At 71.6% G+C, this 57,671-nt stretch carries 44 protein-coding genes, 1 pseudogene and 1 riboswitch (1 of these 46 only partly in view); of the genes and pseudogenes, 26 read left to right on the plus strand and 19 right to left on the minus strand.

Translation table 11 applies throughout. The annotated features are described in order from the left end of the window. A protein-coding gene (locus ACGH7X_RS27100) for a HelD family protein (protein ID WP_399889188.1) crosses the window boundary here: on the plus strand, window positions 1–1,363 show its 3' portion. Its footprint begins 905 nt before the window's first position; the window shows 1,363 of its 2,268 coding nt (coding positions 906–2,268); its start codon lies beyond the left edge, outside the window; it ends in the stop codon at window positions 1,361–1,363. A gap of 16 nt (window positions 1,364–1,379) precedes the next feature. On the opposite strand, the gene glgB is transcribed toward ACGH7X_RS27100, so the two are convergent. The 4 genes from glgB to ACGH7X_RS27120 form a co-directional block, all read right to left on the minus strand. After that, window positions 1,380–3,821 carry a 1,4-alpha-glucan branching enzyme gene (gene glgB / locus ACGH7X_RS27105; protein ID WP_399889191.1) on the minus strand — a complete coding sequence of 814 codons (2,442 nt, stop codon included), beginning with the start codon at window positions 3,819–3,821 and terminating at the stop codon, window positions 1,380–1,382. 40 nt (window positions 3,822–3,861) lie between these two features. Continuing rightward, entirely contained in the window at window positions 3,862–5,256 is a 1,395-nt protein-coding gene (locus tag ACGH7X_RS27110) for a maltokinase (protein ID WP_399889194.1), read from the minus strand. An 89-nt stretch (window positions 5,257–5,345) separates the two neighbouring features. Further along, complete coding sequence (gene treS / locus ACGH7X_RS27115) at window positions 5,346–7,046, minus strand: maltose alpha-D-glucosyltransferase (protein ID WP_399889197.1); 1,701 nt, start codon at window positions 7,044–7,046, stop codon at window positions 5,346–5,348. Further along, entirely contained in the window at window positions 7,043–9,070 is a 2,028-nt protein-coding gene (locus tag ACGH7X_RS27120) for an alpha-1,4-glucan--maltose-1-phosphate maltosyltransferase (protein WP_399889200.1), read from the minus strand. The genes treS and ACGH7X_RS27120 overlap by 4 nt, the downstream gene beginning before the upstream one ends. Before the next feature lie 406 nt (window positions 9,071–9,476). Between ACGH7X_RS27120 and ACGH7X_RS27125 the strand changes: the two genes are divergently transcribed. Continuing rightward, entirely contained in the window at window positions 9,477–12,095 is a 2,619-nt protein-coding gene (locus ACGH7X_RS27125; RefSeq protein WP_399889203.1) for a glycosyltransferase family 1 protein, read from the plus strand. A 23-nt stretch (window positions 12,096–12,118) separates the two neighbouring features. Here the strand turns inward: ACGH7X_RS27125 and ACGH7X_RS27130 are convergent, their stop codons facing one another. From ACGH7X_RS27130 to ACGH7X_RS27160, 7 genes are all read right to left on the minus strand, one after another. Then, window positions 12,119–12,628, minus strand: coding sequence for a DUF1990 family protein (locus ACGH7X_RS27130; RefSeq protein WP_399889206.1), 510 nt, complete (start codon window positions 12,626–12,628; stop codon window positions 12,119–12,121). A gap of 92 nt (window positions 12,629–12,720) precedes the next feature. Beyond that, window positions 12,721–14,370, minus strand: a complete 1,650-nt coding sequence (locus ACGH7X_RS27135; RefSeq protein ID WP_399889209.1) for a M4 family metallopeptidase — start codon at window positions 14,368–14,370, stop codon at window positions 12,721–12,723. Window positions 14,371–14,680: 310 nt separating this feature from the next. Next, window positions 14,681–16,747, minus strand: coding sequence for a M4 family metallopeptidase (locus tag ACGH7X_RS27140; protein ID WP_399889212.1), 2,067 nt, complete (start codon window positions 16,745–16,747; stop codon window positions 14,681–14,683). Window positions 16,748–17,036: 289 nt separating this feature from the next. Further along, window positions 17,037–18,788 (minus strand): ABC transporter ATP-binding protein, encoded by a 1,752-nt coding sequence (locus tag ACGH7X_RS27145; protein WP_399889215.1) that lies wholly within the window; start codon window positions 18,786–18,788, stop codon window positions 17,037–17,039. After that, the gene (locus ACGH7X_RS27150) at window positions 18,785–20,587 is read right to left on the minus strand and encodes an ABC transporter ATP-binding protein (protein ID WP_399889218.1); all 1,803 of its coding nucleotides are present in this window, start codon (window positions 20,585–20,587) and stop codon (window positions 18,785–18,787) included. The genes ACGH7X_RS27145 and ACGH7X_RS27150 overlap by 4 nt, the downstream gene beginning before the upstream one ends. Beyond that, the gene (locus tag ACGH7X_RS27155; protein ID WP_399889221.1) at window positions 20,584–22,458 is read right to left on the minus strand and encodes an ABC transporter ATP-binding protein; all 1,875 of its coding nucleotides are present in this window, start codon (window positions 22,456–22,458) and stop codon (window positions 20,584–20,586) included. Before ACGH7X_RS27155 ends, ACGH7X_RS27150 begins: the two co-directional genes overlap by 4 nt. Next, on the minus strand, window positions 22,455–24,386 hold the full coding sequence (locus ACGH7X_RS27160; protein ID WP_399889224.1) for an ABC transporter ATP-binding protein: 1,932 nt from the start codon (window positions 24,384–24,386) through the stop codon (window positions 22,455–22,457). The genes ACGH7X_RS27155 and ACGH7X_RS27160 overlap by 4 nt, the downstream gene beginning before the upstream one ends. 148 nt (window positions 24,387–24,534) lie before the next feature. On the opposite strand from ACGH7X_RS27160, the gene ACGH7X_RS27165 reads away from it, so the two are divergent. The 4 genes from ACGH7X_RS27165 to ACGH7X_RS27180 are packed head-to-tail and all read left to right on the plus strand — an operon-like array spanning window position 24,535 to window position 28,094. Then, window positions 24,535–25,437, plus strand: coding sequence for an ABC transporter ATP-binding protein (locus ACGH7X_RS27165; protein WP_399889227.1), 903 nt, complete (start codon window positions 24,535–24,537; stop codon window positions 25,435–25,437). After that, window positions 25,434–26,183 (plus strand): ABC transporter permease, encoded by a 750-nt coding sequence (locus tag ACGH7X_RS27170; RefSeq protein ID WP_399889230.1) that lies wholly within the window; start codon window positions 25,434–25,436, stop codon window positions 26,181–26,183. The genes ACGH7X_RS27165 and ACGH7X_RS27170 overlap by 4 nt, the downstream gene beginning before the upstream one ends. Before the next feature lie 26 nt (window positions 26,184–26,209). After that, window positions 26,210–27,463 carry an ATP-binding protein gene (locus ACGH7X_RS27175; RefSeq protein WP_399889233.1) on the plus strand — a complete coding sequence of 418 codons (1,254 nt, stop codon included), beginning with the start codon at window positions 26,210–26,212 and terminating at the stop codon, window positions 27,461–27,463. Further along, window positions 27,453–28,094, plus strand: coding sequence for a response regulator (locus ACGH7X_RS27180; protein ID WP_399889236.1), 642 nt, complete (start codon window positions 27,453–27,455; stop codon window positions 28,092–28,094). The genes ACGH7X_RS27175 and ACGH7X_RS27180 overlap by 11 nt, the downstream gene beginning before the upstream one ends. A 12-nt stretch (window positions 28,095–28,106) precedes the next feature. On the opposite strand, the gene glgX is transcribed toward ACGH7X_RS27180, so the two are convergent. Then, window positions 28,107–30,389, minus strand: a complete 2,283-nt coding sequence (gene glgX, locus ACGH7X_RS27185) for a glycogen debranching protein GlgX (protein ID WP_399889239.1) — start codon at window positions 30,387–30,389, stop codon at window positions 28,107–28,109. Window positions 30,390–30,544: 155 nt separating this feature from the next. Here glgX and ACGH7X_RS27190 point away from each other — a divergent pair, with 155 nt between their 5' ends. The 5 genes from ACGH7X_RS27190 to ACGH7X_RS27210 all read left to right on the plus strand — a co-directional run bounded on the left by ACGH7X_RS27190 (window position 30,545) and on the right by ACGH7X_RS27210 (window position 35,704). After that, a complete protein-coding gene (locus tag ACGH7X_RS27190; RefSeq protein WP_399889242.1) occupies window positions 30,545–31,795 on the plus strand; it encodes an Ig-like domain-containing protein in 1,251 nt (416 codons plus the stop codon). A 154-nt stretch (window positions 31,796–31,949) separates the two neighbouring features. After that, window positions 31,950–33,152 carry an Ig-like domain-containing protein gene (locus tag ACGH7X_RS27195; RefSeq protein ID WP_399889245.1) on the plus strand — a complete coding sequence of 401 codons (1,203 nt, stop codon included), beginning with the start codon at window positions 31,950–31,952 and terminating at the stop codon, window positions 33,150–33,152. 257 nt (window positions 33,153–33,409) lie between these two features. Further along, the gene (locus ACGH7X_RS27200; protein ID WP_399889248.1) at window positions 33,410–34,177 is read left to right on the plus strand and encodes an enoyl-CoA hydratase/isomerase family protein; all 768 of its coding nucleotides are present in this window, start codon (window positions 33,410–33,412) and stop codon (window positions 34,175–34,177) included. 306 nt (window positions 34,178–34,483) lie between these two features. After that, on the plus strand, window positions 34,484–34,987 hold the full coding sequence (locus ACGH7X_RS27205; protein WP_399889251.1) for an ATP-binding protein: 504 nt from the start codon (window positions 34,484–34,486) through the stop codon (window positions 34,985–34,987). 102 nt (window positions 34,988–35,089) lie between these two features. Continuing rightward, on the plus strand, window positions 35,090–35,704 hold the full coding sequence (locus tag ACGH7X_RS27210) for an ADP-ribosyltransferase (protein WP_399889254.1): 615 nt from the start codon (window positions 35,090–35,092) through the stop codon (window positions 35,702–35,704). Window positions 35,705–35,730: 26 nt separating this feature from the next. Here ACGH7X_RS27210 and ACGH7X_RS27215 read toward each other — a convergent pair whose 3' ends face one another. Continuing rightward, window positions 35,731–36,369 (minus strand): GNAT family N-acetyltransferase, encoded by a 639-nt coding sequence (locus ACGH7X_RS27215; protein ID WP_399889256.1) that lies wholly within the window; start codon window positions 36,367–36,369, stop codon window positions 35,731–35,733. A 48-nt stretch (window positions 36,370–36,417) separates the two neighbouring features. Between ACGH7X_RS27215 and ACGH7X_RS27220 the strand changes: the two genes are divergently transcribed. From ACGH7X_RS27220 to ACGH7X_RS27230, 3 genes and pseudogenes are all read left to right on the plus strand, one after another. Continuing rightward, window positions 36,418–37,332 carry a MerR family transcriptional regulator gene (locus tag ACGH7X_RS27220; RefSeq protein WP_399889259.1) on the plus strand — a complete coding sequence of 305 codons (915 nt, stop codon included), beginning with the start codon at window positions 36,418–36,420 and terminating at the stop codon, window positions 37,330–37,332. Between the two features lie 47 nt (window positions 37,333–37,379). Continuing rightward, window positions 37,380–37,592, plus strand: a complete 213-nt coding sequence (locus ACGH7X_RS27225) for an EF-hand domain-containing protein (protein ID WP_003973534.1) — start codon at window positions 37,380–37,382, stop codon at window positions 37,590–37,592. Window positions 37,593–37,715: 123 nt separating this feature from the next. Then, window positions 37,716–38,423 (plus strand): annotated as a pseudogene (locus tag ACGH7X_RS27230) (NADPH-dependent F420 reductase); the annotation flags it as partial. A gap of 13 nt (window positions 38,424–38,436) precedes the next feature. On the opposite strand, the gene ACGH7X_RS27235 reads toward ACGH7X_RS27230, so the two are convergent. Then, on the minus strand, window positions 38,437–38,991 hold the full coding sequence (locus ACGH7X_RS27235) for a glycoside hydrolase family 25 protein (protein ID WP_399889261.1): 555 nt from the start codon (window positions 38,989–38,991) through the stop codon (window positions 38,437–38,439). Window positions 38,992–39,170: 179 nt separating this feature from the next. Here ACGH7X_RS27235 and ACGH7X_RS27240 point away from each other — a divergent pair, with 179 nt between their 5' ends. Continuing rightward, on the plus strand, window positions 39,171–39,905 hold the full coding sequence (locus tag ACGH7X_RS27240; protein WP_399889264.1) for a D-Ala-D-Ala carboxypeptidase family metallohydrolase: 735 nt from the start codon (window positions 39,171–39,173) through the stop codon (window positions 39,903–39,905). 33 nt (window positions 39,906–39,938) lie between these two features. Here the strand turns inward: ACGH7X_RS27240 and ACGH7X_RS27245 are convergent, their stop codons facing one another. The 4 genes from ACGH7X_RS27245 to gcvT all read right to left on the minus strand — a co-directional run bounded on the left by ACGH7X_RS27245 (window position 39,939) and on the right by gcvT (window position 44,292). Continuing rightward, complete coding sequence (locus ACGH7X_RS27245; RefSeq protein WP_399889267.1) at window positions 39,939–41,306, minus strand: L-serine ammonia-lyase; 1,368 nt, start codon at window positions 41,304–41,306, stop codon at window positions 39,939–39,941. Window positions 41,307–41,406: 100 nt separating this feature from the next. Beyond that, on the minus strand, window positions 41,407–42,684 hold the full coding sequence (gene glyA, locus ACGH7X_RS27250; protein ID WP_399889270.1) for a serine hydroxymethyltransferase: 1,278 nt from the start codon (window positions 42,682–42,684) through the stop codon (window positions 41,407–41,409). A gap of 15 nt (window positions 42,685–42,699) precedes the next feature. Continuing rightward, a complete protein-coding gene (gcvH, locus tag ACGH7X_RS27255; RefSeq protein WP_053137363.1) occupies window positions 42,700–43,077 on the minus strand; it encodes a glycine cleavage system protein GcvH in 378 nt (125 codons plus the stop codon). Between the two features lie 96 nt (window positions 43,078–43,173). After that, window positions 43,174–44,292 carry a glycine cleavage system aminomethyltransferase GcvT gene (gene gcvT / locus ACGH7X_RS27260; RefSeq protein ID WP_399889273.1) on the minus strand — a complete coding sequence of 373 codons (1,119 nt, stop codon included), beginning with the start codon at window positions 44,290–44,292 and terminating at the stop codon, window positions 43,174–43,176. A 156-nt stretch (window positions 44,293–44,448) separates the two neighbouring features. After that, window positions 44,449–44,543, minus strand: a riboswitch (glycine riboswitch). Window positions 44,544–44,722: 179 nt separating this feature from the next. Here gcvT and ACGH7X_RS27265 point away from each other — a divergent pair. From ACGH7X_RS27265 to ACGH7X_RS27305, 9 genes are all read left to right on the plus strand, one after another. Continuing rightward, window positions 44,723–45,391 (plus strand): AAA family ATPase, encoded by a 669-nt coding sequence (locus ACGH7X_RS27265; protein ID WP_399889276.1) that lies wholly within the window; start codon window positions 44,723–44,725, stop codon window positions 45,389–45,391. Between the two features lie 75 nt (window positions 45,392–45,466). Further along, window positions 45,467–46,270: an enhanced serine sensitivity protein SseB gene (locus tag ACGH7X_RS27270; RefSeq protein ID WP_399889279.1), complete on the plus strand. Its 804-nt coding sequence runs from the start codon at window positions 45,467–45,469 to the stop codon at window positions 46,268–46,270. Window positions 46,271–46,461: 191 nt separating this feature from the next. After that, on the plus strand, window positions 46,462–47,259 hold the full coding sequence (locus ACGH7X_RS27275; protein ID WP_399889282.1) for an enhanced serine sensitivity protein SseB C-terminal domain-containing protein: 798 nt from the start codon (window positions 46,462–46,464) through the stop codon (window positions 47,257–47,259). A gap of 315 nt (window positions 47,260–47,574) precedes the next feature. Beyond that, window positions 47,575–48,582, plus strand: coding sequence for an ABC transporter permease (locus ACGH7X_RS27280; RefSeq protein WP_399889285.1), 1,008 nt, complete (start codon window positions 47,575–47,577; stop codon window positions 48,580–48,582). A 70-nt stretch (window positions 48,583–48,652) separates the two neighbouring features. Beyond that, the gene (locus ACGH7X_RS27285) at window positions 48,653–50,452 is read left to right on the plus strand and encodes an ABC transporter substrate-binding protein (protein WP_399889288.1); all 1,800 of its coding nucleotides are present in this window, start codon (window positions 48,653–48,655) and stop codon (window positions 50,450–50,452) included. A gap of 108 nt (window positions 50,453–50,560) precedes the next feature. Continuing rightward, window positions 50,561–51,559: an ABC transporter permease gene (locus ACGH7X_RS27290; RefSeq protein WP_399889291.1), complete on the plus strand. Its 999-nt coding sequence runs from the start codon at window positions 50,561–50,563 to the stop codon at window positions 51,557–51,559. Next, complete coding sequence (locus ACGH7X_RS27295; protein WP_399889294.1) at window positions 51,556–52,653, plus strand: ABC transporter ATP-binding protein; 1,098 nt, start codon at window positions 51,556–51,558, stop codon at window positions 52,651–52,653. Before ACGH7X_RS27290 ends, ACGH7X_RS27295 begins: the two co-directional genes overlap by 4 nt. Window positions 52,654–52,688: 35 nt before the next feature. Further along, entirely contained in the window at window positions 52,689–54,005 is a 1,317-nt protein-coding gene (locus ACGH7X_RS27300) for an ABC transporter ATP-binding protein (RefSeq protein ID WP_399897380.1), read from the plus strand. A 70-nt stretch (window positions 54,006–54,075) separates the two neighbouring features. Next, complete coding sequence (locus tag ACGH7X_RS27305; protein WP_399889297.1) at window positions 54,076–54,735, plus strand: trimeric intracellular cation channel family protein; 660 nt, start codon at window positions 54,076–54,078, stop codon at window positions 54,733–54,735. A gap of 18 nt (window positions 54,736–54,753) precedes the next feature. On the opposite strand, the gene ACGH7X_RS27310 is transcribed toward ACGH7X_RS27305, so the two are convergent. After that, on the minus strand, window positions 54,754–55,956 hold the full coding sequence (locus ACGH7X_RS27310; protein WP_399889300.1) for an erythromycin esterase family protein: 1,203 nt from the start codon (window positions 55,954–55,956) through the stop codon (window positions 54,754–54,756). A 58-nt stretch (window positions 55,957–56,014) separates the two neighbouring features. On the opposite strand from ACGH7X_RS27310, the gene ACGH7X_RS27315 reads away from it, so the two are divergent. Together ACGH7X_RS27315 and ACGH7X_RS27320 are read left to right on the plus strand one after the other, a co-directional pair. Then, window positions 56,015–56,776, plus strand: a complete 762-nt coding sequence (locus ACGH7X_RS27315) for a TioE family transcriptional regulator (RefSeq protein ID WP_399889303.1) — start codon at window positions 56,015–56,017, stop codon at window positions 56,774–56,776. A 25-nt stretch (window positions 56,777–56,801) separates the two neighbouring features. After that, complete coding sequence (locus ACGH7X_RS27320) at window positions 56,802–57,662, plus strand: thioesterase family protein (RefSeq protein WP_399889306.1); 861 nt, start codon at window positions 56,802–56,804, stop codon at window positions 57,660–57,662. Window positions 57,663–57,671 lie beyond the last annotated feature (9 nt).

Raw genomic sequence — 57,671 nt, forward strand, 5'->3', positions numbered from 1 at the left:
CGCCGAGGTGGTCCGCGACCGGCAGGCGCTGCCCGACCCGGTGATCGCGATCGAGCACGACCGCGAGATCCTGATGCTGGACGACGACCTGGTCAACGTCGCCCGCGAGCGCACCCGCGCCCCGAAGCTGCCGCACAACGCGGCCCGCGAGCACTTCGAGGGCCACATCCTCAACACCCTCACCGACATGGTCGCCGAACGCATCGGCACCGACCCCTACGACGGCACCAACCTCCTCGACCCCAGCGACATCACCCAGATCCGCGACGAACTCGCCGACAACCCCGAGGTCTGGAAGGCGATCGACCAGTTGTGGCCCCGCCTGACCCCGCGCCGCCTGGTCGCCGACTTCCTCGCCGCCCCCGACGGCTTCCTGGGCGCGGAGGACGCCGCCGCCGTCCGCCGCCCGGTCACCCGGCGCTGGACCGTCGCCGACGTGCCCCTGCTGGACGAGGCGGCCGAACTGCTCGGCGTGGACGACCGGATCGCCCGCTCCCTGGCCGAACGCGAGCGGGAGGAGCAGATCGCCTACGCGCAGGGCGTCCTGGACGTGTCGTACGCGTCCAGGACCTACGAGTTCGAGGACAAGGACGAGGACGACGCGGAGGTGCTGTCGGCGCACGACATCATCGACGCCGAGCGCTTCGCCGAACGCCAGGAGGAGGACGACCACCGCAGTGCCGCCGAACGCGCCGCGGCCGACCGTACCTGGGCGTTCGGGCACATCATCGTGGACGAGGCGCAGGAGCTGTCCCCGATGGCCTGGCGGCTGCTGATGCGCCGCTGCCCGACCCGTTCGATGACCCTGGTCGGCGACCCGGCGCAGACCGCCGAGGCGGCCGGCGTCGGCTCCTGGTCGAAGATCCTTGCCCCGTACGTCGAGGACCGCTTCAAGCACACCCGCCTGGGCGTCAACTACCGCACCCCGGCCGAGATCATGGACGTGGCGGCGGCCGTCGTCCGCGCCCACGACCCGGCCTTCGCGCCGCCGAGTTCGGTACGGTCCACCGGCGTACGCCCCTGGATCCGCGCCACCGGCGACCTCCCGTCCGCCGTCGCCGAGGCCGCCCGGGAGCTGACCCCCGAGGAGGGCCGCCTCGCCGTCATCGCCCCGCGCGAGCTGCACCGGGTGCTCGCGGCCCGCCTCGACGGCGTGACGGCGGGCGCCGAGCCGGACCTCACGCACCGCGTCGTCCTGCTCGACCCGCGCCAGTCCAAGGGCCTGGAGTTCGACTCCGTCCTGGTCGTCGAGCCCGCCCGCTACGGCACCAGCGACCTCTACGTCGCCCTCACCCGCGCCACCCAGCGGCTCGGCGTCCTGCACAGCGAGCCGCTGCCGAAGGGCCTGGTGGACGCGGACTGAGGGGCGGTCCGGCCGGTCAGGCCGGGCGCAGCCACACCGTCGCCAGGGGCGGCAGGGTCAGCCGGATGCTCGCCGGCCGGCCGTGCCACCCCTGGGGATCCGGCTTGACCGGGTCGGGGTTGCGCACGTCGCCGCCGCCGTACCGCGCGGCGTCGGTGTTGAGCACCTCGTGCCAGGCCGGGACGTCGTCGGGGACGCCGAGGCGGTAGTCGGGGCGGACCACCGGGGCGAAGTTCGACACCGCGAGCAACGGGGTGCCGTCGGCGTCCAGCCGCAGGAACGCCAGCACGTCGTCCTCGGCGGCGTCCCCGACCACCCAGGCGAACCCGGAGGGGTGGGTGTCGCGCCGCCACAGCGCGGGCGTGGCCCGGTAGACGGTGTTCAGGTCCCGCACCAGGTCGCGCACGCCCCGGTGGTCCGCCGACGCGCCGTACTCCGGGTCGAGCAGCCACCAGTCGGGCCCGTGCGCCTCGGACCACTCCGCGCCCTGCGCGAACTCCTGCCCCATGAAGAGCAGTTGCTTGCCGGGGTGGGCCCACATGAAGCCCAGGTAGGCGCGCTCGTTCGCGCGCTGCTGCCACCAGTCGCCCGGCATCTTCGTCACCAGGGACTTCTTGCCGTGCACCACCTCGTCATGGGAGATTGGCAGCACGTAGTTCTCGCTGTAGGCGTACACCATGGAGAAGGTCATCTCGCCGTGGTGGTACTTGCGGTGCACCGGCTCGCGGCTCATGTACTCGAGCGAGTCGTGCATCCAGCCCATGTTCCACTTCAGCCCGAACCCGAGCCCGCCGAAGCCGCTCGGCCCCTTGTGGTGGGTGGCGCGGGTGACCCCGTCCCAGGCCGTGGACTCCTCCGCCACCGTCACGACGCCCGGCACCCGCCGGTACACCGTCGCGTTCATCTCCTGGAGGAACGCCACCGCGTCCAGGTTCTCCCGGCCGCCGTGCTCGTTCGGCGTCCACTGGCCAGGCTCGCGCGAGTAGTCCAGGTACAGCATCGAGGCGACCGCGTCGACGCGCAGCCCGTCGATGTGGAACTCCTCGCACCAGAACACGGCGTTGGCGACCAGGAAGTTGCGCACCTCCCGGCGCCCGAAGTCGAACTCCAGCGTCCCCCAGTCCGGGTGCGCGGCCCGCAGCGGATCGGAGTGCTCGTACAGCGGACGCCCGTCGAACTCCGCGAGAGCCCAGTCGTCGCGCGGGAAGTGCGCCGGCACCCAGTCCATCAGGACGCCGATGCCGGCCCGGTGCAGCCGGTCCACCAGGTACTTGAAGTCGTCCGGGTCGCCCAGCCGGGCCGTGGGCGCGTAGAAGCCGGTGACCTGGTAGCCCCAGGAGCCGCCGAAGGGATGCTCCGCGACCGGCATCAGCTCGACGTGCGTGAAGCCGAGGTCCGCGACGTACGCCGGGAGCTGCTCGGCGAGTTGACGGTACGTCAGGCCGGGGCGCCAGGAGGCAAGGTGGACCTCGTACACCGACAGCGGTGCCTCGTGCGCGGGCGCGTCCGCGCGGCGGGCCAGCCACTCCCCGTCGCCCCACGTGTAGTGCGAGGCGTGCACGACGGAGGAGGTGGCCGGCGGGACCTCCGTACGGCGGGCCAGCGGGTCGGCGCGGAAGGTGCGCGAGCCGTCGGGCCGGGTGATCTCGTACTTGTACAGCTCGCCCGCCCCGACGCCGGGCAGGAACAGCTCCCACACGCCGGTCGAGCCGAGCGACCGCATCGGATGTCCGGTGCCGTCCCAGAAGTTGAAGCCGCCGGCCACCCGGACGCCCCGCGCGTTCGGCGCCCACACCGCGAAGCGGGTGCCCGCGACGCCCTCGTGCGTCGTCGGATGCGCGCCGAGCGCCTGCCACAGCTGCTCGTGCCGGCCCTCGCCGATCAGGTGCAGGTCCAGGTCGCCCAGGGTGGGCAGGAAGCGGTACGGGTCCTCGGTCTCCTGGACGGTCCTCTCGTACGCCACCAGGAGCCGGTGGAGGGGGACCTCGCTCAGCGGGACCAGTCCGGAGAAGAACCCGTCCCCGTCGTTGTGCAGCTCGACGCGCAGCTCCCCGGACAGCACGGTCACCGCAAGGGCGTACGGCCTGAACGCCCGGAACGCGACGCCGCCGGGCACCCGGTGGGCGCCGAGCACGGAGTGCGGGTCGTGATGGGTGCCGGCGAGCAGCCGCTCCCGGTCGCCGGCGTCCAGACAGGGGGAGGCGGCGACCTCGGCGCGGGCACGGGCGGCTTCCTGGGCCACCGCCTTCTTCACGGCCTTGGCGGTCTTCTTCGCGGCCGCCTTCTTGGAGACGGCGTTCTTGGAGACGGCGTTCTTGGAGACCGCCTTCTTGGCGGCGGCCTTCTTGCCGCTCGCGTTCTTGGCAGCCGCCTTCTTCGTGGCCGCCTTCTCGGCGGACGCCTTCTTCGTGGCCGCCTTCTTCGGGTCGGGACCGCTGGACGAGGGGCGGGGGGTCACGGGCGGGGCCTCCTGGACGGGGTGGGATCAAGAGGGGGCGTCATGCCGGTTCGGTCGCGGTCAGGCGGCGCACGGCGGCCAGGGGCACCGGCAGCCAGTCGGGACGGTGCCTGGCCTCGTACAGGACCTCGTAGACCGCCTTGTCCGTCTCGTGGGCGCGGAGCATCACCGGGTCGGTGCGCGGATCGCTGCCGGCGACCTCCGCGTACCCGGTGCAGTACGCGGCCCGGCAGGACTCGGCCCAGCCCGGCACGGACGCTTCGGCCGAGTGTGCCGCGTAGTCGAAGGAGCGCAGCATCCCGGCGACGTCCCGCACCGGCGGCTGCGGCATCCTCCGCTCGGCCAGCGGCTTCGCGGGTTCCCCCTCGAAGTCGATCAGCGACCACAGCCCGTCGGGCGAGCGCAGGCACTGGCCGAGGTGCAGGTCGCCGTGGACCCGCTGCGCTGTCCAGGTACGGCCCTCGGCGGCCAGGTCCACCAGCGCCGTGAACGCCGTACGCAGCGCGGGCGCGTACGACCGGAGCAGCGGCACGGCGCGGGCGGCCTCCTCCAGCCGCTCGGTCATGCCGTCGGCGAGCTGCCGCACCTGGGCGGGGCCGAGGGTGACGGTCGGCAGCGCGTGGGCCAGGGCGGTGTGCACCTCGGCGGTGGCCCGCCCCAGCGCCCGGGCCTCGGCGACGAAGTCCTCCCCCTTGGCCAGCTCGCGCAGGGCCAGTTCCCAGCCGTCGGTCGCGCCCTGCACATAGGGCTGGAGCACGCCGAGCACCCAGGACCGGCCGGCCAGGTCCGCCACCATCCACCCCGTCGGCGCCGGCACCCGGGGGCAGCCCTCGCGGGCCAGGGCCAGCGGCAGTTCCAGGTCGGGGTTGACGCCGGGCACGATCCGGCGCAACAGCTTGAGAATGAACGTATCTCCATAGACGACCGACGAGTTCGACTGCTCGGCGGTCATCAGCCGCGGCACGAGGCCGGTACGTATCTCCGCGCCCTCCTCGCGCTCGAAGCGGAGCCCGCCGATGCGGGCCCGGGAGCGCAGGGCCTCCAGGAGCACCTCGGCCGGCCGGGTGTCCTGGAGGGCGTCGTAGGCGGTGCGTCCGGCCGCCGGGCCCTCGGTCACATGCCCGATCAGCGCGGGCGCGAGCCGGGGCGGCAGCGCCTCGCGCGTGCCTATGAGGAGCTGGTAGCAGTCGCCCGGCTCCGCGGGCGCGCCCGCGGCCGGTGCGAGCTGCTGATGGGCGCGCACCAGCACGTGGTGGAGGCCGAGACGGGAGTCGGCGGGGAGCAGCTCGGTGGCGGCGACCAGCGAGAAGCCGGTGACCGGGCGCCCCTTGCCGGCGAACCAGCGCTGCCGCGGCAGCCACTCCCGCAGGAGCGGATCAAGTGACGCCAGGAGGCCTGGCGGGCTCGTGACGGTGCGTATGACGGCTTCCGGCATGGCGTGGCGTCCTCTCCCCGGATCGTCGGGGTGGTTACTGATGCGTGCCCCGGGCGGGGCGGCGGAAACCGCCCCGCCCGGGCCCGGGCCTAGACGGCGTCCTTGCGCAGCCGGAACCAGTAGAAGCCGTGCCCGCCGAGGGTCAGCAGGTACGGCAGGTCACCGACCGCCGGGAAGCGGACCCCGCCGAACAGCTCGACCGGATGGCGTCCGCCGAAGGCACTGAGGTCGAGTTCCGTGGGCTGCGCGAACCGCGAGAAGTTGTGGACGCACAGCACCAGGTCGTCCTCGTGTTCGCGCAGGAAGGCCAGCACGGCCGGGTTGGAGGAGGGCAGCTCGGTGTAGGTGCCCAGGCCGAAGGCGGGGTTCTGCTTGCGGATCTCGATCATGCGGCGGGTCCAGTGCAGCAGCGAGGACGGCGAGGCCATCGACGCCTCGACGTTCGTCACCTGGAAGCCGTAGACCGGGTCCATGATCGTGGGCAGGAACAGGCGCCCCGGGTCGGACGACGAGAAGCCCGCGTTGCGGTCGGGTGTCCACTGCATCGGGGTGCGTACGGCGTCGCGGTCGCCGAGCCAGATGTTGTCGCCCATGCCGATCTCGTCGCCGTAGTAGAGGATCGGCGAGCCGGGCAGGGAGAGCAGCAGCGCGGTGAACAGTTCGATCTGGTCGCGGTCGTTGTCCAGCAGGGGGGCGAGCCGCCGGCGGATGCCGATGTTGGCGCGCATGCGCGGGTCCTTGGCGTACTCCGCGTACATGTAGTCGCGCTCTTCGTCGGTGACCATTTCCAAAGTCAGCTCGTCGTGGTTGCGCAGGAAGATGCCCCACTGGCAGCCGGAGGGGATGGCCGGGGTCTTGGCGAGGATCTCGGAGACCGGGTAGCGCGACTCCCTTCTGACCGCCATGAAGATCCGCGGCATGACCGGGAAGTGGAAGGCCATGTGGCACTCGTCGCCGCCCGCGGAGTAGTCGCCGAAGTAGTCGACCACGTCCTCCGGCCACTGGTTGGCCTCGGCCAGCACCACCGTGTCCGGATACTGCGCGTCGATCTCCTTGCGCACCCGCTTCAGGAACTCGTGCGTGCGCGGCAGGTTCTCGCAGTTGGTGCCCTCCTCCTGGTAGAGGTACGGCACCGCGTCCAGCCGGAAACCGTCGATGCCCAGGTCCAGCCAGAACTTCAGCCCGGAGATCATCTCCTCCTGCACGGCCGGGTTCTCGTAGTTGAGGTCGGGCTGGTGGGAGAAGAAGCGGTGCCAGTAGTACTGCTTGCGCACCGGGTCGTACGTCCAGTTGGACGCCTCGGTGTCGACGAAGATGATCCGCGCGTCCTGGAACTGCTTGTCGTCGTCGGCCCAGACGTAGTAGTCGCCGTAGGGGCCGTCCGGGTTGCTGCGCGACTCCTGGAACCACGGGTGCTGGTCGCTGGTGTGGTTCATGACGAAGTCGATGATCACGCGCATGCCGCGCTGGTGCGCCGCGTCCACGAACTCCACGAAGTCCGCGAGGTCGCCGAACTCGGGCAGCACGGCGGTGTAGTCGGAGACGTCGTAGCCGCCGTCCTTCAGCGGTGACTTGAAGAAGGGCGGGAGCCACAGGCAGTCCACGCCCAGCCATTGCAGGTAGTCCAGCTTGGCGGTCAGGCCCTTGAGGTCGCCGACGCCGTCGCCGTTGCTGTCCTGGAAGGAACGGACGAGGACCTCGTAGAAGACGGCTCGTTTGAACCAGTCCGGGTCCCGGTCCTTGGCGGGGGTGTCCTCGAAGGTGTCCGGCACGGGCTCGTTGACGATCATGTGGTGGGTGACCCTCCGGTATGCGGGTGGGACGGTCGCAGAACCGTGCAGACGTGCGCGGGCGTCCGGCCCGGCTCCAGGCGCACATAGGTGGCCCTGCCCCAGTGGTAGGTCTCGCCGGTCAGCTCGTCGCGCACCGGCACCGACTCGTGCCAGTCCAGGCCGAGTTGCGGCATGTCCAACGAGACCGTCGCCTCCTGGGTGTGGTGGGGGTCGAGGTTCACGACCACCAGAACCGTGTTCGACCCCTGCCGCTTCGAGTAGGCGATCACCTCCTCCTTGTCCGTGGGATGGAAGTGCAGGTCGCGCAGTTGCCGCAGCGCCGGGTTCTCGCGCCGGACGGTGTTGAGCCGGGTGATGAGGGGGGCGATGGTGGTGCCCTCGCGGGTGGCGGTGGTCCAGTCGCGGGGTGTGAGCTGGTATTTCTCGGAGTTGTGGTATTCCTCGCTGCCGTCGCGCAGGGGGGTGTTCTCGCAGAGTTCGTAGCCGCTGTAGATGCCCCAGGTGGGGGAGAGGGTGGCGGCGAGGACGGCGCGGGTCTCGAAGGCGGGGCGGCCGCCGTGCTGGAGGTGGGCGTGGAGGATGTCGGGGGTGTTGGCGAAGAAGTTGGGCCGCATGTAGGAGGCGGCGTCTCCGGTCAGTTCGGTGAGGTACTCGGTGAGTTCCTGTTTGGTGTTGCGCCAGGTGAAGTAGGTGTAGGACTGCTGGAAGCCGATCTGGGCGAGGGTGTGCATCATCGCGGGGCGGGTGAAGGCCTCGGCCAGGAAGATGATGTCGGGGTCGGCGGTGTTGATCTCGCCGATGACGCGTTCCCAGAAGAGGACGGGTTTGGTGTGGGGGTTGTCGACGCGGAAGATGCGTACTCCGTGGTCCATCCAGAACCTGAGGACGCGCACGGTTTCGGTGACGAGGCCGTCGAGGTCGGTGTCGAAGGCGACGGGGTAGATGTCCTGGTATTTCTTGGGCGGGTTCTCGGCGTGGGCGATGGTGCCGTCGGGGCGGTGGTGGAACCACTCGGGGTGTTTGTGGACCCAGGGGTGGTCGGGGGAGCACTGGAGGGCGAAGTCGAGGGCGACTTCCAGGTCCAGGCGGGTGGCTTCGCCGACGAAGTGGTCGAAGTCGTCGATGGTGCCCAGGGCGGGGTGGACGGTGTCGTGGCCGCCTTCGGGGGAGCCGATGGCCCAGGGGACGCCGACGTCGTCGGGGGTGGCGGAGAGGGTGTTGTTGCGGCCTTTGCGGTGGGTGGTGCCGATGGGGTGGATCGGGGGGAGGTAGACGACGTCGAAGCCCATGGCGGCGATCGCGGGGAGGCGGCGGGCGGCGGTGCGGAAGGTGCCGTGGGGTTGTTCGGGGGTGCCCTCGGAGCGGGGGAAGAACTCGTACCAGGCGCCGTACAGGGCGCGTTCGCGTTCCACGAGCAGGGGCAGCGGGTCGGAGCTGGTGACCAGCTCCCGCAGCGGATGCCGGGCCAGGACCGCGTCCACCTCGGGCGTCAACGCCGCCGCAAGGCGCGAGGCGGCCGGCCTGCTCTCGTCCCGCAGCGCGTCGACGGCGGCCAGCAGTTCACGCCGCTGCTCGCTCCCGGGCACGTCCGCGGCGGCCCGCTCGTACAGCCGGGCGCCCTCCTCCAGGACCAGCTCGGTGTCCATCCCCGCCGGGATCTTGATCCGCGCGTGATGCCGCCAGGTGGTGACCGGATCGCCCCACGCCTCCACGGTGTACGACCACCGACCGGGCTCGCCCGCGGTGACGGTGGCGCCCCAGCGGTCGGTGCCCGGGGCCAGTTCGCGCATCGGCGTCCAGGGGCCTGGCCGGCCCTCGGGGTCCTTCAGCACGACGTTGGCGGCGACCGCGTCGTGTCCCTCCCGGAACACGGTGGCGGAGACCTCGAACGACTCGCCGGTGACGGCCTTGGCCGGCCTGCGCCCCTGCCGGACGACCGGGCGTACGTCCAGTACGGGGATGCGTCCGACGACGGTGCTGCTGTCCGCGGGAGATGCTGACGAGTGCTGCGTGGCGGGCATGACCGCTCCTGTCCGCGTCAACGTGGGTGGGCGGATGACTCTGGGGAGGTGGGTCCTGCGAGGTGCGTGCGGGGCGTACCGCAGGAGCCTTCCCACACTCTTCGGGTGGGCAATCCGGCACTTTGTTAACTACTCGCGCGTATGTCGACACACGCGACGACACCGACCGAACGTCTCCCGAACGCCTTCCCGGATGCCGCTCCCGCAATCAGTGCCTTCGCGACATGTGCAGCCTTTCGCGCGGGCCGAAGTGCCACAAGAAGGCCGACGGGGAAAGATCCGGCCATATCGACACGCCGGTGGTATTAGCCCGTCCGGCGTTCGTGGACGAGGCCGTTCAGGCCGAATCGGAGGTCTGAGGGCGAAGGCCTCAGCGAGGGACACATCGCGCGGTAACGTCGTCAGGGTGAAGGCGATTCGTCGACTGACCGTCCGTCCCGTTCTCCCCGACCCCCTCCGGCCGCTCAGTGATCTGGCCCGGAATCTGCGCTGGTCCTGGCATCCGGAGACCCGCGACCTCTTCCAGTCCGTCGACCCCGAGTGCTGGACCGCGTCCGGCCGCGACCCGGTACGGCTGCTCGGCACCGTCGGGCCCGCCCGCCTCGCGGAACTGGCCGAGGACCGGCGTTTCCTGCGCCGGCTGACCGAGGTGGCCGACGACCTCGACCACTACATGACCGGCGAGCGCTGGTACCAGGCCCAGCCCGGCCGACTCCCCGCCGCCGTGGCCTACTTCTCGCCCGAGTTCGGCATCACCGCCGCCCTGCCCCAGTACTCCGGCGGGCTCGGCATCCTGGCCGGCGACCATCTGAAGGCGGCCAGCGACCTCGGCGTGCCGCTCGTCGGCGTGGGCCTGCTCTACCGCCACGGCTACTTCCGCCAGTCCCTGACCCGGGACGGCTGGCAGCAGGAGCACTACCCCGTCCTCGACCCCCACGAGCTGCCCCTCGTCCTCCTCAAGGAGACCGACGGCACCCCCGCCCACGTCGCCCTCGCGCTGCCCGGCGGCCGGGAGCTGCGGGCCCGCGTCTGGCTGGCCCAGGTCGGCCGGGTGCCGCTGCTGCTCCTGGACTCCGACGTCGAGGAGAACGACCTCGGCGAACGCGGCGTCACCGACCGGCTGTACGGCGGCGGCAGCGAGCACCGGCTCCTCCAGGAGATGCTCCTGGGCATAGGAGGTGTCCGGGCGGTACGGACGTACTGCCGGCTCACCGGCCACGCCGCGCCGGAGGTGTTCCACACCAACGAGGGCCACGCCGGCTTCCTCGGTCTGGAGCGCATCGCCGAACTCTGCGACGAGGGCTCGGAGTTCGGTTCCGCCCTGGAGGCGGTGCGGGCCGGCACCGTCTTCACCACCCACACTCCGGTCCCGGCCGGCATCGACCGCTTCGACCGCGAGCTGGTCGCCCGCCACTTCGGCCCCGACTCCGAACTCCCGCGCATCGACGTCGAACGCATCCTCCGGCTCGGCATGGAGACCTACCCAGGCGGCGAGCCGAACCTCTTCAACATGGCCGTGATGGGCCTGCGTCTGGCCCAGCGCGCCAACGGCGTCTCCCTGCTGCACGGCGGGGTCAGCCGCGGGATGTTCTCCGGACTGTGGCCCGGCTTCGACGCCGACGAGGTGCCGATCACCTCCGTCACCAACGGTGTGCACGCCCCGACCTGGGTGGCACCCGAGGTCTTCCGGCTCGGCGCCCGGCAGATCGGCGTCCAGCGGGCCGAGGACGCGCTGGCCGTCGGCGGCTCGGACCGCTGGGACTCGGTCGCCGACATCCCCGACCAGAACATCTGGGAGCTGCGCCGCACCCTGCGCGAGCAGCTCGTCGAGGAGGTGCGGGAGCGGCTGCGCGCCTCCTGGCGGCAGCGCGGCGCCGGGACGGCCGAGCTGGGCTGGATCGACGACGTCCTCGACCCGGACGTGCTCACCATCGGCTTCGCCCGTCGCGTCCCCTCGTACAAGCGCCTCACGCTGATGCTGCGCGACCGGGACCGGCTGATGGACCTGCTGCTGCATCCGGAGCGGCCGATCCAGATCGTCGTCGCGGGCAAGGCGCACCCGGCGGACGACGGGGGCAAGCGGCTGGTGCAGGAGCTGGTGCGGTTCGCGGACGACCCGCGGGTGCGGCACCGCATCGTGTTCCTGCCGGACTACGGCATGGCGATGGCGCAGAAGCTCTACCCCGGCTGCGACATCTGGCTGAACAACCCCCTGCGGCCCCTGGAGGCGTGCGGGACCAGCGGCATGAAGGCGGCGCTCAACGGCTGCCTCAACCTGTCGGTCCTCGACGGCTGGTGGGACGAGTGGTACCAGCCCGACTTCGGCTGGGCGATCCCCACCGCCGACGGTGCGGGCACCGACCCCGACCGGCGCGACGCCATAGAGGCCGCCGCCCTGTACGACCTGCTGGAGCAGCGGATCACCCCGCGCTTCTACGAGCGCGGGGCGAGCGGGCTGCCCGACCGGTGGCTCGAGATGGTCCGCAAGACCCTCAGCCTGCTCGGGCCCAAGGTGCTGGCCGGCCGCATGGTCCGCGAGTACGTCGAGCGGCTCTACGCCCCCGCCGCCGAGGCGCACCGCGCGATGGACCCGGACTCCGCCCGCGGACTCGCCGAGTGGAAGGCCCGGGTGCGGGCGGCCTGGTCCGGCGTGAGCGTCGACCACGTGGAGACCTCCGCCGCCACCGCCAGCGCCGAACTGGGCACGACACTGGGGCTGCGGGTGCGCGTGAGACTCGGCGACCTCGCGCCGGAGGACGTGGAGGTGCAGGCGGTCTCCGGCCGGGTGGACTCCGAGGACCGGATCACCGACGCGGCGAAGGCGCCGCTGAAACCGGTGGGCGGCCCCGACCTGGAGGGCCGCTGGGTGTACGAGGGCCCGCTCGCCCTGGACCGCACCGGCCCCTTCGGCTACACGGTCCGCGTCCTGCCCGCGCACCGGCTGCTGGCGTCCGGCGTGGAGACCGGGCTGGTCGCGGTGCCCTCGGGCGACCTGGCGGAGGCGGCCGGGCTGCTGATGCGGTGAGCGCCCGGGCGGCGGCGGGGCGGTCAGTCCTCCTCGTCGCCGCCGCTCAGCCGCCGCAGGACCGTGCCGCAGCGGCGGGCGTAGGCGTGCTGGAAGGCGCGGGCGGCCGGTCCGCCGGCCTTGGCGTACCACTTGGCGGGCCGGCTGAAGGCGGACACGGTCAGCCAGACCGTGCCGTCGCCGGTGCGGTCGACCACGAAGGCCTCCTCGCCGGACTCGGGGTGGCCGGGCAGGGTGCCGTAGGCCCAGCCGGCCCGGCGGGGTTCCTCCAGGGTCCACACCACCCGGCAGGGCGCCTTGATCATTCCGGCGAGGGTGACGGTGACGTCGACGCCGGGCGCGGCGCGCTCCGCGCTCGCGTCGATGCCGACGCCCATCTCCCGGTGCATCTCCCAGGTGAGGACCGCCTCGACGGCCCGCTGGAAGACCGGTTCGCCCTCCCCCAGGCGGGTGCGTACGTGCATGGGGCGGAAGCCGGGCGGGCAGTGGCCCTGCTCGCGGGTGGCGCCGACGTCGTCGTACGTGAAGGACATGGGTCCCAAGAGTAGGGCGGCACCCGGGAACCGCTGGTTCCGGGTGCCGCCCGCCGTGTTGGAGCCGGGGAACCGGCGCCGGTCGGCTCGGCTCAGCTCACGTTGATCGCGGTCCAGGCCGCGCCCACCGTCTTGTACTCGGTGCTGTCGGCGCCGTACAGGTCGGAGGCCGCGCTCAGGGTCGCCGCGCGGGCGTCCCCGTAGTCGGTCGTCGACGTCATGTACTCGGTCAGCGCCTTGTACCAGACCTGGAGTGCCTTCTCGCGGCCGATGCCGGTCACGGTGGAGCCGTCGGAGGTCGGGGAGTCGTACTCCACCCCGTCGACCGTCCGCGCCCCGCTGCCCTCGGACAGCAGGAAGAAGAAGTGGTTGGCCGGGCCCGAGGAGTAGTGCACGTCGACGCCGCCGAGGCCGGAGTCCCAGTAGTCCTTGGACGCGCCGTCCTTGCTGGGCTCGTCCATGTAGCGCAGCGGGGTGCCGTCGCCGTTGATGTCGATCTGCTCGCCGATGAGGTAGTCGCCCTTGTCGGCGGAGCTGTTCGCGAAGTACTCCACGCCGGTGCCGAAGATGTCGGACGTCGCCTCGTTGAGGCCGCCGGACTCGCCGCTGTAGTTGAGGCCCGCGGTGTTGGAGGTGACGCCGTGGCTCATCTCGTGCCCGGCCACGTCCAGCGAGGTCAGCGGGTTGGAGTTGCCCGTGCCGTCGCCGTACGTCATGCAGAAGCAGCTGTCGTCCCAGAACGCGTTGACGTAGTTGCTGCCGTAGTGGACGCGGGAGTAGGCCGCCTTGCCGTCGTTCTTGATGCCGCTGCGACCGAAGGTGTCCTTGTAGAAGTCCCAGGTGACCTGGGCGCCGTAGGCGGCGTCCACGGCGGCGGTCTGGTCCTCGGGGTCGCTGGAGGCCTCGCCGGTGCCCCAGGCGTCGTCCGCGTCGGTGAACAGCGTGCCGGTGCCGGAGGTCTTGCGGGCCAGGTTGTACGTCTTGTGGCCGCCGCGCCCGGTGTCGTACAGCTGGTACGACGAACCCGACTGGGTGGTGCCGAGTTCGACCGTGCCCGAGTACAGGCTCTTGCCGGAGCCGGTCTCGATGCCCTGGTACTCGTGCAGCTTGGCGCCGGTGGCGGCGTCGGTGATGACGTGCAGTTCGTTCGGGGTGCCGTCGTCCTGGAGGCCGCCGACCACGGTCTCGTAGGCGAGGACGGGCTTGCCGTCGGCGGCCCAGACGACCTTGCGGGGCGCGGAGTCGGCCGCCGTCTTCGACGAACCGGCGTCCTTGGCGGCGCTCAGCGCCTGCTGCTCGGCCTTGGCCGCGGCGACCTTCGGCGTGACGGTGGCCACCTTGATCGAGGCCTTCGTCGCCTTGGTGACGCTCTTGGTGGCGCCGGACTTCGCCCGGTGCACGACGAGGTCGCCGCCGAGGACGGGCAGGCCGTCGTAGGTGCGCTCGTAGCGGGTGTGCACGGTGCCGTCGTGGTCCTTGACCACGTCCTTGACGACCAGTTTCTCCTTGGCGCCGAGGCCTATCTCCTGGGCCGTGCCGGCCGCGCCCGTCTGCTGCTCCTGTATGAGCGCGCTGCGGGCGGTGTCCGACAGAAGTACGGGGGCGCCCGGGAGGGCCGCGGACGCGGTGGCGTCGGCGGCCGCGTTGCCGGCGGTCAGGCCGGTGGTGAGCATCGCCCCGGCCGCGACCGCGGTGGCGAGGGCCAGGGTGGTGCGCTTGTGGCGCGCGAAGAGGGAGGACACACAAGCTCCTTCGGTGGGGGGATCCGGTCGGAGTGGGGTCCGGCCGGTTACTGCGAAGTTGTGCGGCGGTGACGGAAGACTGACATCGAAGGCGCGTACATGTCAGGAGGGCGTGATGATGTTGGCCGAAAACCGACGGTGGGTGGTGTGTTGCGGGAATGTGAAGGCCCGTGACCTCGGTCAAGCCACAACAAGACGGGCGTAAGCGCTTGGCAAAAAACCGGCGGACATGGAGAGGGCGCCGCCCCGGAGGAATCGAACCTCCGAAGCGGCGCCCTGACTTGGGTGGTGCGCCCGAGAGCCGTCCGGCCTACGGGAAGGTCAGCCGCCAGGCGTCGATGTAGCCGGTGTCCGCCGGGCCCTGGTCCTGGACCCGCAGCTTCCAGGTGCCGTTGGCCGGTTCGGAGGAGGCGTTGACCGTGTAGGTCTCGTGCACGTCCTCGGCCGGGTCGTAGCCGCTGTTCTTCAGGCGGTACGCCGACCCGTCCGGCGCGACCAGGTCGATCCGCAGGTCACCGCGCCAGCTGTGCACGATGTCCACGCCCACCTGGAGGTTGCTCGGCGCGTTGCCGGCACGGCCGGAGACCGTGAGGGACGAGGTCACCGCGGACCCGTAGTCGGGGATGTTCACGTTCGTGGTGCTCTCGAACGTGGTGCCGTCACCGGGGTCGCCGCCACCGGGCCGCGAGCCGACGTTGATGCCCGCCCACGCGTTCTGCACCGCCGTGTACTCGGCGCTGTCGGTGCCGTACAGCTCGCCGGTCGCCGCGAGGGTGCCGGTGCGGGCGGCCGCGTAGTTGGTGGTCGACGTGAACTTGGTGGTCAGCGCGCGGAACCAGATCTTCTCCGCCTTGGCGCGGCCGATGCCGGTGACCGGAAGGCCGTCCGAGGTGGGCGAGTCGTACGTGACACCGTTGACCGTCTTGGTGCCGCTGCCCTCGCTCAGCAGGTAGAAGAAGTGGTTCGCCGGGCCGGAGGAGTAGTGGACGTCCACTCCGCCGATCCCCGAGTACCAGTAGTCCTTGGACGCGCCGTCCTTGCTGGGCTCGTCCATGTAGCGCAGCGGGGTGCCGTCCCCGTTGATGTCGATCTCCTCGCCGATGAGGTAGTCACCGACGTCGGAGGAGTTGTTGGCGTAGAACTCGACCGACGTGCCGAAGATGTCGCTGGTCGCCTCGTTGAGGCCGCCGGACTCGCCGCTGTAGTTGAGGCCCGCAGTGTTGGACGTGACGCCGTGGGTCATCTCGTGCCCGGCCACGTCGATGGCGGTGAGCGGGTTGGAGTTGCCCGTTCCGTCGCCGTACGTCATGCAGAAGCAGCCGTCCGACCAGAAGGCGTTGACGTAGTTGTTGCCGTAGTGGACCCGGCTGTACGCGCCCACACCGTCGCCGCGGATGCCGGAACGGCCGTGCACGTTCTTGTAGTAGTCCCAGGTCAGCGCCGCCCCGTAGTGGGCGTCGGCGGCGGCGGTCTCCGGGTCGGAGGCGCTGCCGTTGCCCCACACGTCGTCGGAGTTGGTGAACAGCGAGCCGGTGCCGGACGAACCGCCGTTCAGGTTGTACGTCTTGTGGTTGCCGCGCGCGGTGTCGGTCAGCGTGTACGACGACCCGGACCGCGCGGTGCCCAGCGTCACCGTGCCGCTGTACAGCGTGTTGCCGGTGCCGTTCTCGATGGCCTGGTACTCGTAAAGCTTGGCACCGGTGGCGGCGTCGGTGACGACGTGCAGTTCGTTCGGGGTGCCGTCCTCCTGGAGGCCGCCCACCACCGTCTCGTACGCCAGGACCGGGGTGCCGTTCGCCGCCCAGATCACCTTGCGCGGGGCGCGGTCGGCGTCCGGCTGTTCGGCGCCGGCGGCCTTCGCCGCGGACACCGCCTGCGACTCGGCCTTCGCCGCGGAGATCTTCGGCGTCACGGTGGCGGGCCTGATGGCCTTCGCCGTGGCCTTCACGACCTGGCCGGTCTTCCCGGCGTCACTGGTGACCACGAGGTCGCCGCCGAGCACCGGCAGCCCGTCGTAGGTGCGCTCGTAGCGGGTGTGCAGGGTGCCGTCGCGGTCCTTGGCGACGTCACGGACGACCAGCTTCTCCTTGGCGCCCAGGCCCAGGTCGTCGGCGGTCGCCGCCCTGCCGGCGTTGGCGTCGCGGATCAGTTCGGCGCGCTGGGACGGGGTGAGCCCGACCAGCTCGGCGCCCTTCGCGGGGGACGGCCCGGGGGCCGCGGTGGCGGTGCCGGACTGGACCGCCGTGGCGATCAGCGCGGCGACACCGGCCAGCGCGACGGCCGCGGCACGCCGGTGCGTGGCCCGGCGGGAGGCGGCGCGGGAGGTGGCGTGCGTGGTGGTGTGGGAGGTGCGTCTGTGGGGAGTACTGCTGCTCACACTGACTCCTTCTGCGTGGCCGCGGGTCGCGCGGCCAGGGGAGACCGGTCGGCGGGTGGCCGCCCGGGCGGAACTGTGTACGCAGAAACCACGTGCTCGGAGCTGGCCGCGGCACAGCGCTCGTGGGGAAGCTGTGGGGGCGCTGTGGAGGGCCGACGGAAGAGTGGCAGGAGAAAGCGCTACTTGTCAGGAGCGCGTCAGTAAGTTGGCCGGAAATGGTTCGTTGACCGGGCGTTCACGTTCGATAAACGGAATCTTTGCTGTCCCGGTCCGGTTACTGTCCGGCCGGTCAGTATCCGGCGAGCGGCTCCCCGTGCCAGGAACCCCACAGGGCCGCGTACGCACCGCCCGCCGCCACCAGTTCGTCGTGCGTGCCCAGCTCCGTCAGCAGGCCGTCCTCCATCACCGCCACCCGGTCGGCGTCGTGCGCGGTGTGCAGGCGGTGCGCGATGGCGATGACCGTACGGCCCTTCAGCACGGCGGCGAGCGCCTGCTCGGTGTGCCGGGCCGTCGTCGGGTCCAGCAGGGCGGTGGCCTCGTCCAGGATCAGGGTGTGCGGGTCGGCCAGCACCACCCGGGCCAGGGCGAGCTGCTGGGCCTGCGAGCCGTCCGTGGAGTGCCCCTTCGCGCCCAGCTCGGCGCCGAGGTCCCCGGGCAGCTCCCGCACCCACTGCTCGGCGCCGACCGCCGCGAGCGCGGCCCACAACTGCTCGTCCGTGGCCGCCGGTTCGGCGATGAGGAGGTTGTCCCGCACCGTGCCCAGGAACACGTGGTGCTCCTGGGTCACGAGTACGACCTGGCGGCGCAGCCGCTCCGGCCCGAGATCGACCACCGGCACCCCGCCCACCGTCACCGAACCCTCCGTCGGCGCGTCCACGCCCGCCAGCAGCCGGCTCAGCGTGGTCTTGCCGGCCCCCGAAGGACCGACGACCGCCAGCCGCTCACCCGGTCGCACGGTCAGGTCGACCCCGCGCAGCACCTCGCCGCCCCGGTCGTAGGCGTACCGCACCCCGGACACGTCGATACGGTCGTCCGCCGGCACCGCCGAGTCGTCCGCCCTCGCCCGCGGCGCGCGAGCCAGCCCCTCCACCCGGGCGAAGGACGCGCCGCCGGCCTGGAGCTGCTCGGTCCGCATCAGCACCTCGTCGAGCGGCCCCGCCAGCTGCTGGAGGTACACGGCGCAGGACACCACCACCCCGAGGCTCACCGACCCGTGCGCGTGCAGGAACCCGCCGAACAGCAGCACCCCCGCGACCGGAAGCACGTACGAGACGTCCACCGCCGGGAAGAACACACTGCGCAGGAACAGGGTGCGGAAGCGGGTGCGCCGCGAGACCTCCAGCGCCTCGCGGCTCGTCGTCACCCGGCGTTCGGCCAGCCGGAACGCCTCGACCGTGCGGGCCCCCGCCACCGTGGCGGCCAGGCTCTCGGCGACGTCCGAGTTGGCCGCGCCCTCGGCGAGGTAACCGGCCCGCGCCCGGCGCAGGTACCAGCGCAGCGCCAGCCAGGCCGGCGTCAGACCCAGCACCCCCACCAGGCCGAGCAGCGGGTCGAGCACGAACACCGCGGCGGTGAGGAACAGCGCCTGCACGGCGTTGACCAGCAGCTCGGGACCGGCGTCGCGCAGCGTCGTGCCGACGGTGGTCACGTCGGCGGTGCCGCGCGTCGTCAGGTCACCGGTGCCCGCCCGCTCCACCACGGACGCGGGCAGCGCCAGCGCCCGGTCCACGTACCGCTCCCGCACCCGGGCGAGCGTCCGCTCCCCGAACCGGTGCCCCACGTACCGCGCCCAGCGGGCCAGCAGCAGCTGCGCCAGCGAGCACAGCAGGATGGCCAGGGCCATCCGGTCCACGGCGCCGACCCCGCCCCCGTCGCGCACCTCGTCGACGATCCGGCCCAGCAGCCACGGTCCCGCGAGCCCGGCCAGCGCGGCCAGCGCGTTGAGCCCGAGGACCACCCAGAAAGCCCGCCGGTCGCCGCGCACGAGGTGGGCCGCCGCCCGGCGGACGTCGGTGCGCTCGGCGACGGGCAGCTGTGTCATCGGACCACCTCGTCGTCGCGCGCGACCAGGGCGCGGTACCCCGGTTCGCTGTCCAGGAGTTCGCGGTGCGTGCCGGTGGCCGCGACCTTGCCGTCGACCAGGTGGTGCACGACGTCCGCGCGGTCCAGCAGGAGCGGTGAGGTGGCGGCGAGTACGGTCGTACGGCCCTTGCGGGCCCTCTTGAGGCGGTCCGCCACGGTGGCCTCCGTGTGGGCGTCCAGGGCGGAGGTGGGCTCTGGGGCGAGGAGGATTTCGGGGTCGGTCAGGAGGGCCCTTGCGAGGCGGATGCGCTGGCGCTGGCCGCCGGAGAGGTCTCGGGCCTGGGCCGCGACCTGGGTTTTCAGGCCGTCGGGGAGGGCGCGGACGATGTCTTCGGCTGCGGCCGCGTGGATGGCTGCGGTGAGGTGCGCCGATTCATCTGCCTCAGCGGGTCGTTGGGCGTCTGCGGGTGCGTCGTGGCTGGTCGCGCCCACGCGGCGGAGCCGCAACTCGACACTGCCCGCGCCCCTTACCGGCATCTCCTGAGCGCCGATCACATCGCTGAGGGTGCCTGTGAAGAGGTCTGCCTCCGCGTCCGCGATCAGGATGCGGGACCGGATCTGGGGGAGCGGGATATCGGTCAACGGGATGCCGCCCCATGTCACGTCCGACGGGGTGTAGCGGCCCAGGCGGTCCAGTATCTCGGTGGCGTCGGACGGGCGGGACGTGACCAGGGCGGTCAGGCTGCCGGGCAGTACGTGCACTCCCGAGGCCGGGTCGTACAGCACCGAGGGTTCCGCGGGGGCGTCGCGGGCGCCCTCGTCCGGTTCCGGCTCGAGGCGCAGGAACGTGACGACGCGGCGGGCGGCCACCACGCCGCGGCTGAGCTGATGGCCCATCTCGATGAGGAACGCCACCGGCCAGCCGAGCGCCACCACGTAGCCGTACACCGACACCAGTTCGCCCACGCTGATGTGCCCCTGCGCGGCCAGCCGGGCGCCCATCCACGTCACCAGCGCCAGGAACAGCACCGGCAGTCCCACCCCGAGGGCCTGGATCCAGCTGGTCACCGCGCCGACCCGGTAGCCCTGCTCGCGCAGATGCCCCGAGTCCCGGCGGAACGCGTCCGCGACCAGGCCCTTGCCGCCCAGCCCGTTCAGCACCCGCAGTCCGCCCGCGAGGTCGCCGATCCGCGCGGTCAGCACGGACTGCCGCTCCCGGTACTCGGCCTCCCTGCCCTGCAACCGTCCCATGAGCGGGCCGAGCAGCACCCCGAGCACCGGCACCCCGAGCAGCACCACCAGGGCGAGCCGGGTGGACACCGACAGCATCAGCCCGCCGACCGCCGCGTAGGCGACGACCGCCCCGATGCCGGGCCCCACGGCCGTCAGGGACGTGCTGATGGTCTGCACGTCGCCCACCCCGATGGTGACGACCTCGCCGGCCCCCACCTGACCGCGCAGGGCGGCGCCGAGCCGCGTGGCGTGCCCGACGACCACCTTGACGGTGCGGAAGTTGGCGTCCATCCGGACCTTCGTCATCGTGCGGTGGCGCATCATGCCCAGCCACGCGTTGACCCCGCCGACGGCGACCATGGCGCCCGTCCAGAGCGCCAGCGCACCCATGTCGCCGGGCTCAAGACCGTGGTCGACGGCCCGGGCCATCAGGTACGGCGTCGCCGCCAGCAGCACCATCCAGACACTGGACAGCACCGCCGCCCCCAGACACCGCGGCCACTGCCGTCCGACCAGCCACGCCAGGTAGCGCCAGCCGCCCCGGCGGTCCGGTGCGCCCGGATCCTCGTACGCGTCGATCCTCATGCCAGGCTGTCCCGCCAGGCCCGGTGCAGGTCCGCGAACCGGCCCGTACCGGCGATCAGTTCGGCCGGGGTGCCGTCCTCGACGATCCGGCCGTGCTCCATCACCAGCACCCGGTCGGCGATCTCCACGGTGGAGAGCCGGTGCGCGATCACGACCGCCGTACGGCCCTTCAGCACCGTCGCCATCGCCCGCTGCACCGCCCGCTCCCCGGGGATGTCCAGCGAACTGGTCGCCTCGTCCAGGATCAGCACCGCCGGGTCCGCGAGCAGCGCCCGCGCGAACGCCACGAGCTGCCGCTGACCCGCGGAGATGCGACCGCCCCGCTTGCGGACGTCCGTGTCGTATCCGTCGGGCAGGGCGACGACGAAGTCGTGGGCGCCGATCGCCTTCGCGGCCCGCTCGATCTCCTCCCGCGTCGCCTCCGGACGGCCGATGGCGATGTTGTCGGCGACCGTGCCGGAGAACAGGAACGCCTCCTGGGTCACCATCACCACCCCGCGCCGCAGTTCGGGCACGGCGAGGTCGCGCAGGTCGGTGCCGTCCAGCAGGACCCGGCCCTCGGAGGGGTCGTAGAACCGGGCGAGCAGCTTGGCCAGCGTCGACTTGCCCGCGCCGGTCGAGCCCACCACGGCGACCGTCTGCCCGGCCGGCAGCGTCAGCCCGAAGCGGGGCAGCACCTCGCCGCCGGTGCGGTACCCGAAGCTCACCTCGTCGAAGACGACCTCGCGGCCGGGGTGCTCCGACTCCAGCGGCGGCAGCTCCTTCGGCGCGGTCGGCTCCGGCACCGACGGAGTCTGGGCCAGCAGCCCGGCGATCTTCTCCAGCGAGGCCGCCGCCGACTGGTACGAGTTCAGGAACATGCCGAGCCGGTCGATCGGGTCGTACAGTCGGCGCAGATACAGCACCGCCGCAGCCAGCACACCGAGCGCCAGCGTGTCGTCGGCGACCCGGTAGGCGCCCCACAGCACGATCCCCGCGACGGCCGTGTTGGCGACCAGCCGGGAACCGACCACGTAACGCGCCATCTCCAGCAGCGCGTTGCCGTTGGTCCGCTCGTGGCGGCGGTTCAGCACCGCGAACTCGGCGTCGTTGACGGTCTCCCGGCGGAAGGCGCGCACCGGCCGGATGCCGTTCATCGTCTCCACGAACTTCACGATCACCGCCGCGATCGCCGTGGACCGCTGCCGGTACACCCGCCCCGCGCGCCGCCGGTACAGCCGCACCAGCGCGTACAGCGGCACGAACGACGCCACCGCGACGGCGCCCAGACCCAGGTCGAGCCAGAGCAGCAGCGCCGCGATGTAGACGAAGGAGAGGATGACCGTCACCAGCTCCTGGAGGCCCTCGTCGAGCAGCTCGCGCAGGGCCTCCACGTCCGTGGTGGAGCGGGAGATGAGCCGGCCCGAGGTGTAGCGCTCGTGGAAGTCGACGCTCAGCGCCTGCGCGTGCCGGAAGATGCGGCCGCGCAGGTCGAGGAGCACGTCCTGGCTGACACGCGCCGCCGCCGCGATGAAGGCGTACTGCAGCGCGCCCGCCGCCAGCGAGCACAGCAGGTAGCCGGCGCCCACCGCGATCAGCGGACCGTGGTCGTCGTCCCGCAGGGCCGGCACGGCGTGGTCGATGGCGTACGCCACCAGCAGCGGGCCCGCCTGCACCGCCGCCTGCTGGAACAGCAGGAGCAGCGTGGTGAGCGCGACGCGGGCCTTCAGGGGCGCCAGCAGGGAGCGCAGCAGGCGACCGGTCGCGCCCGGCGGGCTGGGCAGGACGTCCTGGTCGAAGAGGGCGTCGGCCGCGCGCGTGTCCGCCTCCTCCGCCGGGTCCCTGCCCTCCGGTCGTTCCCTGTCCGGCGCGGTGGCCGTGGGCGCACTCATCGGCGCTCCCCTTCCCCGGGCACCCCGTGCCCGTCGAGCCCGGACATCAGGTGGGCGTACTCGGTGCTGGTGCGCAGCAGTTCCTGGTGGGTGCCGACGGCGGTGATGCGGCCGTGCGAGAGCAGGGCGACGCGGTCGGCGAGCAGGACGGTGGAGGGGCGGTGGGCCACGATCAGGGCCGTGGTGTCCGCGAGGACCTGCCGCAGGGCGGCCTCCACGGCGGCCTCCGTGTGCACGTCCAGCGCGGACAGCGGATCGTCCAGGACGAGGAACCTCGGTCTGCCGACCACCGCCCGGGCGAGCGCGAGGCGCTGGCGCTGGCCGCCGGACAGGCTGAGGCCCTGCTCGCCGACCTGGGTGCCGGTGCCCTCGGGAAGGGCGTGCGCGAAGTCGGCCTGGGCGACGGCCAGCGCCCGCCCCAGCTCCTCGTCACCGGCGCCGTCACCGGCCCCCATCAGCACGTTCTCGCCGACGGTCGCCGAGAAGAGGGTGGGCTCCTCGAAGGCCACGGCGACCATGGAGCGCAGCTCCTCGCGGGACAGGGCGGTGATGTCCTCGCCGTCCAGCGTGATCCGGCCCTCGGTCACCTCGTGCAGGCGCGGGACGAGCGCGGTCAGCGTCGTCTTCCCACTGCCGGTCGCGCCGACCAGGGCCATGGACTCACCGGGGCGGATGTGCAGGTCGACGTCCGTCAGGAGGGGCGGGGAGCCGGGGGGCGCGTCAGGATAACGGAACCGTACGTGCTCGAACCGCAGGCCTTGTAGCTGACCGGCGCCGGTGCCGACCTCGGGGAGGGGGCGCGGCCCGGCGTAGCGGGGTGCTGCTGCGCCCACCCTCCCCCACTCTCGGCTTCGCTCGAGCGGGGGGACCCCCATCGCCCCAGCGGCACGACTGCCCGCAGCTGGGTCGGCTTCCACCTCCGCGTCCATCACCTCGAAGTACCGGTCCGTGGCCGTCGCCGCCTCCTGGCTCATCGCCAGCAGGAAGCCGATGGACTCCACCGGCCACCGCAGGGCCAGCGCCGTGGACAGGAACGCCACCAGCGTCCCCGCCGACAGCGACCCGTCCGCCACCTGCACCGCCCCGACGACCAGCGCGGCACCGATCGCCACCTCCGGCAGCGTCACGATGACCGCCCAGATGGCCGCCAGCAGCCGTGCCTTGCGCAGCTCCGTCCCGCGCAGCGTGTGCGACAGCTCGTGGAAGGCCCGGGCCTGGCTGCGGTGCCGGCCGAACCCCTTGATGATCCGGACGCCGAGCACGCTCTCCTCGACCACGGTCGTCAGATCCCCGACCTGGTCCTGCGCGCGCCGCGCCACCGCGGAGTACTTCTTCTCGAAGATGCCGCAGGTGATCATCACCGGGATGGCGGGCCCGAGGATGACCAGCCCCAGCGTCCAGTCCTGGACCAGCATGATGCCCACGCCGACCAGGATCGTCACGCCGTTGACCAGCAGGAACGTCAGCGGGAAGGCGAGGAACATGCGGAGCAGCATCAGGTCGGTCGTCCCGCGCGACAGCAACTGCCCCGAGGCCCAGCGGTCGTGGAAGGCCACCGGCAGCCGCTGCAGATGACGGAACAGATCCGCCCGCATCCCCGCCTCGACCCCCGCCAGCGGCCGGGCCACCAGCCACCGCCGCAGCCCGAACAGCAGCGCCTCCGCGAGGCCGAGGAGCAGCAGGTACAGCGCCCCGAGCCACACGCCCGCCGGATCGCGGTCGGCGACCGGCCCGTCCACCATCCACTTGAGGACGAGCGGGATCACCAGACCCACGCAGGAGGCGAGGATCGCCACGAACGCCGCGGTCCCCAACCGCGCGCGAACCGGCCGGACATAGGGCCACAGCCGCAGCAGGGCACGTACGGTGGAACGCCTCTCGGCAGGGTCCGGGGCGAGATCCGTGGCGGGTGCAGGTGTCGTGGGCATCAGCAGCGAGCCTACGGTTCACCACTGACAGAGCCCACCGAGTTTTCGCGCGCACCGGGGTCGTACGGGGGCATCAACCGATCGGCTGATGCGCCTTCGAGCGCGTCGGCCGATGTGCCGGGCGCCCGCTCACCGGGACGCTGGTGGCATGCCCGTCATCGAAGTCACCGACCTGCGCAAGTCCTACGGCGGACGCCCCGTCGTCGACGGTGTGTCCTTCGCCGTCGAGGAGGGCGAGATCTTCGGCGTCCTCGGCCCGAACGGCGCCGGCAAGACCACCACCGTCGAATGCGTCGAGGGCCTGCGCGTCCCCGACGCGGGCCGGGTCCGCGTCACCGGCCTCGACCCCGTCGCCGACCACGAGAAGGTCGCCCGCGTCCTCGGGGCCCAGCTCCAGCAGAGCGAGGTGCAGCCCAAGCTCACCGTCCGCGAGGCCCTGGAGCTGTACGCCGCCTTCTACCCGGCACCGGCCGACTGGCGCCCGCTCGCCGAGCGGCTCGACCTCACCCCGATGCTGGACACCCGGTTCGCGAAGCTCTCCGGCGGTCAGAAGCAGCGCCTGTTCATCGCGCTGGCCCTGGTCGGCAATCCCCGCGTCGTCGTCCTGGACGAGCTGACCACCGGCCTCGACCCGCGCGCCCGCCGGGAGACCTGGCAGCTCATCGAGGACATCCGCGCGGGCGGTGTCACCGTCCTGCTGGTCACCCATTTCATGGAGGAGGCGCAGCGCCTGTGCGACCGGATCGCGGTGATCGACCGGGGCCGGGTCGCCGCCCTGGACACCCCGGCCGGGCTCATCCGGCGCTCGGCGGGCGCCACCGTCATCAGCTTCACCCCGTCCGAGCCGCTCGACGACACGGACCTGCGCGGGCTGCCCGCACTCGCCTCCGTCGCGTACCGGGACGGGCGCGTGACCCTGTCCGGCACGGACGAGACGGTCAACGCCGTCATCACCCTGCTCGCCCGCACCCGCGTCACCGCCCACCAGCTCCGGGTCACCGACACCACGCTGGACGACGCCTTCCTGGACCTCACGGAGGCCACCGCATGAAGACCGCCGTCCTCGACACCGCCGTACTGAAGACCGAACTGCGTCTGTTCCGCCGCGAACCGGGCGCCCTGTTCTGGATGCTGCTGTTCCCGACCCTGCTGCTGGCGATCCTCGGCTCCATCCCGTCCTTCCGCGAGGCCGACCCCTCTTTCGGCGGACTGCGCCCGGTCGACGCCTACGTGCCGGTGGCCGTGCTCCTCGGCCTGACCGTCGGCGGCCTCCAGGGCATGCCGCAGGTCCTCACCGGCTACCGGGAGCGGGGCATCCTGCGCCGGATGTCCGCCACGCCGGTGCGACCGGCGGCCCTGCTGTCCGCGCAGATGGTGGTGTGCGGCGGGGCCGCCCTCCTCTCGGCGCTGCTCGCGCTGGCGGTCGGCCGCATCGCCTTCGACGTGGCGCTGCCCGGGCAGCCCCTCGGCTACCTCCTCGCGCTGCTGCTGGCCGTGCTCGCCGCGCTCTCCCTGGGCGCCCTGCTCTCCGCCCTGTCCCGCACCACGAAGATGGCCGGCGCCATCGGGTCGGCCGCACTGTTCCCGGCGATGTTCTGCGCGGGCGTGTGGCTGCCGGTGCAGGCCATGCCGGACCTGCTGGCCGAGATCGTGGGCTTGACCCCCTTCGGCGCCGCCGCGCAGGCCCTCAACGAGGCGGCGGCCGGCGGCTGGCCCCACTGGTCCCACCTGGCGATTCTGGTGGCCTGGACAGCGGTGCTCACCTCGGCGGCCGCACGCAGGTTCCGCTGGGAATGAGCGCGCCGATGGCCGACACTGGCCCGATGACCGACGCGGGAACCGTCGAGCGCCAGTGGACGGCGTTCCACCAGTGGGGGCCGTTCGGCCTGCTCGCCGTCGGCACCGCGGTCGCCGCCGCGGCCTCCGACCTGATCGGCATGACCGCGGGCCAGTGGTACCTCGCGGGCGCCCTGATCGCGGTCGCGGTCGGCATGCAGCTGTGGTGGGCCGGGTCGGCCCGCACCCGGCCCGGGCCGACCCCGGCGAGCGTCTGCCTCTACTTCGTGCGCTGCGGCATCGCCTTCGTCCTGTCCTGGCTCAACCCGCTGTTCGGCTTCTACGCGTACTCCGGCTACTTCGGGGTCGACCGGCTGCTGCCGCCCCGGCTGCTCAAACCGGGACTGCTCCTGACGGCGGTGACGATCGCGGGCTCGCAGTCGGGCGGGCTGCCGCCCGACGACGCGGCGGGCTGGGTGCTCTTCGGCGCGATCCTCGCGGTCAACGTCGTACTCCTCGTGGTGTTCGCGCGCCTCGCCGAGACGGAGGCGGCCCGCAGCCGCGCCCGGGTCGAGACCATCGCCGAGCTGGAGCGCACCAACGCGGCGCTGCAGCAGGCCCTCGACGAGAACGCCGCCCTCCACGCCCAGCTCCTCGTCCAGGCCCGGGAGGCCGGCGTCGCCGACGAACGCAGGCGGCTGGCCGCCGAGATCCACGACACCCTCGCCCAGGGCCTGACCGGCATCATCGCCCAGCTCCAGGTCGTCACGGCCACCCCCGATCCGGTGCTGGGCCGCGAGCACATGGACCGGGCCCTCGCGCTGGCCCGGCACAGCCTCGGCGAGGCCCGCCGCTCCGTGCACAACCTCTCCCCGGTCGCGCTGGCCGACGACGGGCTGCCGGACGCGCTGAAGAAGACGGTGACCGAGTGGGGCGAGCGCACCGGCGTCCAGGCCCGGTTCACCGTCACCGGCACCGCCGAGCAACTCCACGACGAGGTCGCCGCCACCCTCCTGCGCGTCGTCCAGGAGGCCCTGTCCAACACCGCCCGCCACGCGCACGCCGACCGGGTGGGCGTCACCCTGTCCTACATGGGCGACGAGGTCACCCTCGACGTCCGGGACGACGGCCGGGGCTTCGACCCGCTGACCGCACGGGAGCGCACCACCGTCGGCGGCTTCGGCCTCGACGGCATGCGGGTCCGCGCCGAGCGCATCGCGGGATCGCTCACCGTCGAGGCGGAACCGGGCCACGGCACGGCCGTCTCGGCTCGCGTACCGTTGGTCCGCCATGACCGATGACGCCGTGATCTCCCTCCTCGTCGTCGACGACCACCCCGTGGTCCGCGACGGCCTGCGCGGCATGTTCGAGTCCGCGCCCGGCTTCCGCGTCCTCGGCGAGGCCGCGGGCGGCGTCGAGGCCGTGGAGCGGGCCACCGCGCTCGACCCGGACGTGATCCTGATGGACCTGCGGATGCCGGGCGGCGCGGGCGTGGACGCCATCCGGGAGCTGACCCGGCGCGGCGCCCGCGCCCGGGTGCTCGTGCTGACCACCTACGACACCGACTCCGACACCCTGCCCGCGATCGAGGCCGGCGCGACCGGATACCTCCTCAAGGACGCGCCCCGCGACGACCTGTTCACCGCGGTCCGCGCGGCGGCCCAGGGGCGCACCGTCCTCTCCCCGGCGGTCGCCTCCCGTCTGGTCTCCGCCGTCCGCGGCCCCAAGGCCGGTGGCGAGCCCCTCTCCGCGCGCGAGCGCGAGGTGCTCGCCCTGGTGGCGCGCGGCACGTCCAACAAGGAGATCGCCCGGGAGCTGTTCATCAGCGAGGCGACCGTGAAGACCCACCTCACCCACCTGTACGCCAAGCTCGGCGTGGGCGACCGCGCGGCGGCGGTCGCGACCGCGTACGACCGGGGCATCCTCGGCTGAACCGGGCCCCGCTCACCCCGCCTTCAGCAGCAGCACCGTCCGGGCCGGCACCGTGATCTCCGTGCCCGCCGGGTACGTGGTGCCCGGCGCCTCGCGCTGCTCCTCCCGGCCCGTGTCGACGACCACCTCGTACCGCTCGGCCCACGGGGGGCCCGGCAGGACGAAGCCGGCCGGGCCCTCGCCCGCGTGCAGGACGGCCAGGAAACTGTCGTCGGCGATCGGGTCGCCGCGCTCGTCGCGGCCCGGGATGTCCCGCCCGGACAGGTACATGCCGAGGCCGGCGGCGGGGGCATACCAGTCCCGCTCCGTCATCTCCGTCCCCTGTGCGGTGAACCACGCCAGGTCGCGCAGGCCGTCCGCGGAGTGCGCCCGGCCGGAGAAGAAGGCCCGGCGGCGCAGGACGGGATGCCGGTGGCGCAGGGCGATCAGCCGGGAGGCCAGCTCGAACAGCGGGCGCCACTGCGGGTCGTCCAGCAGACTCCAGTCCACCCAGCCGATCTCGTTGTCCTGGCAGTAGGCGTTGTTGCCGCCCCGCTGGGTGCGGCCCATCTCGTCGCCCGCGACCAGCATCGGCACCCCGGTCGACAGCAGCAGCGTCGTCAGCAGGTTGCGCAGCTGACGGCGCCGCAGGGCCCGTACGTCCGCGTCGTCCGTCTCTCCCTCCGCGCCGCAGTTCCAGGACCGGTTGTCGTCCGTGCCGTCCCGGTTGCCCTCGCCGTTGGCCTCGTTGTGCTTGCGCTCGTACGACACGAGGTCCCGCAGCGTGAAGCCGTCGTGCGCGGTGACGAAGTTGACCGACGCGTACGGCCGCCGCCCGCCCCACGCGTACAGGTCGCTGGAGCCCGACAGGCGGTAGCCCATCTCCCGCACGTCCGGCAGCGCGTGCCGCCAGAAGTCCCGGACCGCGTCGCGATAGCGGTCGTTCCACTCCGTCCACAGCGGCGGGAACGCGCCCACCTGGTAGCCGCCCGAGCCGACGTCCCACGGCTCGGCGATCAGCTTCACCCGGCGCAGCACCGGATCCTGCGCGATCACCGCGAGGAACGGGGACAGCATGTCGACGTCGTGCATCGAGCGGGCCAGCGCCGCCGCCAGGTCGAAGCGGAAGCCGTCCACGCCCATCTCCGTGACCCAGTACCGCAGCGAGTCGGTGATCAGGCGCAGCACGTGCGGCTGGACGACGTGCAGGGTGTTGCCGCAGCCGGTGTAGTCGGCGTACCGGCGCGCGTCGGGCTGGAGGCGGTAGTAGCCGCGGTTGTCGATGCCCTTCAGGGACAGCGTCGGGCCCAGCTCGCCGGCCTCGGCGGTGTGGTTGTAGACCACGTCGAGGATGACCTCGATGCCGGCCGCGTGCAGCGCGCGCACCATCCGCTTGAACTCGCCGACCTGCTCGCCGGTGGTGCCGGAGGCGGCGTAGGCGGCGTGGGGGGCGAAGTAGCCGACCGAGTTGTAGCCCCAGTAGTTCCGCAGGCCGCGCTCCAGCAGATGGCTCTCGTGCGCGAACTGGTGCACCGGCAGCAGCTCCACCGCCGTCACGCCCAGCCGCGTCAGGTGCGCGATCGCCGCCGGGTGCGCGAGGCCCGCGTACGTGCCGCGCAGCTCGGGAGGGATGTCGGGGTGGAGCTTGGTGAAGCCGCGCACGTGCAGTTCGTAGATGACCGAGTCCGCCCACGGCGTCTTCGGGCGCCGGTCGTCCGACCAGTCGTCGTCGTCATGGACCACGACGCCCTTGGGTACGTGGGGCGCCGAGTCCCGGTCGTCGCGCACGGTGTCCGCCACCCGCTGCTCGGGCCAGTCCCGCACATGCCCGTACACCTCGGGCGGCAGATCGAAGTCGCCGTCCACCGCGCGGGCGTACGGGTCGAGCAGCAGCTTCGCCGGATTCCAGCGGGCGCCGGTCCACGGGTCCCAGCGGCCGTGCACCCTGAAGCCGTAGCGCTGCCCGGGCAGGACGCCGGGCACGAAGCCGTGCCAGATCTCGTGCGTCAGCTCGCTCAGCCGCACCCGCCGTTCCCCGCCACCGGGGCCCGGCGCGTCGAACAGGCACAGCTCCACCGCCTCCGCCCCGCCCGCCCACAGCGCGAAGTTGGTCCCCGCCACCTGGTCCGGGCCGGTGCGGAACCGGGCGCCCAGCGGCACCGGGGTGCCCGGCCAGGCGGCGGGCACGGCGGACGACGGGCCCTCCCGCCGCGCGCCGCCCACCACGAGGGCAGGGCGTCCGTCCACGACGGCAGGGCGTCCGTCCACGGCGGCCTGCTTCCCGGCCACCGCCTCCTGCTCGGCTGCGCTGGACACCTGTCAGCCTCCCACGGCTCGTGGAACGACGTCCGGCAGGAGGGCGTGCGGCGTCCCGGCCGCTGCTCCCCGTCGCGTCGTCCTCCCCACAGTTCTGCCCACCGGGTGGCTCGCACTCACGTTTCCCCAGGGCCGACCGGTCGTTACGGGTGGATGTGAGGCACGTACATGGGCGCGCACGGCGCGCGGGGGCCGCTCTGGCCGCCGTACTGACATGGGCAGGACTGCTGGCCGGGGCCGCCGGATGCACCTCGGACGGGGGTGGCATCGGCTCCGGCATCGGCGACGGCATCGGCGAGATGTTCGGCAAGCCACCCGCGGCCGAGGACGTCATCCGCGTCACCCCTGACGACGGGAGCAAGGCCGTCCGGCCGGAGAAGAAGCTGTCGGTGCGGGTGCCCGACGGCCGGCTGGAATCGGTGAAGGTCGTCAAGGCGCAGGACGCGCAGGAGACCCCGGTGCCGGGCCGGATCTCCGAGGACGGCCTCAGCTGGAAACCCAACGACGACCGGCTCGCGCTCGCCGCCAAGTACACGGTCGACGCCGTGGCCCTGGACGGCGGGGGACACCGCTCCGCCCGGCACACCACCTTCACCACCTACGTCCCCGAGGAACGCTTCATCGCCTACGTCGCCCCCGAGAACCGGGCGGTCGTCGGCACCGGCATGATCGTTTCGCTGGAGTTCAACCGCGAGATCACCGATCGCGCCGCCGTCGAACGCGCCGTCTCCGTCACCGCCGAGCCCGGCACCGAGATCCGCCCCCACTGGTTCGGCAAGGACCGCGTCGACTTCCGCCCGAAGGAGTACTGGAAGCCCGGCACCGAGGTCACCGTCGACCTGGACCTGCGGGACGTCGAGGGCGCACCCGGGGTCTACGGGCTCCAGCACAAGACGTTCTCCTTCACCGTCGGCCGCAGCCAGGTCTCCCTCGTCGACGCGCTCAAACGGACCATGCAGGTGCGCCGGGACGGCACGCTGCTGGCCACCGTGCCGATCACCGCGGGAGCGCCGACCACCCCCACCTACAACGGCAAGATGGTCATCACCGAGATGCTCGACGTCACCCGCATGAACAGCCGCACGGTCGGCTTCGGCGGCGAGTACGACATCCCCGACGTCCCGCACGCCATCCGTCTGACCAGCTCCGGGACCTTCCTGCACGGCAACTACTGGGCGCCCGCCGACACCTTCGGCCGGGCCAACGTCAGCCACGGCTGCGTCGGGCTGCGCGACGCCAAGGGCGGCGGTTCCGACACCCCGGCGGGCTGGTTCTTCGACCGCAGCCTCATCGGCGACGTCGTCGAGGTGGTCCACAGCAAGGACAAGAAGGTCGCCCCCGACAACGGGCTCGGTGGCTGGAACATGAACTGGAAGCAGTGGAAGGCGGGCAGCGCGGTGAAGTGACGTCGGCGCGCTCACGGCACCCGGCGCCCAACTCGGTACGGAACGGTGACAATTCCTCTGCCCCTCGACCCCCTGGCCTGCGGTTACGATGCGCCGGTGCGCGCGCGGGCGCACCGGGGTGCGGGCCGGACCAGGCCCGGCGAGGGGAGACAAGTTGAACGTGCGTCCGACAGCGGGGGCCGTACTCGGGGTGCTGATGCTGACCGTCACCGCGTGTGGTGGGGGCGGATCGGGCTCGGGGGCCGGGGACGGCAAGGGGGAGAAGGCCAAGGACTCCACCGCGGCACAGAGCAAGCAGTCCGAGGCGGTCGTCACCATCGCCCCGGAGAACGGGGCCAAGTCCGTCGACACCAGCGGCGACCTGAAGGTCGGCGCCGCGAAGGGCAAGCTCACCGAGGTCGTCGTCAAGGACGCCAAGGGCGCGAAGGTCGACGGGAAGATATCCGGGGACGGCGCCGCCTGGACGCCGTCCGCCCACCTGGCCGCGTCCACCACGTACACCGTGCACGCGGTCGCCAAGGACTCCGAGGGCCGCACGGCCGCCGAGGACTCCCGCTTCACCACCCTGACGCCGAAGAACACCTTCATCGGCACCTTCACGCCGGAGGACGGCTCGAAGGTCGGCGTCGGGATGCCGTTCTCGATCCGCTTCACCCGGGGCATCACCAACCCGGAGGACGTCGAGAAGGCCATCACCGTCAAGACCGAGCCGGCCGTCGAGGTCGCGGGCCACTGGTTCGGCAACGACCGCCTCGACTTCCGTCCCGAGAAGTACTGGAAGGCCGGCACCAAGGTCACCGTCGACCTCAACCTCGACGGTGTGGAAGGCCGCGAGGACGTCTACGGCAAGCAGGCCAAGACCGTCTCCTTCACCGTCGGCCGCAGCCAGGTCTCCGTCGTGGACGCCAAGAAGCACACGATGAAGGTCGTGCGGGACGGCAAGACCGTCAAGACCGTCCCCGTCACCACCGGCTCGCCCGGCTACGAGACCTGGAACGGCCAGATGGTCATCACCGAGCGGCTCGCGGTGACCCGGATGAACGGCGAGACCGTCGGCTACGGCGGCGAGTACGACATCAAGGACGTCCCGCACGCCATGCGGCTGTCCACCTCCGGCACCTTCATCCACGGCAACTACTGGGGCGGCGACGCCTTCGGCAACCGCAACTCCAGCCACGGCTGCATCGGCCTGCGCGACGTGCGCGGCGGCTGGGACGAGAAGGCGCCGGCCGCCTGGTTCTTCGAGAACTCCCTCATCGGCGACGTCGTCGTGGTCAAGAACTCCGAGGACCAGACCATCGCCCCGGACAACGGCCTCAACGGCTGGAACATGTCCTGGGAGAAGTGGAAGGCCTGAGCCTTCGCAGGGAGGTATGGCGTACGGCCCCGGTGCCCTCGATGTGAGGTACGGCACCGGGGCCGTAGCCGTTAATGCCCGTGCTGTGCCTGCCTGGGGGCAACCCCCAGACCCCCGGCCGGGTGTGAGCGACCGCACCCGCCCCGTAGCCGTTAATGCCCGTGCTGTGCCTGCCTGGGGGCAACCCCCAGACCCCCGGCCGGGTGTGAGCGACCGCACCCGCCCCGTAGCCGTTAATGCCCGTTAACCTGCTGGGCATGACCGTAAATCTCGAAGTCGCCGAAGGCGTCGGCACGCTGCGCCTGGACCGCCCGCCCATGAACGCGCTGGACGTCGCCACCCAGGACCGGCTGAAGGAGCTGGCCGAGGAGGCCACCCGGCGCGAGGACGTGCGCGCCGTGGTCATCTACGGCGGCGAGAAGGTGTTCGCGGCGGGCGCGGACATCAAGGAGATGCAGGTGATGGACCACGCGGCGATGATCGTGCGGGCCCGTGCCCTCCAGGACTCCTTCACGGCGGTGGCCCGCATCCCCAAGCCCGTGGTCGCGGCGGTGACCGGCTACGCCCTGGGCGGCGGCTGCGAACTCGCGCTCTGCGCCGACTTCCGCATCGCCGGGGAGAACGCCAAGCTCGGCCAGCCCGAGATCCTGCTCGGCCTGATCCCGGGCGCGGGCGGCACCCAGCGGCTGTCCCGGCTGGTCGGACCCTCCAGGGCCAAGGATCTGATCTTCACCGGCCGTCAGGTGAAGGCCGACGAGGCGCTGACGCTCGGCCTGGTGGACCGGGTGGTGCCGGCCGCCGAGGTCTACGAGCAGGCCCACGCGTGGGCCGCGCGGCTCGCCAAGGGGCCCGCCATCGCGCTGCGCGCGGCGAAGGAGGCGATCGACACGGGTCTGGAGACGGACATCGAGACGGGCCTCGCCGTCGAGCGGAACTGGTTCGCCGGTCTGTTCGCCACGGAGGACCGCGAGCGCGGGATGCGCAGCTTCGTGGAAGAGGGCCCCGGCAAGGCGAAGTTCGTCTGACGCTCCCCGCGGGATGCGCGAGCGTCACCCCGAAGTCGCGTCGTAACCCTTGCAATTGACGCGATGTCTGATCCGGGTCCCTCGATGGGGCGGTTTATGGCAGCCTTAACGCACCATTAAGCGCGTCTTGTCGAGGGAGTCCGCCGCGTGTCTCCGGCCGAGTCGTCCGTGCAGGTCAGTGGGGCTGAATCCGCTCCCGAACTGCCTGTGGCATATGCCGAACGACCGCTGCCCGGTCCGGTCCCGGCACGGGCGTATTCCCCGGGAACGGCCCCGGAGCCCCCCGCGGGCGGCCATGATGGGGGCATGGCGGGGCTGGAGGGTACGGAACAGCCGCGGGGAGCCGGACGTGCGACCGCGGCGCGCTGGTCGCCGGCGGTGGAGGACGAACGCGCGCTCAAGGCGCTGGAACTGTTCGGCAACCCGACGGAGCGCGAAGTTCCGTTACCGTCCCGCCCCGAGTCCGCCGCCACCGCCCGCCGGCTGGCCCAGGTCGTCGCCCTGCGCCAGTGGAAGCTCGGCCCCAAGGTCACCGAGGACGCCGTCCTACTCGTCTCCGAGCTGGTCGGCAACGCCGTACGGCACACCGGCGCCCGCGTGTTCGGCCTCCACATGCGCCGCCGCCCCGGCTGGATCCGGATCGAGGTCCGCGACCCCTCCCGGGGGCTGCCCTGCCTGATGCCGGTGCAGGAGACGGACATCAGCGGGCGCGGCCTCTTCCTCGTCGACAAGCTGTCCGACCGGTGGGGCGTCGATCTGCTGCCGCGCGGGAAGACCACCTGGTTCGAGATGCGGGTCGTCGACCGATGAGCACAGGACCCATCTGCCGCTGAAAGCAACCCCGTTCACCGGACACGCCACCTACGGGTGAGAATCCGGAACGTACCGCTCCGCAGCCGGGATCGTAGGCGCATGATCACCACTCGCCTGCGCCGCCGGACCGCCGCCGCCGTCCTGTCGCTCTCCGCGGTCCTCGCCACCACCGCCGCCACCGCCCCCGGAGCCGCTCCGGCCCCGTCGGCCGCCCCCGCCAAGGCCGCCCCGGCCTGCCCCCAGTTCGACGACAAGACCAAGGCCGCCGCCGACCGCGGCGTCGACGTCGACCGCATCACCCCCGAGCCGGTCTGGCGCACCACCTGCGGCACCCTCTACCGCAGCGACAGCCGCGGCCCCCAGGTCGTCTTCGAAGAGGGCTTCCACGCCAAGGACGTCCAGAACGGCCAGTACGACGTCGAGAAGTACGTCCTGGTCAACCAGCCCTCGCCGTTCGTCTCGACGACCTACGACCACGACCTCTACAAGACCTGGTACAAGTCCGGCTACAACTACTACATCGACGCCCCCGGCGGCATCGACGTCAACAAGACCATCGGCGACACCCACAAGTGGGCCGACCAGGTCGAGGTCGCCTTCCCCGGCGGAGTCCAGCGGAAGTACATCATCGGCGTCTGCCCGGTCGACAAGCAGACCAAGACCGAGATCATGAGCGAGTGCGAGAGCAACCCGCACTACCAGCCCTGGCACTGACGCACGGACGCACTGACACCGGCCACTCAGGGCAGGAGGAACAAGGCCTCCGAACCCACCGGCCGGTAACCCGCCGCCTGGAACGCCCGCAGACTGCGGGCGTTCCCCGCCGACACCTGGGCCCACACCGGCTCGCCCCCGGCCAGCTGCCGCGCCGCCGTCACCAGCCGCCGCCCCAGCCCCCGGTGCCGGGCCCCCTCCGCCACCTCCACGGCCACCTCCAGCCGCCCGGCGACCCCCCGGCCCAGCATCAGCACCCCGCCGTCCGCCGCCCACACCCGCACCTCGTCGCGCCGCCGCCGGGCCGAGACCACCCGGGGATGCCCCGGATCGGCGACCTCCGCCAGTGCGACCTCCGGACGCCCTGAGAGCGGCGCACCGGTCAGCAGCACGTCGATCGTGTCGGTCGTCCGCCCCGTGCGCTCGGCGAATGCCGTCAGGAACCGGGCGTTCATGGTCGCGGCGAGAGGGTCGCAGTCCAGCGCGGCCAGTGTCTTGCGCACCCACGCCTCGTCCTCGTCGGTGAAGACCACCGAGTGCGCCGTGAAGGCGATGACCCCCGCGTCCCGGCCGCCCCGCTGGGGCACGACGCTCGTCCCGCCGTCCGCGGGCGGGAACACCCCCCGCGCCGCCGCGTCCAGAATCTCCCGCAGGCTCTCCGCCACACCGCGCTCCTTGAGTCTCCACCCACTGGAAGGCACAGACTCCCAGACATGACCGACGACGGCACCGACCTCATGACCATCGGCGAACTGGCGCGGACCACCGGACTCACGGTGCGCACCATCCGCTACTGGTCCGACGAGGGCGCCCTGCCCCCGGTCACCCGCTCCGCGGGCGGCTACCGGCTCTACGACGCCGCGTCCGTCGCCCGCCTGGAACTGATCCGCACCCTGCGCGAACTGGGCCTGGGCCTGGACCCCGTACGCCGCGTCCTGGCCGGCGAGACCACGGTCGCGCAGGTCGCGGCGGCGCACGTGAGCGCGCTGGACGCGCAGATCAGCTCACTGAGGGTGACCCGCGCGGTGCTGTCCACCGTGGCGCGACGCGGCTCGACCGCTGAGGAGATGACACTCATGAACAAGCTGGCGCGGCTGTCCACCGCCGAACGGCGGCGGATCATCGAGGACTTCATGGCGGAGGTCTTCGCGGGCATCGACCCCGGGGACCCCGACATCCGCGCCCGAATGCGCTTCGCCGCGGCCGACCTGCCCGACGACCCCACGCCCGAGCAGGTGGACGCCTGGGTGGAGCTGGCCGAGCTGATCCAGGACCCGGAGTTCCGGGCGACGATGCGCGGGATGATCGAGTTCAACGCGACGGACCGGGGGCGGGACGTCCCCACGGCCTCCTCGCTGTGGTTCGTGAGCCGCCTGGTGCAGCTCGCGGGAGACGCGCTGCGCGAGGGCGTCGCGCCGGACTCGCCGCAGGCCGCCGGCATCCTGCGCGCGCTGATCGGCGACGCCGACCCGGCCGTCGTACGGGAACGCCTCACAGCCGTGACCAACGTCCGTCTTGCCCGCTATCGGGAGCTCTCCGCGATCGTGAACGGCCTGGAACCCCCGTCCGCCTACGAGGAGCACTTCGGGTGGGTGGTCGCCGCGCTGGAGACGCGGGCGGCCAGCTAATCTGACCTGCGACAGAAGGACCCATGCACGAAACGAGGGGCGGACCGGTGGCCGACATCGAGGAAGCACGCAAGCAGTTCGAGCGCATCGACACGGACGGCGACGGCCTCATCACCGCGGCCGAGTTCAAGACCGCGCTCGCCCAGGGCGGCGACTGGAACGTCACCGAGTCGGTGGCCGAGGCGATCATCGCCGGCCGCGACCTCGACGGCGACAAGCAGCTGTCGTTCGACGAGTTCTGGGCCCACCTGAACAAGTGACGACACCGCGAGGGGCGCCCGGCCACCCGGCGGGCGCCCCTGTGCCGTCCGCGCACGCTGCTGCGGGGGAGTGAAGGCGGGGCGACGGCGGAATAGCCCGCCCGGCTCGGAAGTTGGTGGTGCTCACCGGCACGACACGACCCCCGAAGGGCCAGGCGAGTCAGCAACATGAAGATCGGCATCATCGGCGCGGGCAACATCGGCGGCAACCTCACCCGGCGGCTCACCGCCCTCGGGCACGACGTCTCCGTCGCCAACTCACGCGGCCCGCACACGCTCACCGCACTGGGCGAGGAGACCGGCGCCACTCCGGCAACGGTGGAGGAGGCGGCGCGCGGGGCCGAGATCGTGGTCGTCACGATCCCGCTGAAGAGGGTCCCGGACCTGTCCTCCGGTGTCCTCGACGGGGCGGCCGACGGCGTCGCGGTCCTCGACACCGGCAACTACTACCCGCGGCAGCGGGACGGCAGGATCGCGGGCATCGAGGACGAGGGCCGCACCGAGAGCCGCTGGACCGAGGGCCACCTCGGCCACCCGGTGGTCAAGGCCTTCAACGGCACCTACGCCCAGGACATCCTCGACCGCCCCCGTCCGGCCGGCGCGCCCGACCGCATGGCACTCCCGGTCGCCGGCGACGACGAGGCGGCCAAGGCGAAGATCCGCGCCCTGATCGACGAGCTGGGCTTCGACACCGTCGACGCCGGCGGCATCGACGACTCCTGGCGTCAGCAGCCCGGCACCCCGGTCTACGGCCTGCGCGCGGGCGTCGAGGGCGTCACCGAGGCCCTGGCGAAGGCGCCCCCGGAGCGGCCGGCGGATTTCCGGGGCTGACCCGGCCCCCTGATCAGGGCTGGGCCCAGTCCTTGAGCGCCGCCTTGCTCGAGAAGTCCGCCACATTGGTGTCGACCGGGTCGTCGGTGTACTGGTGGAAACGCCAGTCGGCCTGGATGCGCGGCTTGCCCGCCGACACGTAGTCGGCGATCCACAGGCCGTCGCCCGCGTACGAGGTGGTGTCCACGGTCAACCAGTAGTTCCTGTTCGTGTAGAGGATTACCCGGTTGTCCGGCCGCAGCGCCTTCACCTTCTTGATGAAGCTGTCCTTCTCCGCGTTGCTCGCGTGGGTGCCCTCGCCGTTCGACTCCCAGTCGACGGCGAGGACGTCGCCCTTCCGCTCGGGGGCGTGGGAGACGAAGTACTCGGCCTGGGCGGTGAGGTTGCCCGGCCACAGGAAGTGGTAGAAGCCGACGACCAGTCCGGCGTCACGGGCCCGTTTCGTCTGGGCCGCCAGCTTCGGATTGACGTACGAACGGCCTTCCGTCGCCTTGACGAAGACGAAGGACAGGCCGTCGGTGTCGTAGGTGGAGGACTGGTAGGCGCTGACGTCGATGCCGCGCAGCATGGGGCCTCCCTGAGAGGCGGTGGGGGGACGCGAGTTGGTTATTCCCCACGATGGCACGGGTGATCCCCGCCGGAAGCGGAAACGTCGACTTCGCTTTCCCCGGGCGCCATTGACGCGCGTAGCGCGGTGCCCCACGCTGGGCACCAGCCCGAGGTTGGCTCAAAGGTCTGGAGGCCGGGATGTTCAGACGCGTGTCACGTCTGCTTCTCTCTTTTGTCATGCTCATGGCCGGTGCGGTGGTCGGTTTGGGAGCCACCGCCACCGCCGCGCACGCCGACTCCTGCTACACCTGGAACCGGACCCTCTCCCAGGGTTCCTCCGGCAGCGACGTGACCCAGCTCCAGATCCGGGTCGCCGGCTGGGTGACCTCCGGCGAGCGGCTCTCCTACGACGGCCAGTACGGCGCGCGGACCGCCGCCGCCGTCAAGAAGTTCCAGGCCGCGTACGGCCTGGGCGCGGACGGTGTCGCGGGCCCCGCGACCTTCAGCAAGATCTACGCCCTCCAGGACGCGGACTGCACGCCCGTCCACTTCGCCTACGCCGAACTCAACAAGTGCAACTCCGACTGGTCCGGCGGCGCGGTCTCCGCCGCCACCGCCAAGTCGAACGCGCTGAAGACGATGTGGAAGCTGGAGGCGATGCGGCACGCCCTCGGCGACGTGCCGATCACCATCTCCAGCGGCTTCCGCTCCCGCGCCTGCAACAACGCGGTCGGCGGCTCGGCCACCAGCCGTCACCTCTACGGCGACGCCGCCGACCTCACCGGCTCACCCAGCTTCTGCCGGCTCGCCCAGCAGGCCAGGACCCACGGCTTCTCGGAGATCCTCGGCCCGGGTTACCCCGGCCACAACGACCACACCCACGTGGCCTTCGACCCGTCGCCGTACTGGTCGGCCCCCAACTGCGGCATCTGACCACGGGGAGCCGGATCCGGGCGGGCCCGCGCCTCAGCACTCGATGATGTTCACCGCGAGCCCGCCCCGCGCCGTCTCCTTGTACTTGACCGACATGTCCGCGCCGGTGTCCTTCATCGTCTTGATGACCTTGTCGAGGGACACCTTGTGGGAGCCGTCGCCGCGCATCGCCATCCGGGCCGCGGTGACGGCCTTCACCGCGGCCATGCCGTTGCGCTCGATGCACGGGATCTGGACGAGGCCGCCGACCGGGTCGCAGGTCAGGCCGAGGTTGTGCTCCATGCCGATCTCGGCGGCGTTCTCCACCTGCTCCGGGGTGCCGCCCATGACCTCGGCGAGGGCGCCGGCCGCCATGGAGCAGGCCGAGCCGACCTCGCCCTGACAGCCGACCTCGGCGCCGGAGATGGAGGCGTTCTCCTTGAAGAGCATGCCGATGGCGCCCGCGGCCAGCAGGAAGCGGACCACGCCGTCCTCGTCGGCGCCGGGGACGAAGTTCACGTAGTAGTGCAGGACCGCCGGGATGATGCCGGCGGCGCCGTTGGTCGGGGCCGTGACGACCCGGCCGCCGGCCGCGTTCTCCTCGTTCACGGCCATCGCGTAGAGCGTGATCCACTCCATGGCCAGGGCCTTCGGGTCGCCCTCGGAGCGCAGCTTGCGCGCGGTGTTCGCGGCCCGGCGGCGCACCTTCAGGCCGCCCGGCAGGATGCCCTCGCGGGACATGCCGCGGTCCACGCAGGCCCGCATCACGCGCCAGATCTCCAGCAGGCCCTCGCGGATCTCGTCCTCGTCGCGCCAGGCCCGCTCGTTCTCCAGCATCAGCGCGGAGATGGACAGGCCCGTCTCCCGGGCCAGGCGCAGCAGCTCGTCGCCGGTGCGGAAGGGGTACTTCAGCACCGTGTCGTCGAGCACGATGCGGTCCGCGCCCACCGCGTCCTCGTCGACGACGAAGCCGCCGCCGACCGAGTAGTACGTCTTCGTCAGCACCTCGGCGCCCTGCGCGTCGTAGGCCCACAGGGTCATGCCGTTGGCGTGGTACGGAAGCGCCTTGCGGCGGTGCAGGACCATGTCGTCGTCGTAGGCGAAGGCGATCTCGTGCTCGCCGAGGAGACTGAGGCGGCCCGCGGACCTGATCGTCTCGACGCGTTCGTCGGCCGACTCCACGTCCACGGTGCGCGGTGAGTCGCCCTCCAGGCCGAGCAGCACCGCCTTGGGGGTGCCGTGGCCGTGGCCGGTGGCGCCGAGGGAGCCGTACAGCTCGGCGCGGACCGAGGTCACGGAGTCCAGCAGCTCCTCGTTGCGCAGGCGGCGGGCGAACATGCGGGCCGCGCGCATCGGGCCGACCGTGTGCGAGCTCGACGGGCCGATGCCGATCGAGAACAGGTCGAAGACCGAGATGGCCACGGGGACTCCTCAGAACGGGGGTGGTGCAGAGGGTGGTGCTTCGGGTGGGGCGCCGTGCCTGCTTGTGGCGGGCGCGGCGCCCCACCCCGGGATGCGGTGTCTACTTGTTCAGACCCGGGTACAGCGGGTGCTTGTCGGCCAGGGCCTTCACCCGGGCCTTGAGCGCCTCGGCGTCGGCGGCCCCGAAGGGAGAGGGCGCCTTCAGCGTCTCGGCGATCACGTCCGCGACCTCGGCGAAGTCCTCGGCGGTGAAGCCGCGGGTCGCCAGGGCCGGCGTGCCGATGCGCAGACCGGAGGTCACCATCGGCGGACGCGGGTCGTTCGGGACGGCGTTGCGGTTGACCGTGATGCCGACCTCGTGGAGGCGGTCCTCGGCCTGCTGTCCGTCCAGCTCGGAGTCGCGCAGGTCCACCAGGACCAGGTGGACGTCCGTGCCGCCGGTCAGGACGGAGACGCCCGCCGCCTTCGCGTCGTCCCGCACCAGGCGCTCGGCCAGGATGCGGGCACCCTCCAGCGTACGGCCCTGGCGCTCCTTGAAGTCCTCGCTCGCGGCGACCTTGAAGGCGACGGCCTTCGCGGCCACCACGTGCTCCAGCGGGCCACCCTGCTGACCGGGGAAGACAGCCGAGTTGATCTTCTTGGCCAGCTCGGCCGTGGAGAGGATCACACCGCCGCGCGGGCCGCCCAGCGTCTTGTGGGTGGTGGTCGTCACCACGTGCGCGTGCGGGACCGGGTTCGGGTGCAGGCCCGCCGCGACCAGACCGGCGAAGTGCGCCATGTCGACCATGAGGTACGCGCCGACCTCGTCGGCGACCTTGCGGAACGCGGCGAAGTCCAGCTGACGCGGGTAGGCCGACCAGCCGGCCACGATCAGCTTCGGCCGGTTCTCCTTGGCCAGGCGCTCCACCTCGGCCATGTCGACCTGGCCGTCGTCGCCGACGTGGTAGGGGACGACGTCGTAGAGCTTGCCGGAGAAGTTGATCTTCATGCCGTGGGTCAGGTGCCCGCCGTGGGCGAGGTTCAGACCCATGATCGTGTCGCCGGGCTTGAGCAGCGCGAACATCGCGGCCGCGTTGGCCTGGGCGCCCGAGTGCGGCTGGACGTTGGCGTGCTCGGCGCCGAAGAGGGCCTTGACCCGGTCGATGGCGATCTGCTCGACCACGTCGACGTGCTCGCAGCCGCCGTAGTAGCGGCGGCCTGGGTAGCCCTCGGCGTACTTGTTGGTGAGGACCGAGCCCTGGGCCTCCATGACCGCGACCGGGGCGAAGTTCTCCGAGGCGATCATCTCGAGGGTGGACTGCTGGCGGTCCAGCTCGGCGTCGACGGCCGCGGCGACGTCGGGGTCGAGCTCGTGCAGGGGTGTGTTCAGAAGCGACATGCGGTCCGTGACTCCTCAGCCGGCGGTGAAGGCGGTGTACTCGTCGGCGGAGAGCAGGTCGGCCGGCTCGTCCGTGATCCGCACCTTGAACAGCCAGCCGCCCTCGAAGGGGGCGCTGTTCACCAGCGACGGGTCGTTGACGACGTCCTCGTTGACCTCGGTGACCTCGCCGGAGACGGGGGAGTACAGGTCGGAGACCGACTTGGTGGACTCCAGTTCGCCGCAGGTCTCGCCCGCGGACACCGAGTCGCCGACCTCGGGGAGCTGCACGAAGACGACGTCACCGAGCGCGTTGGCCGCGTGCTCCGTGATGCCGACCGTCGAGGCGCCGTCCTCGGCGCCCGACAGCCACTCGTGCTCCTTGCTGTAGCGCAGCTGCTGGGGGTTGCTCATGGCCTGAATTCTCCTGTACGCGAGAAAGTCGCTGGTGAAGGGGGTGGTGGAGTGGGGTGACGGAGTGGGGTGACGGACGGGGCCGGCGCCCAGTGTCTACTTCTGGCGCTTGTAGAACGGCAGCGCCACGACCTCGTACGGCTCGTGGCTGCCCCGGATGTCCACACCGACACCCTCCGTGCCCGGTGCCGCGTGCGCGGGGTCGACGTACGCCATGGCGATCGGCTTGCCCAGCGTCGGGGACGGGGCGCCGGAGGTGACCTCGCCGACGACCTCGCCGCCGGCGACGACCCGGTACCCGGCGCGCGGGACCCGGCGGCCCTCGGCGACCAGGCCCACCAGGACGCGGGGAGGCTCCGAAGCGGCGCGCTCGGCGGCCTCGGTCAGCGCGGCACGCCCGACGAAGTCGCCCTCCTTCTCGAACTTCACCACCCGGCCGAGCCCGGCGTCGAACGGCGTCAGCGCGGTCGTCAGCTCGTTCCCGTACAGCGGCATGCCCGCCTCCAGGCGGAGCGTGTCCCGGCAGGACAGGCCGCACGCGACGAGACCGACGCCCTCGCCCGCCCGGGTCAGCGCCTCCCACAGCTCCACGGCGTGCTCCGGCTTCACGAACAGCTCGAAGCCGTCCTCGCCGGTGTAGCCGGTACGGGCGATGAGCGCCGGGACGCCGGCGACCGTGCCGGGGAGCCCGGCGTAGTACTTCAGGCCGTCCAGGTCGGCGTCGGTGAGGCTCTTGAGGATGCCGGGGGACTCGGGACCCTGGACGGCGAGCAGCGCGTAGGCGTCGCGGTCGTCGCGCACCTCGGCGTCGAAGCCGGCGGCCCGCTCGGTGAGGGCGTCCAGCACGACCTGGGCGTTGGAGGCGTTGGCCACGACCATGTATTCGGTCTCACCGAGCCGGTAGACGATCAGGTCGTCCAGGATGCCGCCGTCCTCGCGGCAGATCATGGTGTAGCGGGCCCGGCCCGGCTTCACGCTGCCGATGTTGCCGACCAGCGCGTGGTTCAGCAGTTCGGCGGCCTGCGGGCCGGTGACGGTGATCTCACCCATGTGCGAGAGGTCGAAGAGACCGGCCCGGGTGCGCACCGCGACGTGCTCCTCGCGCTCGGAGCCGTAGCGCAGCGGCATGTCCCAGCCGGCGAAGTCGGTCATCGTCGCGCCGAGCGCGCGATGCGTGGCATCCAGCGCGGTACGGCGGAGTTCGGAACTGCTCATCGGTCGGTCGTCTCCCAGGACAGGACGTGGCGAGGTCGGTCCTCCCCATCTGTCATCGGAACCTGAGAGGTTCGCCCTGGCCACCGGAGTACGGCGATCAGCGGCTTGCACCTTGGGTGGGACCGCCGTCGGGGGCGGTCCGCTTTTCAGATGTGCCTCGCCCGCGCGGTAACGGGGCCTGAGAGATTCAAGGGAGGGACTTGCTCCTTCGGCGCCCCGGCGACGGCCGGGGACTCTCCCGCGCGGATTCAAACGGCCGGTATGCAGTTGGCGCCGCCATCATTGCACGCCCGGCCGATCCCTGGGCAGAGCTGTTCTTGTAACCGGCTTGTGGCAGTAAGCGAACGAAAACGCGAGACCTGCGCATTACCTTCTCTTTACACTCGACGGGACGGGAACTCGTGAACCGCCCCAGGGGAGGACGATCACGGTGGACAGGACCACGGCGTACGCCACGACCGCGGGGCTCGCGCTGCCCAAGCAACCCGCCGCCCCGGCCCCGGAGGCGTGTGCCGAACTGCCCGCGCCCGTCGTCCGCGACCTGCGGGAGCGCGCCGGCCGCAGCCCGCACGCTCTGCTCTTCGGACCCCGGGATCTGGTGGTGATCACCGGCCTGCCCGGCAGCGGCAAGTCCACGCTGATGGAGCGCACCGTGCGCGGCCGGCGCGTCGACTCCCAGGACACCCGCGACCGCTGGGACCGCCGCATGCCGCGCCTGCTCCCGTACGGGCTCTACCGCCCCGTGGTCCGCCTCGCCCACTACGCCGGACTGCGCCGCGCGGTGCGCTCCGGCGAGGGCGTCGTCGTGCACGACTGCGGCACCCAGGCCTGGGTGCGCGGCTGGCTGGCCCGCGAGGCCCGCCGCCGGGGCGGCACCCTGCACCTGCTGCTGCTCGACGTCGCCGCCGACGAGGCCCTGGCCGGCCAGCGCGAGCGCGGCCGGGGCGTGACGCGGTACGCGTTCCTGCGGCACCGCACGGCCAACTCCCGTCTGCTGCGCGCGGTGACCGCGGGCACCCTGCCCGTCGGCTGCGCCTCGGCGATCGTCCTGGACCGCGCGGCGGCCGACACGCTCCACCGGATCGCCTTCACGGGGTGACACACCGTAGGGCCACTGGGCCGAACGGGTTAGCCTTTCAGTCACGAACAGCGGTACCAGGCAGGCGGTAGGCAGATGGACTTCCCAGGGGACCTCCCGGCGGACTTCGCCGCCGGATTCCCGGCACAGGCACACCCCCACCCGCACGGCGGGTGGCCCGGCAACGAGCTGGAGGAGGTGCTGTCCGCCTCCCTCGGCGTACCCGGCGCCGGCGGCCGCATCGTTGAGGTCCTCGGCCGCAGCTTCGTCTGGGTGCCGCTGCCGGGCGGCGGCGGCCCGCACAGCGGCCCCCTCGACCTGCCCTCCCTGGAGATCGACGGCCAGGCCTATGTGCCGGTCTTCAGCTCCGAGCAACAGCTTCGCCAGGTCGCCGGGCCGCAGATGGCTTACACCGTCGCCCCCGCCGCGGAGTTCGCCCGCGGCCTGCCCCCGCAGGTCGGCATCGCCGTGAACCCGGAGGGCGTGGTCGGCGTCCCGCTGCCGCCGCCGGCCGTGGCCGAGCTGTGCCGGGCCGGGCGCACCCAGTTGGACGGGCCCGCGTCCGGCGGCCGGGTCCGCCTCTTCGAGCCGGACTGGCAGGACGACCCGGTGGACTTCCTGGCCGCGGCCTCCGCCGAGTTCGCCGCCACCGGCGTCGTGCGCAGCGCGCGGCGCTGCCTGGCCGCCGTCGAGACCGCCGACCCGACCCTGTTCGTCGGCGTCGAACTCACCCACTGGGAGGGCGACGCCCGCGCCCTCCCCCTGGACGCCCTCGGCCGAGCCCTCACCAAGGCCCCGCCGAAGTGGCAGGTCAACCTGGTCCTCCTGGAGGCGGCCCAGGACCCGGTCTGCGACTGGATGCGGCAGAAGGTCCGGCCGTTCTACGAACTGGACTGGTAACGCCGTTCAGCGGGAGCGCCCCCGCAGGGGCGCGGGGCTGTGACATGTGCGGCTCCGCCGCGCGGGCGCGAGCAACCACGACGAAACCCGCACCCGCCAACGGACAGCACACCCCGAGCTCATAGGCACCCCGCACCCGGCGGAGCCTTAAGCTGGTTCCACAACCGGGACTTCTCGAAGGGGCGATACGCGTGAGCGCCAGCGGCACCACGACCGGGCAGGTCGAGCACATGCTGCGCCAGGTGACGCCCGGGCGCTACGACGCCTACGAGGCCCTGCTGCGCGCACTCGCCACCCCCACCTCCGGCCAGGTCTGGATGCTGCTGTGGCACGGCCAGGCCGGCTCCCCGGACGCCCAGTACGGAAACATGGAGGTCGAAGGCCACGGCTACGCGCCCTGCGTCACCTCCGCCCAGGAACTGTCCGCCAGCGGCTGGAACCGGTCGTACGAGGTGGTCGACGGTCTGGAGGTGGCCCGGGCCCTGTACCCGGACCACTACGGCCTCTGGCTCAACCCGCACGCACCCGGCGGCGGCGTCGGCATCCCCTGGCTCGACCTGCGCCGCATCGCCTCCGGCCTGGACCGTCAGGCCGCCGGGCCCCTGCGCCTGTCCGATCCGGCCATCGAGATCCCCCAGTTCTACGCCCTGCTCGCGCAGAACGCCCACCGCACCCCCGCGGTCCGCGCGCTGCGCCGCGCCTGGGTGCAGCCGGCGCTGGGGGCGCCGTATCTGGCCATCGGTCTGGACGTGTACGACACCTCCCCGCCGGCCGTCGACGCGGTGCGCGCGATGATGCAGCAGTCCGTCGGCGCGGTACCGGACGGGCTGCCGGTGTCGACGGTGGCGATGACCGACGTCCACGACCCGGTCGCCATGTGGCTGCGGGCGAACGCGCGTCCGTTCTACGACCGCGAGGCCCACGTGGCCGCCCCCGCCCAAGCTCCGGCGGGCGGGTACGGATACCCTCCGGCCGGTAGCCGGTACTGACGGACGCGGGGTCCGGCGGCCCGGTCATCAGAGGCGATCTTCGCGCGTAGATGACGGCGTAAAGCACCCTCTTGTCCCCGATGTCCCAACTCGCCCCTGTCCGGCCCCCGTTACCCACTGTCCGGATAACGGAACACCTCAAACAGCATCACGGTTGCGCATCCATTCCCCGTCAAGTCTGGCTACAGATCGCCAAAGCGTTGAAGACTCCCGCAACAAGGGGTGGATGCTCGCCTCTTTGTACGACGGACTGATCACGCCGCTACAGCGGCAAGTGCGGGCCGGCTACCGCCGGTTGAGAGGGGTCCCTGCCAGATGACGGCACCATTGCACGAGCCGACCGCGGAAGCGGCCCCGAGTGCGGCAGAGGAAGCCGCGGTCGCCGGAGCCGAGGCCAAGTCGGTACAAGGGCGCTCCCTGGGCCGGATCGCCTGGGAGCGCCTGAAGAGGGACAGGCTGGCCCTCGCGGGCGGCGTCGTGGTGCTGCTCCTCGTCCTGGTCGCCGTGCTGGCGCCCCTGATCACCTCTCTCTACGGGCAGGAGCCCAACGCCTACAACGAGGACATGATCGACCCGCTGTTCGGCACCCCCACGGGGTCCCTGGGCGGCGTCAGCGGCGAGCACTGGCTCGGCGTGGAGCCGGTCAACGGCCGTGACATCTTCGCCCGCATCGTTCACGGCGCGCGCATCTCACTGCTCGTCGGCTTCCTTTCCGCGATGGTCGCCGTGGTCATCGGCACCGTCCTCGGTGTCCTGGCCGGCTTCTTCGGCGGCTGGGTCGACTCCCTCATCAGCCGGATCATGGACGGCCTGCTGGCCTTCCCGCAGCTCCTTTTCATCATCGCGCTGGTCTCCGTGATGCCGGACTCCATGCTGGGGCTGAGCGGTACGGGCGTGCGCCTGCTCATGATGATCGTGGTCATCGGCTTCTTCGGCTGGCCCTACATCGGCCGGGTGGTCCGCGGCCAGACACTCTCGATGCGCGAGCGGGAGTACGTCGAGGCGGCGAGATCCCTGGGTGCCGGACGGTTCTACATCCTGTTCAAGGAGCTGCTGCCCAACCTGGTGGCGCCGATCATCGTCTACACGACGATGATGATCCCCACGAACATCCTCACCGAGGCGGCGCTCAGCTTCCTCGGCGTGGGCGTCAAGCCGCCCACGTCGTCCTGGGGGCAGATGCTCTCGAGCGCGATCGACTACTACAAGTCGGACCCCATGTACATGGTGGTCCCCGGTGTGGCGATCTTCATCACCGTTCTTGCCTTCAACCTCTTCGGCGACGGCGTGCGCGACGCGTTGGACCCCAAGGGCTCCCGCTGACCTGCCGTACCGCAAAGCGACCCGTGGCACCTGCACGGGGTCTCTCATCTAATCCGGAGGATCCGAGATCGTGACTACCCAACGCACCTCAGGGCGGCGCAAGCAGGCTTTGGCCGCTGCCGCAGTGGTCGCCGCGCTGCTGACCACGGCGGCGTGCGGCGGCGGCGACGACGACAGCGGCGGCGGTTCGAAGAACGGCGCGGCCGGCTTCGACGCCGCCAACAACAAGGTCGCCCAGGCCTCCGAGGCCAAGAAGGGCGGGACGCTGAAGTTCGCGAGCACGCAGGACGCCGACTCGTGGGACACCACGCGCGGCTACTACGGCTTCATGTGGGACTTCTCCCGCTACTACAGCCGCCAGCTCGTCACGAACAAGACGGAGCCGGGCGCCGCCGGTGCGGAGACGACTCCGGACCTCGCCACCGACGTCGCCAAGGTCTCGGACGACGGCAAGACCTACACGTACACCCTGCGTGACGGCGTCACCTGGGAGGACGGCAAGCCGATCACCTCCAAGGACGTCAAGTACGGCATCGAGCGCGTCTGGGCGCAGGACGTGCTGTCCGGCGGTCCGACGTACCTCAAGGAGGTGCTCGACCCCAAGGACGAGTACAAGGGCCCGTACAAGGACAAGTCCGCGGACAAGCTGGGCCTGAAGGCGATCGAGACGCCGGACGACAAGACCATCGTCTTCCACCTGCCGCAGGCCAACTCGGACTTCGAGGAGATGCTCGCGCTGACCTCGGCGTCCCCGGTCCGCCAGGACAAGGACACCAAGTCCAAGTACGGCCTGCACCCGTTCTCCTCGGGCCCGTACAAGTTCGAGTCCTACAACCCCGGCAAGGACCTGACCCTGGTCCGCAACACCGAGTGGAAGCAGGATTCGGACCCGGTCCGCAAGGCGTACCCGGACAAGGTCACGATCAAGTTCTTCACCAACGCCAACGACCTGGACGCCCGCCTGATCGCCGGCGACTACGACATCGACCTGGCCCAGACCGGTCTGTCCCCGCAGGGTCGTACCACGGCGCTGAAGGAGCACAAGGAGAACCTGGACAACCCGATCTCGGGTTACATCCGGTACGCCTCGTTCCCGCAGAACGTGAAGCCGTTCGAGAACATCCACTGCCGCAAGGCCGTGATCTACGGCGCCGACCACGTCTCGCTGCAGACCGCGCGCGGCGGCCCGATCGCCGGCGGCGACATCGGCACCAACATGCTGCCGCCCGCCGTCCCGGGCTCCGAGGGCCAGAAGTACGACCCGTACGAGATCTCCGGCGCCAACAAGAGCGGCAACGTCGAGAAGGCCAAGGAAGAGCTGAAGGCCTGCGGCAAGCCGAACGGCTTCAAGACCACCATCGCCGTCCGTAACAACAAGCCGGTCGAGGTCGCCACGGCCGAGTCCATGCAGGCCTCGCTGAAGAAGGTCGGCATCGAGGCCGAGATCGACCAGTACGACGGCTCGCAGTACGCCAGCGTCATCGGCAGCCCGACGAACGTGGCCAAGAAGGGCTACGGCATCATCATCATGGGCTGGGGCCCGGACTTCCCGTCCGTGCAGGGCTACGGTCTGCCGCTGTGGCACAGCGACTACATCCTCGACAGCGCGAACAACAACTTCGCGATGATCGACGACCCGAAGATCGACGGCCTCTTCGCCGACTACCTGAAGGCGACGGACGACGCGGGCAAGAAGAAGATCGCCACGGAGATCAACCACAAGGTGATGGAGGGCGCGTACTACCTGCCCTTCGTCTTCGAGAAGTTCATCAACTGGCGCTCCAGCAACATCGCGAACGTGTACACCACCGACGCCTACAGCGGTATGTACGACTTCGTCAACATCGGCCTGAAGAACCCCAAGAAGTAACCGGTACACCCGCCGTACGGCACGAAAGGCAGGTGAAGGCCGGCGCGGCGTGACCGCGGGCCGCCGGAAGACCTCCGGCGGCCCGCGGTACGCAGCGGGCCGCAACCCGTGCTCGCTTACCTCATCAGGCGGCTCTTCGCCGCCGCTGTGATGCTCGTGGTCATCATCCTGGTGGTCTTCGGCATCTTCTTCCTCGTCCCCAAGTGGGCGGGCGTCGACGTCGCCCTGAACTTCGTCGGCAAGCAGGCGGACCCCGCCGCTGTCGAGGGTGTGCGGGAGAAGCTGGGTCTGGCCGACCCGGTCCTCGTTCAGGCCTGGGAGTTCTTCAAGGGCATCTTCGCGGGTCGCACCTACGCGGCCGGCGGTGACGTGACCAACTGCGCCGCGCCCTGCTTCGGCTACTCCTTCAAGACCGAGCAGTCCGTCTGGCCGGTCCTGACCGAGCGTTTCCCGGTGACCCTGGCTCTCGCGCTCGGCGCCGCCGTGCTGTGGCTGATCTTCGGCGTGGCCGCCGGCGTGCTCTCCGCCCTCAAGCGCGGCACGCTGTGGGACCGCGGTGCGATGGTCGTCGCCCTGGCGGGTGTCTCCCTCCCCATCTACTTCACCGGTCTGCTCAGCCTGGCGATCTTCTCCTACGGCCTCGGCTGGATCAACGGTGAGTTCGTGCCGCTCGAGGAGAGCTTCACCGGATGGTTGGGCGGCATGATCCTGCCCTGGGTCACCCTGGCCTTCCTGTACGCCGCGATGTACGCCCGGATCACCCGCGCCACCATGCTGGAGATCCTCGGCGAGGACTACATCCGCACCGCGCGGGCCAAGGGCCTCAAGGAACAGGTCGTCATCGGCAAGCACGCGATGCGGTCCACCCTGACCCCCCTGCTCACCATGCTCGGCATGGACCTCGGCGCCCTGATGGGCGGCGCGATCCTGACCGAGACCACGTTCAGCCTGCCCGGCCTCGGCCAGAAGGTGCTGGACGCGATCAAGAACCACGACCTGCCCTTTATCCTGGGCGTCGTACTGATCACTTCTCTCGCGGTGCTGATCGCCAACCTCGTGGTGGACGTCCTGTACGCCGTGATCGACCCCCGAGTGAGGCTCGCATGACCGAACTGAGCAAGAGCGGGGCAGCGGTGGGCGAGCCCACCGCCACCTCGCCCGCGCCGACCGCCTTCCTGGAAGTACGCGACCTCAAGGTCCACTTCCCGACCGACGACGGCCTGGTCAAGTCCGTCGACGGGCTCTCCTTCCAGCTGGAGAAGGGCAAGACCCTCGGCATCGTGGGCGAGTCCGGCTCCGGCAAGTCGGTGACCTCGCTCGGCATCATGGGTCTGCACACCGCCGGCCAGTACGGCAAGCGCAAGGCGCGGATATCCGGCGAGATCTGGCTGGACGGCACCGAGCTGCTGTCCGCCGACCCCGACCACGTGCGCAGGCTGCGCGGCCGGGAGATGGCGATGATCTTCCAGGATCCGCTGTCCGCGCTGCACCCGTACTACACGATCGGGCAGCAGATCGTGGAGGCGTACCGCATCCACCACAAGGTGGACAAGAAGACCGCCAAGCGCCGCGCCGTGGAGATGCTCGACCGCGTCGGCATCCCGCAGCCGGACAAGCGGGTGGACAGCTACCCGCACGAGTTCTCCGGCGGTATGCGCCAGCGCGCGATGATCGCGATGTCGCTGGTCAACAACCCCGAGCTGCTCATCGCGGACGAGCCGACCACCGCCCTGGACGTGACCGTCCAGGCGCAGATCCTCGACCTCATCCGGGACCTGCAGAAGGAGTTCGGCTCCGCGGTCATCGTCATCACCCACGACCTGGGCGTCGTCGCCGAGCTGGCCGACGACCTCCTGGTGATGTACGGCGGCCGGTGCGTCGAGCGCGGTCCGGCGGAGAAGGTGTTCTACGAGCCCCGGCACCCCTACACCTGGGGCCTGCTCGGCTCGATGCCGCGGCTCGACCGCGACCAGCAGGAACGCCTGATCCCGGTCAAGGGCTCCCCGCCCTCCCTCATCAACCTCCCGTCCGGCTGTGCCTTCAACCCGCGCTGCCCGTACGCCGACGTGCCCAAGGACGACGTCACCCGCACGGTCCGCCCCGAGCTGACCGAGGTCGGCAGCAAGCACTGGGCCGCCTGCCACATGTCGCAGGAGCAGCGGGAGCGTATCTGGACCGAAGAGATTGCGCCGAAGCTGTGAGCGACAACGCCAAGGACAAAGCCAACGACGCGGCGGTGGCCATCCCCGCGCAGAGCGACGGCACGCAGGAGAAGGCCGGCGGGACCGCGACCCTCACCAAGGACGCGGCGCCCGGCGACACCCTGCTCAAGGTGACCGGGCTGCAGAAGCACTTCCCGATCAGGAAGGGCCTGCTGCAGCGCCAGGTCGGCGCGGTCCGCGCCGTCGACGGCATCGACTTCGAGGTCAGGGCCGGCGAGACGCTGGGCGTCGTGGGCGAGTCGGGCTGCGGAAAGTCGACCATGGGCCGGCTGATCACCCGGCTCCTCGAACCGACCGCGGGCAAGGTCGAGTTCCAGGGCAAGGACATCACCCACCTCGGGGTCGGCGGCATGCGTCCGCTGCGCCGCGACGTGCAGATGATCTTCCAGGACCCCTACTCCTCGCTGAACCCGCGCCACACCATCGGCACGATCGTCAGCGCTCCCTTCAAGCTCCAGGGCGTCCAGCCCGAGGGCGGGGTCAAGAAGGAGGTGCAGCGGCTGCTGTCGGTGGTCGGTCTCAACCCCGAGCACTACAACCGCTACCCGCACGAGTTCTCCGGCGGCCAGCGCCAGCGCATCGGGATCGCCCGCGCGCTCGCGCTCAACCCGAAGCTGGTCGTGGCCGACGAGCCGGTCTCCGCGCTCGACGTGTCGATCCAGGCCCAGGTCGTCAACCTGCTCGACGACCTCCAGAGCGAGCTGGGCCTGACGTACGTGATCATCGCGCACGACCTGTCCGTCGTCCGGCACGTCTCGGACCGCATCGCGGTGATGTACCTCGGCAAGATCATGGAGCTGGCCGACCGCGACCTGCTCTACAAGACGCCGATGCACCCGTACACCAAGGCGCTGATGTCGGCCGTCCCGATCCCGGACCCGGCACGGCGCGGCGTCAAGAGCGAGCGCATCCTCCTCAAGGGCGACGTGCCCTCGCCGATCGCGCCGCCGAGCGGCTGCCGCTTCCACACCCGGTGCTGGAAGGCGACGCAGATCTGCACCACCACCGAGCCGCCGCTCAAGGAGCTGCGGCCGGGCCAGCAGGTGGCCTGCCACCACCCGGAGAACTTCGAGGACCAGGCCCCGCAGGACGTCGTCCTGCTCACCGTCGCCAAGGAGGCGGCGGAGCTGGTGTCGGAGGACGCCCTGGCGGAGTCCGCCGCGACCTCGGCTGCGGTCGCCGCGGAGGTCGAGGCCGAGCGTGCCCACGGTGACGCCCCGGACTCCGACGCCCCGGCCGTCGACGCTCCGGCCGTCGACGCTCCGGCCGTCGACGCCCCGGACTCCGACGCCCCGGACTCCGACGAGGAGCCTGACGCGAAGGAGAAGTGACCTGCCTTCGCCAGTGAGCCCCTGCCTTCGTTTGTAAGGCAGGGGTTCATCGGCAGGTAAGAATAGAAGGGTGTACGAGCAACTCTTCAGCCCCACCGTGCAGCACACGCTCGATCTGATCGGCATCTTCGTCTTCGCCATCTCGGGCGCGCTGCTCGCCGTGCGCAAGAACTTCGACGTCTTCGGCATCGCCGTCCTCGCCGAGGTCACCGCGCTGGGCGGCGGACTGTTCCGGGACCTGGTCATCGGCGCCGTGCCGCCCGCGGCCTTCACGGACCTGGGGTACTTCATCACCCCCCTCTTCGCCACCGTGCTGGTCTTCTTCCTCCACCCCCACGTGGAGCGCCTCCAGAGTGGCGTGAACATCTTCGACGCGGCCGGGCTCGGCCTGTTCTGCGTCGCCGGCACCACCAAGGCGTACGACTACGGGCTCGGCCTGACCGCCTCCGCCTGTCTGGGCCTGACCACCGCGGTGGGCGGCGGCGTCCTGCGCGACGTGCTCGCCAACGAGGTGCCCTCACTGCTGCGCTGGGACCGCGACCTCTACGCCGTCCCGGCGATCGTCGGCTCCGCGATGGTCGCCCTGTGCATCCGCTACGAGGCGCTCACTCCCTTCACCAGCGGACTGGCGGTCGTCACGGCCTTCGTACTGCGGCTGCTCGCCCTGCGCTTCCACTGGCGTGCGCCACGCGCCTGGAACCGGCGCTCGACGGTAGTGGAGGGGGACTGAGCCGGCTCCCGCCAGAGGCTATGGCCGCGGCATGTCCTTGACGAAGACGACGCCGTCGACCGTGTCCAGATGGGCGGGGTCGAGCGGGGCGTAGCCGAACCAGGTGGAGACGCGGGGTGCGGGCCGCGGGTCGCCGAGGGAGTCGGCCAGCCGCCCGGCGTCGATGACGCAGGGGTCCTCCGGGAGCGCGTACAGGAGCCCCTCGACGGTGTCCGCCGGCGGCGTGTCCACACCCTGGTGCCGGATCGTGCCGAGCGCCGTGGCCACGAAGGCGTACTCCCCGCCGAGCCGGGCGCTCACCAGCGCGCCGGCACTCCACCACTCCACCGGCCCCTGCCACATCCGCATGGAGCTCTTCTCGCGCTGGAGGTGGGAGTTGTGGGCGTGGACGAGTGCCGGGCCCCGGGCGGCGAGCGCGAGGAGGTTGTCGGCCATCATCCGGTCCCGCAGCCCCAGCAGCCGGTTCATGCGGCCCCGGGAGGTGTCGGCCATCCAGTAGTGGTAGCTGAGCAGGCCCGTCGCGGTGCGTGCGTACAGGTGAGCCCGGTCCCAGTCCTCGCGCGAGGTCGCCGCGAGCAGGTGCGGTGTCTGCTCGTCGAGCAGCGACCCCAGGTCGTGGGCGAACGTCCGCAGCTCCCCGGCCTCGGTCGACCGCCCCACGGACCGGGCCGGGTCCGTCATCGCGTCGGGCTCGGTCCACCGGTCGTCGGCGCCGAGCAGGTGCTCCAGCGTCTCCGCGGTGCAGGGGAGCAGGGCGGCGTCCACCCCGGCGGAGAGGTAGCCGTGGAGCGCGGTGAGGGCCTGCCGGGGGCTCGCGGCGCCGGTGATCTCCAGCGGGCCGTCGAAACCGGCGAAGCGGACCCGCTCGTCCGTGGGCCGGTCCTCGTTGTACGCGCGCATCCAGCGCACCAGCTCCCGGTTGGCCGCGCTCGCTCCGAAGCCGTGGCTGAACCCGCGCGCCATGACCTCGTCGAGGGTGCCGGTGCCCGAGGTGACGTAGTCGTCCACGACCAGCCCCATCAGGCAGTCGCTCTCGATCGTGATCGTGCGGTAGCCCTCCTGCTCGACGAGCTGCCGGAAGACGTCGTTGCGCACGTCGAGCAGAGCGTCCTCGCCGTGGGTGGGCTCGCCCAGGGCGAGCAGCCGGGGCCGGGCCGGGAGCAGCCGCATGACGGCGGCGGCGTCCGGGGGATGGGCGATGTCCTGGATGCGTTCAGCCATGCCTTAAACGGTATCGTTGAACTCTCGGTTGAAACTTTGCCGCGGGAGGGTGGGAACTTTGGCCGCCAACCTTAAAAGTGCGGGAAGACTCAGGCCTGTCGATCTGGCCCGCGCGCACGGCCTGTCGGCGCAGGCGGTCAGGAACTACGAGGAGGCCGGCATCCTCCCGGCCGCCGCTCGCACGGCCCACGGCTACCGCGCCTACACCCCGCTGCACGCCCGGGCCCTGGACGCGTTCCTCGCCCTGGTGGCGGGCCACGGGCACCGGACGGCGGCTTCGGTGATGCGGGGCGTGAACGAGGGCGCGGTGGACGAGGCGCTCCGGCTGATCGACGAGAGCCACGCGCAGTTGCTCGACGACCGGCGGACGCTGGAGGCCGTGGAGGGTGCGCTGCGGGACCTGGTGCCCGAGGCCGCCGCGGGTGTGCCGGGGTCGGCGGGTGGGTTCATCGGGGCGCTCGCGGGGGAGTTGGGCATCCGGCCCGCGACCCTGCGCAAGTGGGAGCGGGCCGGCCTGGTGCGCCCACGTCGCGACCCGGTGACCGGATACCGCCGCTACGACGCGGCCGACGTACGGGACGCCCGCCTCGCCCACCAGCTCAGGCGGGGCGGCTATCCGCTGGAGCGGATCGCGACCGTGATCACCCGGGTACGGTCGGCCGGGGGACGGGAGCCGCTGGAGGCGGCCCTTGGCGAGTGGCACGACCGCGTGTCCGCCCGCGGCCGGGCGATGCTGGGCGGGGCGGTGGCACTGGAGGCGTACCTGTGCGAGCGGGAACGGGCCGGCGGCCGGGGAGCGGCCGAGAAAGCTACCGCTTAGTAGTTTCCTGTTGTACCGTGCAGTCATGCCAGAAGCAGCCTCCGCAGCGGCCACACGGGCCACCATCGGCGACAGCGAGTTCGACCGGGACACCGCCGTCACCCGGCGCACCCCCGGCGTCTACGACATCGACCTGTCGGCCGGCTGGACGATCAGCAACGCCGTCAACGGCGGCTATCTGCTGGCCGTCCTGGGCCGCGCCCTCGGCGAAGCCCTCCCGCACCCCGACCCGTTCACCGTCTCGGCGCACTACCTCACCGCCTCCCGGCCCGGCCCGGCGGTCGTGCGCACCGAGCCCGTCCGCACCGGGCGCACCCTCTCCACCGGCCAGGCCTCCCTCTTCCAGTACGACGACGAGGGCAACGAGGTCGAGCGCATCCGCGTCCTCGCCTCCTACGGCGACCTCGACGCGCTGCCCGACGACGTCCGCACCTCGGCGACGCCGCCCACGATCCCGCCCCTGGAGCAGTGCTTCGGTGCGGAGGACGGCCCCGCCCCCGTGGAGGGCAGTTCGGCCATCGCCGACCGCCTGATGCTCAAGCTCGACCCCGCCACGCTGGGCTGGGCGCTGGGGCAGCCCTCCGGCCGGGGCGAGATGCGGGCCTGGTTCGGGCTCGCCGACGGCCGCGACGCCGACCCGCTCTCGCTGCTCCTCGCGGTGGACGCGTTGCCGCCGACCGCCTTCGAACTGGGGCTCAAGGGCTGGGTGCCGACGGTCGAGCTGACCGTGCACGTGCGGTGCCGCCCGGCGACCGGCCCGCTGCGGGTCTCCATCACCACCCGCAACCTCGCCGGCGGCTTCCTGGAGGAGGACGCCGAGGTCTGGGACAGCGCCGACCGTCTGGTCGCCCAGTCCCGCCAGCTGGCCCGCGTCCGGCTCGGCTGACCCGCGCGA

The organism is Streptomyces sp. BBFR51, from assembly GCF_044591655.1.
In the GTDB taxonomy this organism is placed as follows: Bacteria; Actinomycetota; Actinomycetes; order Streptomycetales; family Streptomycetaceae; genus Streptomyces.

What these genes read in the sequence shown, in the direction of transcription:
- ACGH7X_RS27240 (WP_399889264.1), top strand. Translation starts at nt 39,171, where the DNA reads ATGTTCAGACGCGTGTCACGTCTGCTTCTCTCTTTTGTCATGCTCATG.
- ACGH7X_RS27175 (WP_399889233.1), top strand. Translation starts at nt 26,210, where the DNA reads ATGACCGACGCGGGAACCGTCGAGCGCCAGTGGACGGCGTTCCACCAG.
- ACGH7X_RS27200 (WP_399889248.1), top strand. Translation starts at nt 33,410, where the DNA reads ATGACCGTAAATCTCGAAGTCGCCGAAGGCGTCGGCACGCTGCGCCTG.
- ACGH7X_RS27145 (WP_399889215.1), bottom strand. Translation starts at nt 18,788, where the DNA reads ATGACACAGCTGCCCGTCGCCGAGCGCACCGACGTCCGCCGGGCGGCG.
- ACGH7X_RS27110 (WP_399889194.1), bottom strand. Translation starts at nt 5,256, where the DNA reads ATGCCGGAAGCCGTCATACGCACCGTCACGAGCCCGCCAGGCCTCCTG.
- gcvT (WP_399889273.1), bottom strand. Translation starts at nt 44,292, where the DNA reads ATGAGCAGTTCCGAACTCCGCCGTACCGCGCTGGATGCCACGCATCGC.
- ACGH7X_RS27210 (WP_399889254.1), top strand. Translation starts at nt 35,090, where the DNA reads ATGATCACCACTCGCCTGCGCCGCCGGACCGCCGCCGCCGTCCTGTCG.
- ACGH7X_RS27155 (WP_399889221.1), bottom strand. Translation starts at nt 22,458, where the DNA reads ATGAGTGCGCCCACGGCCACCGCGCCGGACAGGGAACGACCGGAGGGC.
- gcvH (WP_053137363.1), bottom strand. Translation starts at nt 43,077, where the DNA reads ATGAGCAACCCCCAGCAGCTGCGCTACAGCAAGGAGCACGAGTGGCTG.
- ACGH7X_RS27270 (WP_399889279.1), top strand. Translation starts at nt 45,467, where the DNA reads ATGGACTTCCCAGGGGACCTCCCGGCGGACTTCGCCGCCGGATTCCCG.
- ACGH7X_RS27170 (WP_399889230.1), top strand. Translation starts at nt 25,434, where the DNA reads ATGAAGACCGCCGTCCTCGACACCGCCGTACTGAAGACCGAACTGCGT.
- ACGH7X_RS27235 (WP_399889261.1), bottom strand. Translation starts at nt 38,991, where the DNA reads ATGCTGCGCGGCATCGACGTCAGCGCCTACCAGTCCTCCACCTACGAC.
- ACGH7X_RS27280 (WP_399889285.1), top strand. Translation starts at nt 47,575, where the DNA reads ATGACGGCACCATTGCACGAGCCGACCGCGGAAGCGGCCCCGAGTGCG.
- ACGH7X_RS27165 (WP_399889227.1), top strand. Translation starts at nt 24,535, where the DNA reads ATGCCCGTCATCGAAGTCACCGACCTGCGCAAGTCCTACGGCGGACGC.
- ACGH7X_RS27130 (WP_399889206.1), bottom strand. Translation starts at nt 12,628, where the DNA reads ATGTCCTTCACGTACGACGACGTCGGCGCCACCCGCGAGCAGGGCCAC.
- ACGH7X_RS27310 (WP_399889300.1), bottom strand. Translation starts at nt 55,956, where the DNA reads ATGGCTGAACGCATCCAGGACATCGCCCATCCCCCGGACGCCGCCGCC.
- treS (WP_399889197.1), bottom strand. Translation starts at nt 7,046, where the DNA reads ATGATCGTCAACGAGCCCGTGCCGGACACCTTCGAGGACACCCCCGCC.
- ACGH7X_RS27205 (WP_399889251.1), top strand. Translation starts at nt 34,484, where the DNA reads ATGGCGGGGCTGGAGGGTACGGAACAGCCGCGGGGAGCCGGACGTGCG.
- ACGH7X_RS27180 (WP_399889236.1), top strand. Translation starts at nt 27,453, where the DNA reads ATGACCGATGACGCCGTGATCTCCCTCCTCGTCGTCGACGACCACCCC.
- ACGH7X_RS27220 (WP_399889259.1), top strand. Translation starts at nt 36,418, where the DNA reads ATGACCGACGACGGCACCGACCTCATGACCATCGGCGAACTGGCGCGG.
- ACGH7X_RS27295 (WP_399889294.1), top strand. Translation starts at nt 51,556, where the DNA reads ATGACCGAACTGAGCAAGAGCGGGGCAGCGGTGGGCGAGCCCACCGCC.
- ACGH7X_RS27150 (WP_399889218.1), bottom strand. Translation starts at nt 20,587, where the DNA reads ATGAGGATCGACGCGTACGAGGATCCGGGCGCACCGGACCGCCGGGGC.
- ACGH7X_RS27320 (WP_399889306.1), top strand. Translation starts at nt 56,802, where the DNA reads ATGCCAGAAGCAGCCTCCGCAGCGGCCACACGGGCCACCATCGGCGAC.
- ACGH7X_RS27120 (WP_399889200.1), bottom strand. Translation starts at nt 9,070, where the DNA reads ATGCCCGCCACGCAGCACTCGTCAGCATCTCCCGCGGACAGCAGCACC.
- ACGH7X_RS27160 (WP_399889224.1), bottom strand. Translation starts at nt 24,386, where the DNA reads ATGCCCACGACACCTGCACCCGCCACGGATCTCGCCCCGGACCCTGCC.
- glyA (WP_399889270.1), bottom strand. Translation starts at nt 42,684, where the DNA reads ATGTCGCTTCTGAACACACCCCTGCACGAGCTCGACCCCGACGTCGCC.